This window comes from Microbispora sp. NBRC 16548 (assembly GCF_030268985.1).
Taxonomy (GTDB): domain Bacteria; phylum Actinomycetota; class Actinomycetes; order Streptosporangiales; family Streptosporangiaceae; genus Microbispora; species Microbispora catharanthi.
Genome location: NZ_BSSF01000019.1, coordinates 112,451 through 153,725, shown reverse-complemented (window position 1 = coordinate 153,725; position 41,275 = coordinate 112,451). Strand labels below are relative to the sequence as shown.

General features: G+C 66.3%; 50 protein-coding genes and 1 tRNA gene. 15 read left to right on the top strand and 36 right to left on the bottom strand.

Annotated features, from left to right (window positions below; all coding sequences use genetic code 11):
• The 6 genes from QSK36_RS37695 to QSK36_RS37675 form a co-directional block, all read right to left on the bottom strand.
• A partial coding sequence (locus tag QSK36_RS37695) for a heavy metal translocating P-type ATPase (RefSeq protein ID WP_285785677.1) occupies window positions 1–1,934 on the bottom strand: 1,934 nt, incomplete at its 3' end.
• Between the two features lie 28 nt (window positions 1,935–1,962).
• A complete protein-coding gene (locus QSK36_RS43780; RefSeq protein ID WP_502883424.1) occupies window positions 1,963–2,157 on the bottom strand; it encodes a DUF8832 domain-containing protein in 195 nt (64 codons plus the stop codon).
• Window positions 2,158–2,291: 134 nt separating this feature from the next.
• Window positions 2,292–2,501, bottom strand: a complete 210-nt coding sequence (locus QSK36_RS37690; RefSeq protein WP_183538106.1) for a heavy-metal-associated domain-containing protein — start codon at window positions 2,499–2,501, stop codon at window positions 2,292–2,294.
• 100 nt (window positions 2,502–2,601) lie between these two features.
• Window positions 2,602–3,891, bottom strand: a complete 1,290-nt coding sequence (locus QSK36_RS37685; protein ID WP_285785676.1) for an ArsB/NhaD family transporter — start codon at window positions 3,889–3,891, stop codon at window positions 2,602–2,604.
• A complete protein-coding gene (locus QSK36_RS37680) occupies window positions 3,888–4,325 on the bottom strand; it encodes a CBS domain-containing protein (protein ID WP_285785675.1) in 438 nt (145 codons plus the stop codon). Before QSK36_RS37680 ends, QSK36_RS37685 begins: the two co-directional genes overlap by 4 nt.
• A 119-nt stretch (window positions 4,326–4,444) precedes the next feature.
• Entirely contained in the window at window positions 4,445–5,776 is a 1,332-nt protein-coding gene (locus tag QSK36_RS37675; protein ID WP_285785674.1) for an NUDIX domain-containing protein, read from the bottom strand.
• 111 nt (window positions 5,777–5,887) lie between these two features.
• On the opposite strand from QSK36_RS37675, the gene QSK36_RS37670 reads away from it, so the two are divergent.
• Genes QSK36_RS37670 through QSK36_RS37660 form a run of 3 tightly spaced genes read left to right on the top strand, consistent with a single transcriptional unit; the run spans window position 5,888 to window position 8,077 of the window.
• Window positions 5,888–6,823 (top strand): aldo/keto reductase, encoded by a 936-nt coding sequence (locus QSK36_RS37670; RefSeq protein WP_221263873.1) that lies wholly within the window; start codon window positions 5,888–5,890, stop codon window positions 6,821–6,823.
• Window positions 6,824–6,875: 52 nt separating this feature from the next.
• The gene (locus tag QSK36_RS37665; RefSeq protein WP_396779683.1) at window positions 6,876–7,196 is read left to right on the top strand and encodes an ArsR/SmtB family transcription factor; all 321 of its coding nucleotides are present in this window, start codon (window positions 6,876–6,878) and stop codon (window positions 7,194–7,196) included.
• A complete protein-coding gene (locus tag QSK36_RS37660) occupies window positions 7,193–8,077 on the top strand; it encodes an SRPBCC family protein (protein WP_285785673.1) in 885 nt (294 codons plus the stop codon). The genes QSK36_RS37665 and QSK36_RS37660 overlap by 4 nt, the downstream gene beginning before the upstream one ends.
• Window positions 8,078–8,095: 18 nt before the next feature.
• Here QSK36_RS37660 and QSK36_RS37655 read toward each other — a convergent pair whose 3' ends face one another.
• From QSK36_RS37655 to QSK36_RS37645, 3 genes are all read right to left on the bottom strand, one after another.
• Window positions 8,096–8,410, bottom strand: a complete 315-nt coding sequence (locus QSK36_RS37655) for an STAS domain-containing protein (protein WP_285785672.1) — start codon at window positions 8,408–8,410, stop codon at window positions 8,096–8,098.
• A gap of 205 nt (window positions 8,411–8,615) precedes the next feature.
• Entirely contained in the window at window positions 8,616–9,437 is an 822-nt protein-coding gene (locus QSK36_RS37650) for an SAM-dependent methyltransferase (RefSeq protein WP_183538100.1), read from the bottom strand.
• Between the two features lie 163 nt (window positions 9,438–9,600).
• Complete coding sequence (locus QSK36_RS37645) at window positions 9,601–10,005, bottom strand: ATP-binding protein (protein ID WP_183538097.1); 405 nt, start codon at window positions 10,003–10,005, stop codon at window positions 9,601–9,603.
• A gap of 295 nt (window positions 10,006–10,300) precedes the next feature.
• On the opposite strand from QSK36_RS37645, the gene QSK36_RS37640 reads away from it, so the two are divergent.
• The 6 genes from QSK36_RS37640 to QSK36_RS37615 all read left to right on the top strand — a co-directional run bounded on the left by QSK36_RS37640 (window position 10,301) and on the right by QSK36_RS37615 (window position 13,476).
• The gene (locus QSK36_RS37640; protein WP_285785671.1) at window positions 10,301–10,552 is read left to right on the top strand and encodes a DUF397 domain-containing protein; all 252 of its coding nucleotides are present in this window, start codon (window positions 10,301–10,303) and stop codon (window positions 10,550–10,552) included.
• 77 nt (window positions 10,553–10,629) lie between these two features.
• Entirely contained in the window at window positions 10,630–11,535 is a 906-nt protein-coding gene (locus QSK36_RS37635; RefSeq protein WP_183538095.1) for a Sco1979 family transcriptional regulator, read from the top strand.
• Between the two features lie 140 nt (window positions 11,536–11,675).
• On the top strand, window positions 11,676–12,071 hold the full coding sequence (locus tag QSK36_RS37630; protein WP_052400103.1) for an ATP-binding protein: 396 nt from the start codon (window positions 11,676–11,678) through the stop codon (window positions 12,069–12,071).
• 304 nt (window positions 12,072–12,375) lie between these two features.
• A complete protein-coding gene (locus QSK36_RS37625) occupies window positions 12,376–12,495 on the top strand; it encodes a DLW-39 family protein (protein WP_208802288.1) in 120 nt (39 codons plus the stop codon).
• Between the two features lie 39 nt (window positions 12,496–12,534).
• Window positions 12,535–13,251 (top strand): HAD family hydrolase, encoded by a 717-nt coding sequence (locus tag QSK36_RS37620; RefSeq protein WP_183538091.1) that lies wholly within the window; start codon window positions 12,535–12,537, stop codon window positions 13,249–13,251.
• A 152-nt stretch (window positions 13,252–13,403) separates the two neighbouring features.
• Window positions 13,404–13,476: transfer RNA gene (locus QSK36_RS37615), tRNA-Ala, on the top strand.
• Window positions 13,477–13,535: 59 nt separating this feature from the next.
• On the opposite strand, the gene QSK36_RS37610 is transcribed toward QSK36_RS37615, so the two are convergent.
• The 7 genes from QSK36_RS37610 to QSK36_RS37580 all read right to left on the bottom strand — a co-directional run bounded on the left by QSK36_RS37610 (window position 13,536) and on the right by QSK36_RS37580 (window position 19,258).
• Window positions 13,536–14,696: a tyrosine-type recombinase/integrase gene (locus QSK36_RS37610; protein ID WP_285785670.1), complete on the bottom strand. Its 1,161-nt coding sequence runs from the start codon at window positions 14,694–14,696 to the stop codon at window positions 13,536–13,538.
• Window positions 14,696–14,941, bottom strand: coding sequence for a helix-turn-helix domain-containing protein (locus QSK36_RS37605; protein ID WP_138459729.1), 246 nt, complete (start codon window positions 14,939–14,941; stop codon window positions 14,696–14,698). The genes QSK36_RS37610 and QSK36_RS37605 overlap by 1 nt, the downstream gene beginning before the upstream one ends.
• On the bottom strand, window positions 14,938–16,512 hold the full coding sequence (locus QSK36_RS37600) for a replication initiator (RefSeq protein WP_285785680.1): 1,575 nt from the start codon (window positions 16,510–16,512) through the stop codon (window positions 14,938–14,940). Before QSK36_RS37600 ends, QSK36_RS37605 begins: the two co-directional genes overlap by 4 nt.
• Before the next feature lie 98 nt (window positions 16,513–16,610).
• Entirely contained in the window at window positions 16,611–16,766 is a 156-nt protein-coding gene (locus QSK36_RS37595) for a hypothetical protein (protein ID WP_204061072.1), read from the bottom strand.
• Window positions 16,763–18,190 (bottom strand): FtsK/SpoIIIE domain-containing protein, encoded by a 1,428-nt coding sequence (locus QSK36_RS37590; RefSeq protein ID WP_285785669.1) that lies wholly within the window; start codon window positions 18,188–18,190, stop codon window positions 16,763–16,765. The genes QSK36_RS37595 and QSK36_RS37590 overlap by 4 nt, the downstream gene beginning before the upstream one ends.
• Before the next feature lie 88 nt (window positions 18,191–18,278).
• Window positions 18,279–18,851 (bottom strand): hypothetical protein, encoded by a 573-nt coding sequence (locus QSK36_RS37585; RefSeq protein ID WP_285785668.1) that lies wholly within the window; start codon window positions 18,849–18,851, stop codon window positions 18,279–18,281.
• Window positions 18,848–19,258 carry a plasmid replication, integration and excision activator gene (locus tag QSK36_RS37580; protein WP_285785667.1) on the bottom strand — a complete coding sequence of 137 codons (411 nt, stop codon included), beginning with the start codon at window positions 19,256–19,258 and terminating at the stop codon, window positions 18,848–18,850. Before QSK36_RS37580 ends, QSK36_RS37585 begins: the two co-directional genes overlap by 4 nt.
• Window positions 19,259–19,618: 360 nt before the next feature.
• On the opposite strand from QSK36_RS37580, the gene QSK36_RS37575 reads away from it, so the two are divergent.
• Window positions 19,619–20,722 carry a three-Cys-motif partner protein TcmP gene (locus tag QSK36_RS37575; RefSeq protein WP_285785666.1) on the top strand — a complete coding sequence of 368 codons (1,104 nt, stop codon included), beginning with the start codon at window positions 19,619–19,621 and terminating at the stop codon, window positions 20,720–20,722.
• 10 nt (window positions 20,723–20,732) lie between these two features.
• Here QSK36_RS37575 and QSK36_RS43635 read toward each other — a convergent pair whose 3' ends face one another.
• From QSK36_RS43635 to QSK36_RS37510, 14 genes are all read right to left on the bottom strand, one after another.
• Window positions 20,733–21,497: a DUF5131 family protein gene (locus QSK36_RS43635; RefSeq protein ID WP_352241608.1), complete on the bottom strand. Its 765-nt coding sequence runs from the start codon at window positions 21,495–21,497 to the stop codon at window positions 20,733–20,735.
• 161 nt (window positions 21,498–21,658) lie between these two features.
• Window positions 21,659–22,477 (bottom strand): NUDIX hydrolase, encoded by an 819-nt coding sequence (locus tag QSK36_RS37570; RefSeq protein ID WP_285785665.1) that lies wholly within the window; start codon window positions 22,475–22,477, stop codon window positions 21,659–21,661.
• The gene (locus QSK36_RS37565) at window positions 22,477–23,319 is read right to left on the bottom strand and encodes a sigma factor-like helix-turn-helix DNA-binding protein (RefSeq protein WP_285785664.1); all 843 of its coding nucleotides are present in this window, start codon (window positions 23,317–23,319) and stop codon (window positions 22,477–22,479) included. The genes QSK36_RS37570 and QSK36_RS37565 overlap by 1 nt, the downstream gene beginning before the upstream one ends.
• Window positions 23,320–23,465: 146 nt before the next feature.
• Window positions 23,466–23,648, bottom strand: a complete 183-nt coding sequence (locus QSK36_RS37560; protein ID WP_285785663.1) for a hypothetical protein — start codon at window positions 23,646–23,648, stop codon at window positions 23,466–23,468.
• An 89-nt stretch (window positions 23,649–23,737) separates the two neighbouring features.
• Window positions 23,738–24,157 carry an ATP-binding protein gene (locus QSK36_RS37555; protein WP_285785662.1) on the bottom strand — a complete coding sequence of 140 codons (420 nt, stop codon included), beginning with the start codon at window positions 24,155–24,157 and terminating at the stop codon, window positions 23,738–23,740.
• Between the two features lie 96 nt (window positions 24,158–24,253).
• Complete coding sequence (locus tag QSK36_RS37550; RefSeq protein ID WP_285785661.1) at window positions 24,254–25,096, bottom strand: helix-turn-helix domain-containing protein; 843 nt, start codon at window positions 25,094–25,096, stop codon at window positions 24,254–24,256.
• Window positions 25,097–25,191: 95 nt separating this feature from the next.
• Window positions 25,192–25,962, bottom strand: coding sequence for a hypothetical protein (locus QSK36_RS37545; protein WP_285785660.1), 771 nt, complete (start codon window positions 25,960–25,962; stop codon window positions 25,192–25,194).
• 496 nt (window positions 25,963–26,458) lie between these two features.
• Window positions 26,459–26,959, bottom strand: coding sequence for a GvpU-like protein (locus QSK36_RS37540; RefSeq protein WP_285785659.1), 501 nt, complete (start codon window positions 26,957–26,959; stop codon window positions 26,459–26,461).
• 52 nt (window positions 26,960–27,011) lie between these two features.
• Window positions 27,012–27,605, bottom strand: a complete 594-nt coding sequence (locus QSK36_RS37535) for a CopG family antitoxin (RefSeq protein WP_285785658.1) — start codon at window positions 27,603–27,605, stop codon at window positions 27,012–27,014.
• Between the two features lie 14 nt (window positions 27,606–27,619).
• Window positions 27,620–27,883, bottom strand: coding sequence for a BrnT family toxin (locus QSK36_RS37530; RefSeq protein ID WP_285785657.1), 264 nt, complete (start codon window positions 27,881–27,883; stop codon window positions 27,620–27,622).
• 602 nt (window positions 27,884–28,485) lie between these two features.
• Window positions 28,486–28,908 carry a type II toxin-antitoxin system VapC family toxin gene (locus QSK36_RS37525; RefSeq protein WP_183538078.1) on the bottom strand — a complete coding sequence of 141 codons (423 nt, stop codon included), beginning with the start codon at window positions 28,906–28,908 and terminating at the stop codon, window positions 28,486–28,488.
• A complete protein-coding gene (locus tag QSK36_RS37520) occupies window positions 28,905–29,225 on the bottom strand; it encodes a type II toxin-antitoxin system Phd/YefM family antitoxin (protein WP_183538076.1) in 321 nt (106 codons plus the stop codon). The genes QSK36_RS37525 and QSK36_RS37520 overlap by 4 nt, the downstream gene beginning before the upstream one ends.
• Window positions 29,226–29,512: 287 nt before the next feature.
• A complete protein-coding gene (locus QSK36_RS37515) occupies window positions 29,513–29,926 on the bottom strand; it encodes a tyrosine-type recombinase/integrase (protein WP_285785656.1) in 414 nt (137 codons plus the stop codon).
• A gap of 40 nt (window positions 29,927–29,966) precedes the next feature.
• On the bottom strand, window positions 29,967–30,647 hold the full coding sequence (locus QSK36_RS37510) for a FadR/GntR family transcriptional regulator (RefSeq protein ID WP_285785655.1): 681 nt from the start codon (window positions 30,645–30,647) through the stop codon (window positions 29,967–29,969).
• Between the two features lie 42 nt (window positions 30,648–30,689).
• Here QSK36_RS37510 and QSK36_RS37505 point away from each other — a divergent pair, with 42 nt between their 5' ends.
• A complete protein-coding gene (locus QSK36_RS37505) occupies window positions 30,690–31,946 on the top strand; it encodes an MFS transporter (RefSeq protein ID WP_183538072.1) in 1,257 nt (418 codons plus the stop codon).
• Window positions 31,947–32,181: 235 nt separating this feature from the next.
• On the top strand, window positions 32,182–32,676 hold the full coding sequence (locus QSK36_RS37500; protein ID WP_285785654.1) for a hypothetical protein: 495 nt from the start codon (window positions 32,182–32,184) through the stop codon (window positions 32,674–32,676).
• A 29-nt stretch (window positions 32,677–32,705) separates the two neighbouring features.
• On the opposite strand, the gene QSK36_RS37495 is transcribed toward QSK36_RS37500, so the two are convergent.
• Window positions 32,706–32,930, bottom strand: coding sequence for an Imm53 family immunity protein (locus tag QSK36_RS37495; protein ID WP_221263871.1), 225 nt, complete (start codon window positions 32,928–32,930; stop codon window positions 32,706–32,708).
• 62 nt (window positions 32,931–32,992) lie between these two features.
• A complete protein-coding gene (locus QSK36_RS37490; protein WP_183538067.1) occupies window positions 32,993–33,421 on the bottom strand; it encodes a hypothetical protein in 429 nt (142 codons plus the stop codon).
• Window positions 33,422–33,994: 573 nt separating this feature from the next.
• On the opposite strand from QSK36_RS37490, the gene QSK36_RS37485 reads away from it, so the two are divergent.
• The 3 genes from QSK36_RS37485 to QSK36_RS37475 all read left to right on the top strand — a co-directional run bounded on the left by QSK36_RS37485 (window position 33,995) and on the right by QSK36_RS37475 (window position 37,153).
• A complete protein-coding gene (locus tag QSK36_RS37485) occupies window positions 33,995–35,272 on the top strand; it encodes an ABC transporter substrate-binding protein (protein WP_285785653.1) in 1,278 nt (425 codons plus the stop codon).
• Between the two features lie 71 nt (window positions 35,273–35,343).
• Window positions 35,344–36,300 carry a carbohydrate ABC transporter permease gene (locus QSK36_RS37480; RefSeq protein ID WP_183538063.1) on the top strand — a complete coding sequence of 319 codons (957 nt, stop codon included), beginning with the start codon at window positions 35,344–35,346 and terminating at the stop codon, window positions 36,298–36,300.
• 10 nt (window positions 36,301–36,310) lie between these two features.
• Window positions 36,311–37,153, top strand: a complete 843-nt coding sequence (locus QSK36_RS37475) for a carbohydrate ABC transporter permease (protein WP_285785652.1) — start codon at window positions 36,311–36,313, stop codon at window positions 37,151–37,153.
• A 290-nt stretch (window positions 37,154–37,443) separates the two neighbouring features.
• Here the strand turns inward: QSK36_RS37475 and QSK36_RS37470 are convergent, their stop codons facing one another.
• The 4 genes from QSK36_RS37470 to QSK36_RS37455 form a co-directional block, all read right to left on the bottom strand.
• Window positions 37,444–37,875 carry a hypothetical protein gene (locus QSK36_RS37470; RefSeq protein WP_139579592.1) on the bottom strand — a complete coding sequence of 144 codons (432 nt, stop codon included), beginning with the start codon at window positions 37,873–37,875 and terminating at the stop codon, window positions 37,444–37,446.
• Window positions 37,876–38,187: 312 nt separating this feature from the next.
• Window positions 38,188–39,162 carry a phosphotransferase gene (locus QSK36_RS37465; protein WP_285785651.1) on the bottom strand — a complete coding sequence of 325 codons (975 nt, stop codon included), beginning with the start codon at window positions 39,160–39,162 and terminating at the stop codon, window positions 38,188–38,190.
• A 526-nt stretch (window positions 39,163–39,688) separates the two neighbouring features.
• Window positions 39,689–40,219: a ricin-type beta-trefoil lectin domain protein gene (locus tag QSK36_RS37460; protein WP_285785650.1), complete on the bottom strand. Its 531-nt coding sequence runs from the start codon at window positions 40,217–40,219 to the stop codon at window positions 39,689–39,691.
• Between the two features lie 515 nt (window positions 40,220–40,734).
• Window positions 40,735–41,172 carry a VOC family protein gene (locus tag QSK36_RS37455; protein ID WP_285785649.1) on the bottom strand — a complete coding sequence of 146 codons (438 nt, stop codon included), beginning with the start codon at window positions 41,170–41,172 and terminating at the stop codon, window positions 40,735–40,737.
• Window positions 41,173–41,275 lie beyond the last annotated feature (103 nt).

Genomic DNA, 41,275 nt, shown 5'->3' with positions numbered 1-41,275 from the left:
TCGTTGACCCCGTCACCGACCATCGCCACGGTCTTGCCCTCGGCCTGCAGCCGTTTGACCACATCGACCTTGTCGGCCGGCAGCACCTCGGCGATCACCTCCTCGATGCCGACCTGGGCGGCGACCGCACGGGCGACCGCCTGGTTGTCGCCGGTCAGCAGCACCGGCGTCAGCCCCAGCGCGCGCAGATCGGCGATGGCCTGAGCGCTGGTGGGTTTGACGGTGTCGGCCACCACCAGCACCGCCCGCGCCTGGCCGTCCCAGCCGACCGCGACCGCCGTGCGGCCGGCGTCCTGCGCCTGCCGCAGCGCCCGGGCCAGGTCGGCGGGCAGGTGCTGGGACCACTCGGCCAGCAGGCGGGGCCGGCCGACCAGCACCGCGTGGCCGTCCACGATGCCCTGCACCCCCAGGCCCTCGACGTTGGCGAAGTCCTGCGGGACGGGCAGGCCGCCCACCTGCTCGGCGGCGCCCCGGGCGATCGCCTGCGCGATGGGGTGCTCGGAGGCGTGCTCCAGGGCCCCGGCCAGGCGCAACACCTCATCACGGTCCTGCCCGTCGGCGGGCACGACCTCGACCAGGGCCATCCTGCCTTCGGTGACGGTGCCGGTCTTGTCCAGCACCACCGTGTCGATCGCGCGGGTGGACTCCAGCACCTCGGGACCCTTGATCAAGATGCCGAGCTGGGCGCCGCGGCCGGTGCCGACCAGCAGCGCGGTCGGCGTGGCCAGCCCCAGCGCGCAGGGGCAGGCGATGATCAGCACCGCGACCGCGGCGGTGAAGGCGGCCCCGGCGCCCTCGCCGGTGCCGAGCCAGTACCCCAGCGTGGCCACGGCCAGGGCGATGACGATCGGCACGAAGATCCCGGAGATGCGGTCGGCCAGGCGCTGCACCTGCGCCTTGCCCGTCTGGGCGTCTTCCACCAGGCGCGCCATCTGGGCGAGCTGGGTGTCGGAACCGACCCGGGTGGCCCGCACGACCAGCCGACCTCCGGCGTTGACCGTCGCCCCGGTCACCGCATCCCCCACGCTCACCTCGACGGGGACCGATTCGCCGGTGAGCATCGAGGCGTCGATTGCAGAGGTGCCTTCCTCGATGATGCCGTCGGTGGCGATCTTCTCCCCCGGCCGGACCACGAAACGGTCGCCCACCGCCAGCTCTCCGACCGGGATGCGCACCTCGCGGCCGTCGCGGAGCACGGCCACATCCTTGGCGCCCAGCTCCAGCAGCGCGCGCAACGCCGCCCCCGCACGCCGCTTGGAACGCGCCTCAAAGTAGCGCCCGGCCAGGATGAACGCGGTCACCCCGGCGGCGGCCTCCAGGTAGATGTTGCCCGAGCCGTCGCTGCGGGCGATGGTCAGGTCGAACCCGTGCCTCATCCCGGGCACACCGGCATCGCCCAGGAACAGCGCCCACAGCGACCAGCCCAGCGCGGCGATCGTGCCGAGCGACACCAGCGTGTCCATCGTGGCGGTGCCGTGCCGCAGGTTGGTCCAGGCGGCCTTGTGGAAGGGCAGGCCGCCGTAGACCACGACCGGGGCGGCGAGCGTCAGCGACAGCCACTGCCAGTAGGTGAACTGCACCGCCGGGATCATCGCCATCGCGATCACCGGCACCGCCAGCACGACGGAAACGATCAGCCGGGTGCGCAGCGGAGCCGGCTCGTCTTCCGGCTCCCCGGGCGCCTGCTCGGGTCTGGGCGGCTCGGGCAGCCTGGCGGTGTATCCGGCCTTCTCCACCTCCGCGACCAGCATCTGCGGGTCCAACTCCACAGGGAAGGTCACCTTGGCCTTCTCCGTGGCGTAGTTCACCGTCGCCGACACGCCCTCCAGCTTGTTGAGCTTGCGCTCGATCCGGTTCGCGCACGACGCGCAGGTCATGCCGCCTATCGAAAGCTCGACCGCGCCGGACGGCCGGTCACCGGTTGTCGCCGGCATCACCACTCCTTCCTCTCGCGTCGTGCCGTCAACGGCTGTGCCCCGCCGCTTCCGCGTGAACCGCGAAGGCCGCGGTGCGGACGGTCCCCTCGTGCGTGAAGTCCGGGAGCGGGCGGTAGTCCCCGCCGCCCGGCACCGGCGCGGCGAAGATCGCTCCGCCTGACGTCGCGTCCTCGGGGGGCACGTGCAGGCAGGCCGGGTCGCCCGCGCGGATCTCGCCCAGATGGTGGTTCGAGGTCGCCGGCGGGTCTGCCGTCCTTGCTCACCGTGAACCCGAGCTTACTGACCCGGCCCGGTGCGAGGTCGTCCGTCATCACCGTGGATCCGTCCATCCGCGTCCGAGCCGGGCGGGGGTGTTCACGAAACACCCGCTACGTCATATCCGGCCTCCCGGACGGCCGCCACGATGGCCGCGTCGTCGACGCCGCCGTCGGTCTCGACCGTCAACAGGCCGGAGGAGAGGTCCACCCGGACGTCGGTCACGCCGGCGACCGCACCGACCTCCTCGCTGACCGAGCTGACGCAGTGGCCGCAGGTCATGCCGGTGACGGTGTAGGTGCTGGTCATAACGATCACTCCGATAACTCGTGCCTCACTGACGAGAACACCATACCCCCCTACCGTATTTCCGCGTCAGAAGGGGCCCCCTTTCGGGGGCCCGCCGGGCCTACAGGAGGTAGCGCAGCCAGAGGTACGGCACGCACAGGGCCACCGTGACGACGGTGACCACCAGGCCGTATTTGGTGAACTGCCAGAAACTGATCCGCGCGCCGTTGCGCTCGGCGATGCCGAGGATGACGACGTTGGCGGAGGCGCCCACGGCGGTGGCGTTGCCCCCGAGGTCGGCGCCGAGCGCGAGCGCCCACCACAGCACGTTGTGGTCGCCGCCGGGCACGTGCTGCGCGAGATCGGCCACGATCGGGCTCATTGTGGCGACATAAGGGATGTTGTCCACGATCGCGGACAGCCCCGCCGACGCCCAGAGCAGGACCATGACGGTCACTCCGGGCCGCCCGGCCGTCGCCTCCGCCGCCGCCCGCGACACCTGGGCGATCACGCCGGTCTCGACGAGCGCGCCGACCATCACGAACAGCCCGGCGAAGAACACCAGCGTCGGCCACTCCACCTCGCGCAGCGCGTCGTCGGTGGTGATCTTTGTGACCAGCACGAGCAGCCCCGCCCCGAGCAGCGCCACGACCGACGGCTCGTAGTGCAGCACCGGATGCAGCACGAACGCCGCGATGACCACGCCGAGCACGGACAGGCTCTGCACGAGCATGACCTTGTCCTGGATGGCCGCCCGCTCGTCCAGTTGCATGATCTCGGCCGCCCGCTCGGGGTCGTACCGGAACGCCTTGCGGAACAGCAGCCGGCACAGTCCGATGAAGACCGCCGTCAGCACGATCACCAGCGGCGCGAGGTGGACGAGGAAGTCGTTGAAGGTCAGCCCGGCGCGGGAGGCGATGATGATGTTCGGCGGGTCGCCGACGAGGGTCGCGGTGCCGCCGATGTTGGACGCCATCGCCTCGGCGATCAGGAACGGCGCGACCGGCAGCGCGAGGCGTTCGCAGACGAGGAACGTGACCGGCGCGATCAGCAGCACGGTCGTGACGTTGTCCAGCAGCGCCGACGCCATGGCCGTGATCACCAGGAGCAGCGCCATGAGCCGGAACGGCCGTCCCCTGGCGCGTTTGGCCGCCCAGATGGCGAGGTATTCGAACACGCCGGTCTGCCGCAGCACACCGACGATGATCATCATGCCCAGCAGCAGGAAGACGACGTTCCAGTCCACGCCGGACTCCTGCGAGAAGAACGCCGAGCCGGCCGTGGTCGCGTGGACGAGCAGCAGGATCGCGGCGCCGCCCAGGGCGGCCTTGACCCGGTGGACCTTCTCGCTGGCGATGAGGACGTACGTGGCGACGAAGACGATCGCCGCCACCCATGCGGTCACCGTCATGTGAGCCGCTTGAGCAGCGCGGAGAGCGTGACCGCGCCCAGCAGGCGGTCGCCGTCGAGCACCGCGACCAGGGGGCTGCGGGTGCGCGCCATCAGCGCGGCGACCTCCAGGAGCGTGGCGTCGGGATCGGTCACGGGGAGCTCGCGCGGCCGTTCCGGCATCGCCTGACGGACCGTGCGCTCGCCCAGCGCGCGGACGAACACGTCGGCGTGCGCCTCGTCGATCACCCGGGCCAGCGCGGGGTCGTCCTGGCAGTAGCGGGGCACGGCCAGGCGCAGCACCTGCGTGCCCGGCAGGATCGACACCGGTGCTCCGCGCTCGTCCAGCACTATCAGACCGGGCAGCTCGCGCTCGGCCATGAGGCGAGCGGCGTCGGTCACGGGGGAGTCGAGCTCCACGGTGGGGATCGGCACTACGAGATCCCGGGCACGCATGCTCTCACCTGCCTGCCACGTGCGGCTGTGCTCACGTCTGCCTTCCGGTCGCCGGTACGGTCCCCCGGGTATGGGAGACCCCTTCGCCGACCAGACTTCCCGGCACGCCCCGCACCAGGCTATCGACCGGACAGGCCGTACAAAAGCCCCGAAGAGGCGCGGCGGACGAATACCCCCTCTCCGTACGGCAGGCGTCCGAGCGACCCGGCCGGGAGCGGGACCATGCCCTCGGGCACCTCCGTCAGCCGGGCGGAGAAGGCGAGACGGCGTCCGGTGAGTCCCCGGGGCGAGACGTAGTCGTCCGCACCGGCGAAGGTCACCTCCCCCACCGGGGCGAGCCGCGCCAGCGCCGCCACCACTCCCTCGCCCGGCCGTACGACCGTGGCGGGCAGGCGGTCGGTCTCGTCGTCGGAGTGGACGAGCACCGCGCCGTCGAGCCAGCCGGTCAGGCAGACCGTGACCTCCTCGAACCCGGCGCGTACGGCCTCGGCCGCCAGATCGGCGGAGCCCGGGACGTCCCATCCATGCAGGGAGAAGACCGGCGCCTTGGAAGCGGCCAGTGCGGCATCGGCGGCCGCGGGGAGGCCCGGCGAGGTCGCGGCGAGTGCCCGCCGCACGGCCTCGACGCCCGCCCGCGCGTACGGCACGGTCTGCTCGGGCAGCCGGTCCAGCGGAAACCACGCCAGCTCGGCGCACTTGTGCGGCTCGGCGTTGACCGGCGTGCCGGTGATGGAGCGCGGCACGAGGAACATCCCGATGCGTGCCGTCCCGCCCGCGTTGCGATGGTGCATCACGTGGACCACCTCGCAGTCGTCCACCTCGACGCCGAGCTCCTCGCGGGCCTCCCGCACGGCGGTGTCCACCACCGACTCCCCCTCCTCCAGGTGCCCGGACGGCATGATCTGCCACTCCCCGTCGGCGTAGCCGGTGCCCTGGCGGCGGCCGAGCAGCACCTTCTCGCCGTCCGTGAGCATCAGGTGCACGTCGACGACCGGCCGGTAGCGGCCCGGGGCGTACGTCGCGGCGTCGAGCAGCGCGGGCAGGGTCGCGGCGTTCGCGGAGATGAACTCCCCCAGCTCGGGCGGGACCATGGTGAGCGCGCGCACCTCCTCCGGGCGCACGCGCCGCACCTCGTGCAGGCCGATGTCCGGTTCGAGGAACTCCGGGCCGCTGCGGCGCGACAGGTCGAGCGACACCAGCCGGCAGGCGAAGACCGTGCTCAATCGGCCGGGCTCGGCGAGGGTGAACACGTGCAGCGCCGGTCCCGCCGTCGCTCCGAGCTCCTCGTCGAGCTCGCGGCGCAGCGCCGCCTCGGGAGATGCGTCGGCCGGCTCCACCCCGCCGCCCGGCGTGACCCAGTACGGCTCCCGCCCCGGCCGTACGCGCCGGAACAGGACGACGTCGTCGCCGTCGAACAGGATGGCCCGGACGCTGTGCCGTACGGAGGTCATGTCCGGCATCCTCTCGCGGACGGTCCGGCGTCCGCCGCCGAAGGGGGCCGAAATACGGTGAGGAGAGCTCTCCCCGCAGGGAGGGGCTCCGTGAGAAAGGGATGCAGGGGCATGACCGAAATGACCTACCGGCGGCTGGGCGACTCAGGACTCGTCGTCTCGGCTCTCGGCCTCGGCGGCAACAACTTCGGCCGCAGGATCGACCTCGACGCCACGCGCGCCGTGGTCGACGCGGCGCTCGACGCCGGCGTCACGCTGATCGACACCGCCGACATCTACGGCGAGTCGGAGACGCTGCTCGGCGAGGTGCTGAAGGGGCGGCGTGACCAGGTCGTCATCGCCACCAAGTTCGGCGGGGACGTGAACGGCGCCAACGGGCCCGACTGGGGTGCGAGGGCCTCGCGGCGGTACGTCCGCCTGGCGGTCGAGCGGTCGCTGCGCCGCCTCAAGACCGACTGGATCGACCTCTACCAGCTGCACTTCCCCGACCCGTCCACGCCGATCGAGGAGACCCTGTCGGTGCTGACGGACCTGGTGCGGGAGGGCAAGGTCCGCTATGTGGGCTCGTCCAACCTCGCGTCCTGGCAGGTCACCGACGCGGACTGGATCGCCCGCACCGGCGGCTTCGAGCGTTTCGTGAGCGCGCAGAACGAGTACAGCCTGCTCGATCGGCGGGTGGAGAAGGAACTCGTCCCGGCGCTGCTGCACCACGGCGTCGGCCTGCTGCCGTACTTCCCGCTGGCCAACGGCCTGCTCACCGGCAAGTACCGGCGCGGGGAGGAGCCGCCGGCGGGCACCCGCCTCGCGGGCCGGCCGCAGTATCTGACCGACGCGCGGTTCGAGGTGGTGGAGCGGCTGCGGGAGTTCGCCGAGCGGCAGGGGGTGACCCTGCTGGACGTCGCGATCGGCGGTCTGCTCGCGCAGCCGGCCGTCTCCTCCGTAATCGCGGGGGCGACCCGGCCCGAGCAGATCAAGGCCAACGTCGCGGCGGCGGCGTGGCGACCGGACGAGGCGGCGCTGAAAGAGCTGAACGAGATCGCAAGCTGAGTATATGCAGTTGTGGATATATAGCTGACGGAGTATGTTCGAAGGCGTGTCAGTGACCTTCGACGTACTCGCCGAGCCCGCCAGGCGGCGCATCCTCGACCTGCTGCTCGAACGTCCCCGCCTGGTCGGGGAGCTCACCGAGCGGCTCGGCCTGACCCAGCCCGGCACTTCCAAGCACCTCAAGGTGCTGCGGGAGGCCGGGCTGGTCCGTGTGCGCAGGGACGCCCAGCGCCGGTGGTACGAACTGTGCCCCGAACCGCTCGCCGAGATCGACGCCTGGCTCGCGCCCTACCGGCGGTTGTGGTCGGAGAGCTTCGACGCGCTGGAACGGCACCTGGACGCGATGCCCGACCATTCAGAGGAGACACCGTGAACGCGACACTCGGCATGTTCGACGGGCGGCCGTCGCTGCGCATGGAGCGCAGACTGGCCCACCCTCCGGAGCGGGTCTGGCGGGCGGTCACCGAGCCCGACCGGCTCGGCCAGTGGTTCCCGTTCACGGTCGTCGAGATGGACCTGCGGGTGGGCGGAAAGATCATGTTCGACGGCGGCGGCATGACGATGGACGCCGAGATCACCGAGCTCGACCCGCCCCGCCTGTTCGCCTTCCTCCAGCACTCGCCGCGGGAGATGCCGCGCGAGGGCGACAACCTCCTGAGCTTCGAGCTGCTGCCGGAGGAGGGCGGCTGCCTGCTCGTCTTCACCCAGGTCTTCCACGACCGGCCGGCCGCGGCGAGCTACGCGTCCGGCTGGCAGGTCTGCCTCGACGCCATGGAGGCGATCGCCGGCGGACGGCCCGCGGAGTGGCCCGAGGGGAACTTCGCCCACCTCCATGAGGCGTACGTGGAGGCGTTCGGGCTGGCCGAGGGCGTGGCCGACCGACTGGCCGAGCAGCTGGGCGAGCAGGCGGGCGAGCAGGCGGGCGGCGAATGGCGGGTGCGCTTCGAGCGCCAGCTCACCCGGCCGGTCGAGGAGGTCTGGACGGCCGCCGGCGCGCCTGCCGCGACGCCTGGGGCCCCGGTGCCCTACGGCCTCGGCGAGGGGATCGTCACGGCCGTCGGGAAACCCGCTGCCGAGCTTCCCGCGTACGTGGAGTCCGGTGAGCAGGGCAGGCGCGTGCGCTGGGAACTGTCGCGGGGCACCGGGCACGGCGCCCGGCTGGTCGTCACCGAGACCGGCCTGCCCGACCCCGCGGGGCCTCTGCAGGCGTGGCGGGACAGGATAGAGACGCTGGCGCGGCGGCTGCTCGCCTGAGCCCGGCGGGCGGGGCCGTCACCCGTCGAGCATCTCCATGAGGCGGTGCAGGTAGGGGGGCACGTTGCGCAGCCGTACGGCGTCGCCCGCCCCGAAGGACGCCGGAGCCAGCAGAGCCCGCAGTCCCGCCAGGTCGATGAACCGCAGAGCGCCCGTGTCGACGGTGATCTCGCCGCGCTCGCTCCTCGCCTCGGCGAGCGCGGTCGCCAGGGCGGCGCTGTTCGAGACGTCGACCTCGCCATCGAGGATCACCGAGGAGTCCGCATCGGACCACCTGACGCTGAGGTAGGTGTCCGTGTAGAGAACGCCGCAGTGACCAGCGGCTGGATTCACGAGCCGCACCGGCACGGCGAACCGGTGTAAGACGCGATGTCCGCCCGTCTTGGGCGCATATTTTCGGAGCAGGACACGGTGAACGTCGTCACGGTCCCACCTCCTCGCTGGAAGTGGAAATACTCACTGAGCGTGGCCGTCCGACAGCGCATCTGTCAATGGTTAGCCCAGTTAATATTCAACGAAGATCAAAGAACTGGCGCTTTCAGCGTTTGCGGCCGACGCCGGCGACCGCCCAGACCGCGTCCTTCGGCGGTCGCAGCTCGTCGGGCTCCGGCCGCCATTCGGGCACCTGGACCAGGCCGGGCTCCACCATTTCCAGGTCGCCGAACAGCGGCAGGATTTCGGCCTGGGTGGGCAGCCGCAGGCGGCCGTCGTCCTTGACCGCCCATTCGTTGGCGAAAAGCAGGGCGAGCTTGTCCGTCACCTCCGGCCGGAGGTCGGAGATCGCGTGGCTGATGGCCATATAGCTGCCGGGCGCGATCGCCTCGCGCAGGCGCGCGGTGATGGCCATCGTGAGGTCGTCGTCGTTGATCGCCGCCAGGACCGCGACGAGCAGGACGCCCACGGGCTCGTCGAGGTCGACGAGCTCCCGCAGCCGTGGATGCGTGAGGATCGAGTCCGGGTCGCGTACGTCGCCGCGGATCACCACGACGCGCTCGTTGTCCTCCACCAGCGCCTGGCCGTGGTTGACCACGACGGGGTCTTTGTCCACGTAGACCACGCGCGCGTCGGGGGCGCACTCCCGTGCGATCTCGTGCACGTTGCCCTGGGTCGGCAGGCCGCAGCCGATGTCGATGAACTGGCGGATCCCGGCAGCGGCCAGGAACCGTACGGTCCTGCGCAGGAACTTGCGCCCCTCGCGGCACATCAGGGGAAGCTCTGGCGCGATCAGCAGCGCCGCCTCCGCGGCCTCGCGGTCCGCGGCGAAATTGTCCTTCCCGCCGAGCCAGTAGTCGTAGACCCGGGCCTCGTTCGGGACGGACGGGTCGAAACCCACAGGCTCGACCGGGGGGAAACCCGGCATGATCCTCCGTTCAGCCCTCATGACCGATATTACCGGTGCAAGACGGGCCTAAGTGAGGATTCGTGGCGCGTGTTGGGCCTACGGCGTGGGTGGTGTACGCGGCGGGGCCGGCCGTCGGGCCTTCCCAGCCGGCCTTCTCCGGCGGCCTTCTCGGTCGCAGGGATCAGCGGTAGCCGGCGGCGTCGGCCGTGAATCCGGCCCAGACGGCCTTGCCCACGGGGCGTAGCCGCGCCCAGCCCCACATGCGGCTGACCCCGGCGACGACCTGCAGGCCGCGCCCGGTCTCCGCGACGTAGTCGGGCTCGCGCAGCACCGGCGCGTCGGTGCTGGGGTCGGTGACCATGCACAGCAGCGCGCGGGACGAACGGAACATCAACAGGCGCACCGGCAGGGGATGGATGGCCTGGTGCCGCAGGCCGTGGCGCAGCGCGTTGGTGACCAGTTCGCAGACCGCGAGCGCGGCGTCGTCGGCGACGTCCTCCATGGACCAGGTCCGCAGCACCCCGGCGGTGAAGCGCCGCGCGGTGCGCGCGGCGAGACTCTCACGGTGGAACTCGTGCACGGCCACCTGGGGGACACCACACGGCTCTTCGCCGCAGGTCCAAGGCCAGCGCTTGCCATCCGGAAAGACCTGCTCAAGCGTGCCCAGCCAGGGATCCCGGGCAACGCTATCGGCTTCTGCGAGGGAAGCTCGGTCTGTCCGATAACCAGTCATTGAGAGCCTTATGAGGTTGATGTCGACCATGTGGCGGGATGACTCAGTAAGTCATACTGCTCCCATTGATGCTCCTGTGCAAGTACAGATGCACGTGCAAACGCACGAATGTCGTGGGTTGGGCTCGGATTCCGAAACGAGGTGCCCCGTGTCCGTGATCTACAACGGAATGCCCTCATCTCACCTGGGGCAGCAGGCCTGGCGCAAGAGCCGGCACAGCAATCCGAGCGGCAACTGCGTCGAGATCGCCGTGCTGCCCGACGGCCGGGTGGCCCTGCGCAACTCCCGGCACCCGGCGGGGCCGGCGCTGATCGTTCCTCTTCAGGACATGGCCGCATTCCTTCGCTCCGCCAAGGAGGGCGAATTCGACGACCTTCTTCTTGGTGAAGTGGAGAAATGATCTCGCCACTTGCGCGGGCCGACGTGGCGAGTATCGTGAACGTGGCGTAAACATCGGTGCACCTCAAAGGACCCCATATGACTGCGGCCCCTACCGAGGGTGTGCCTCACCCGCTCGACCTGACGGCACGGTCGCGCCGCAGCCCGACTGTCCTGCGCATTCTGCTCGGCACCCAACTGCGACGGCTCCGTGAGAGCAGGCACATCCGCCTGGAGGAGGCCGGTCACGCCATCCGCGCCTCCCACTCGAAGATCAGCCGGATGGAACTCGGGCGTGTCGGGTTCCGCCGCCGTGACGTCGCCGACCTCCTCACCCTGTACGGCGTCACCGACGAGAGTGAGCGGGAGGCGCTGCTCTCCCTCGTCGCCCAGGCCAACGCCCCCGGCTGGTGGCACAAGTACGACGACGTCCTGCCCTCCTGGTTCGAGGCGTACGTCGGCCTGGAGCAGGCCGCGAGCGCCATCCGCTGCTACGAGGTGCAGTTCGTGCCCGGGCTGCTGCAGGCCCCCGGGTACGCCGAAGCGGTCGTGCGACTCGGCCATCCCGACGCCTCGGACGAGGAGATCGAGCGCCGCGTCCGGCTGCGGATGGACCGTCAGGAGGTGCTGGTCCGCCCGGATTCGCCCGTTCTGTGGGCGGTGATCGACGAGGCCGTGCTGCGGCGTCCGGTGGGTGGGGCCGAGGTCATGCGGGCCCAGATCGAGCACCTGCTCGAGATGATCGCCCTGCCTCGTGTAACGCTCCAGATCATCCCGTTCAGCGCCGGCGGGCACGCGGCCGCCGGAGGGCCGTTCAGCATCCTGCGCTTCGCGGGGGTCGGGTTGCCTGACGTCGTCTATCTCGAACAGCTCACCAGCGCCATCTACCTGGAAAAGCGAGAGGACATCGACCGCTATCTCGCAGTCATGGAACGCCTGTGCATCCAGGCCAAACCTGCGTCGGAGACCAAGCGGATGCTGCGGCAGCTCATGACGGAGCTGTGACGATGCGCTAGCGTCACGTGCGCGACCTCCGCTGCCGCACGCCGCAGAGACTGTGGCGCAAGCCGTACCGGAAAATACGTGTCAGGTGCGCGTGGGCGGTAAATGGAGTACTACCACACCGTGGGGCAAGCAGGAGGGCGGTGAGAACCTTGGCGGGCAGCCTGCTCAGCCTGGAGTTCGACCGAAGTTCGGTCACCAGGGTGCGGCATCTCGTCATGGTGTCGGCGCAGGAGGCCGGGCTCGAGGGCGTGGTCCTGGAGGACTTCGTGCTCGCGGTGCACGAGGCGGTCACCAACGCCGTCCGGTATGGCTCCCCGCCGCGGGGAATCGCCATGTGGCGTGAGGCCGGAGTGCTGGTGGCTGAGATCACCGACAAAGGTCCCGGCATTCCCGACGAGGCGCTGGATCGCGAGGAGACGGCGACGCGGTTCGACTTCGGGGGACGTGGACTGTGGCTCATGAACCGCCTGGCCGACCTCGTCGTGCGTACGGGGGCCGAGGGAACGACGATCCGCCTCTGCGTGACCCTTCCCTGATCGACATCTGACTTCCGCTGAGAGCGGAGCGCGGACCGTCTGACCGAAACCAGCCTTCCCCATCTCCCCGAACACCGCCTGCGGGCATGGTTAGCGCCACTGTGAGCTGGGCACTTCTGATCTCGCCGCCCTGCCGCCAGGGTCGGACGGCAGGCCAGGCGGGCGAGCCGTAATCATGATTTTGATTCACCGAAATTTCGGGCAATCCGGGTTGGGCGCCGAAGCCTTGCTAGGCTGCAGGGAACCGTAGAACCGGGCGTTGTCTCACCCGGCAGGTGAGACCGTCGAGAAGTGGGGTCACACCGTGAAGAAGCTGCTTGTTCTCGCTCTGGTCGCCGTCGGCGGACTTCTGGTCTGGCGTAAGGTGCAGGCCGACCGCGCCGAGCTCGATCTGTGGACCGAGGCCACCGGCAGCGAGAACTGACCACCAGGGATGGTGCTTGATCGTGGCAAGGGTACGGGAATGAGCCCCGTGAAGCTGGCCTGTCTTGATTTGGCCGGGACCACGATCGGTGACATCGACATGGTGGAACGGGCGTTCGCCGAGGCGATCGCCACGCAGGGCATCGTCCCCGGGACCAGCGCCTATGCCCGTGCCATGGTGCATGTGCACAGGTCCCGGGGATGTCCCAAAATCGAGGTCTTCCGGGGCATCTTCCCCGGCAACGAGGCCCAGGCGCAGGCCGCGAACCTGACCTTCGAGCGCTCCTACGAGGGAGCCATCGAACGGACCGGGCTCGTGCCGCTGCCGGGGACCGTCGAGGCCGTCGCGAAGCTGCGTGACGCGGGCCTGAAGATCGCCCTGATCACCGGATTCAGCCGTGCGACCCTGGGACGGGTGCTGAGCACCCTCGCCTGGGTCGACATGCTGGATCTTGCGCTGTGTCCCGAGGACGCCGGACGTGGCCGTCCTTACCCGGACATGGTGCTCACCGCCGTCCTGCGTTCCGGCATCGACGACGTGAGACAGGTCGCGGTGGCGGGTGACTCCGAGAGCGACATGCTGAGCGGCCGGCGCGCGGGCGCCTCGATCGTCGCCGGAGTGCTCACCGGCGTCCACAGCAAGGACCGTCTGCTCGGCGGCGGCGCCACTCACATCATCGAGTCCATCGCCGACTTCCCCGGGCTCGTCCTCGGCAACGGGGTCGGCGCGTCGCCGGTGGCCACCTCGGCCTCCTGATCGCCGGCTCGTTTTCTGCGGTCTTCCCCGGTGCGGAGGGCCACGTGAGCGGCACGGCGCGGTATCGAGTGGCGCTCAGGTGCGGGCTGTTGCTACGGTGTACGCACCGGCGGCCTGTGGATCTGCGTGTTTGCGCAGTTCGCACCCGCTAAGGGGCCTTAGCTCAGCTGGCAGAGCGCCTGCTTTGCAAGCAGGAAGTCAGGGGTTCGAATCCCCTAGGCTCCACCTCGAAAAACACCGCCTCCCTGATCTTGGGAAGCGGTGTCCGGGCCATTAGCGGGCCATTAGCTCCCAGCACTGCTCTCCTTCTTGCCGTTGGCCGTCTGCCGTTCGGCCTCCACCCGAGCGCTCAGCGCGTCCGCGATTCTCTGGTCGGCGTCGCGCGTGGCGTGCTGGTAGATGAGCGCGGCCCGGTCGCTGTCGTGGCCCATCCGCGCCTTGAGGTCGGCGAGGCTCGCGCCCGACTGCGCGGCGAGCGTGTTCCCGGTGTGCCGAAGGTCGTGGAAGTGCAGTTCCTTGACGCCCATCTCCTTGAGCGCTTCCGCCCACTTGGCCTCCCGCCGGAAGTTGCCCCCGCGCAGGTAACCGCTCCGCTTGCCGAGAAAGACGAACGCCTCGTCGGCCGGGTCGACGAACTCGGCCAGGTGCTCGCTCAGCGCCGGGACGATTGCCGAGGGGATGCTGACGGTGCGCTTGCCGGCCCGCGACTTGGGGGGCGCAAGCACCATGTCTCCGCCGTCCAGTTCGATGAGCTGTTCCCGTACGCGCACTGTCCGCGCCTTGAGGTCGATGTCCGACCGCCGTAGCGCGATGACCTCACCCCATCGCAGGCTGGCGAACGTGGTCAGCAGGATCAACGCGCGGAAGCGCCGGTCGGCCATCTTGTCGGCCAGCTCGAAGACCTGGGCGACGGTGAGAATGGGCCGCTCCGGCGTCTGCTCGTTGTCCGCGCCCTTGATCCGGCACGGGTTCCGGCTGAGCAGCTTGTCCTCTTCGACGGCCGTCATCAGCACGGCCCGCAGCAGGCGGTATGCCTTGGCCGCGGTGGACACCGAGACGCCGTTGTCGATGAGCTTCGCTCGCCACGACCGGATCATCTGCGTCGTCAGCTTGCCCACGGCCACACCGCCGAGGCTGGGGACGATGTGCCGGTCCAGTAGCCAGGTATACAGCTCGACCGTCTTGGGCCGCAGGCCAGGACGCTCCTTGATCCACGTCCGCGCGTAGTCGCCGAGCAGGACTTTCCCGCGATCGGGGTCCGTCCACTCCCCTGAAATCATCTGCGCTTCGATCAGGGTGAGCGCGCGATCCGCCTCGGTTCGTGTGGCGTAGGTGGTGGGGCCGCTATGCATCCGCCCATCAGGGCCGGGATAACGAATCTGGTAGCGGCCGGACTCTCGCTTGCGGATATTGCCGAAACGCCGGTGACCGTCTCTGTTCGCCATCAGGCCGCCCGTCCTTTCGGGGCCCTCACAGGCTCGACGAGCCCGGCCGCGATGAACGCTTCGAGTGCGGCTTCGGGAATGCGAACGCCCCGGCCGACGCGGACGAAGAAGATACGGCGTTCGGCGATCAGCCGACGAGGAAAGCGAACGGAGGTGTTCAGCCGTTCGGCCGCCTCTTCGACACGGAGCAGGCGACCTTGGGCCTCTGGCGGGAGTGGCGTGGTCGGCGAAATCGGTTTCGTCATGCTGCCCTCCCTTCAGTTGCCGAAAGAACTCGTCCGTCTGCCTCGGCATCGAGCCGGTCGAGGTGATTGCGCCAGCGCTGGCGTTCGTGGACCGAGCGGAGCAGCCGGACGCCGATAGGGGCCAACTCGGGATCACCGGGCTTGACCGGTCGCCAGATGTAGCGGTGGGGGTCAACCGGCTCGTCTTGGACGCCGAGGGCTTCCAGGACCCAGGTGCGGCGGTCCTGCTTGTGCTCGGTCAGGGTCTTGTTGGACCACTTGCGTGAGACCAGGACGCGGCGGCCCGCGTAGCCGAGGTGGTCGGGCTTGTGCGCCTTGCCCTTGCATCGGCCGGGAGCCATACCGGGCTTGGCGCCCTTGGGCTGCACGCCGTAGCGGAGCCAGTTCGGGCAGGTCGGTGAGCACGGTTCGAATCGCAGGGCGTCGAGGAGCCGTTCGGCGTGCGCCTTCCGGCGGGGGTCGTCGGTGCCGAGGGCGTCGCCAAGGCTCTTGGTCAGATACTTCGAGAGGTACTGGATGAGCTGGTCGGCGTCCGGGGTTCCGGCGAGCACGCTCTGAATGTCGAGCTGGTCGCCGAAGCGGAGCACATGCAGGGGTTCGGCGTCCTCGTCGGCGTCGAGCTTGTCGAGGGCCTGTTCCCAGGTGGGTAGGACTTCCCCGGTGGTGGGGTCGAGGTAGCCGGCCCCGTCCTCCCATACCGGCAGGTGGTCACCCTCGAAACGGATCGTGTCCGTCGAGGGCCACCACACTTGGTGGTAGGTGGCGGCGATGATCTGCCGCAGTTCCGCACGGGGCAGGGTGCCGCGGATCGCCATGTGCAGATGCGGCGCGAGCCGCTTCTGAGGCTCGACGGTGGCGAAGTACTGCACGTCATATCCGGCGACCCGGCGGAGGTTCTGCACGAAGCGGTCCACGAGCTTGGAGAAGTGCAGCGCATCGCGGGCCGCCCGCGCGTAGTCGTACCGGCCAGGGTCCAACGGCGCACCCTCCAGCACCCGCCCATAGGACGGCAGGGTCAGCGTGACGAACATCGACGGCCGGTAGACCTTGCCGTCCGAGCCGGTGAAGGTCCGCCCGAGCGTGGTCTTGGTCATCTGCCGCTTGGGCAGGTCCGGGGCGTCCTGCCGCCGCTTCGTCGAGCGCGAGCGCTTGCCGGAGGTTCGGCCGAGGACGTTGCCGCGCATCCCGGCGGCGTTGATCTCCTCGTCCAGGTCCTCGATTGCGGCGTCGAGGTCGGTGGTGTCGCCGCCGGCCTTCTCGACCTCGTCCCGCCAGGCTTGGGCGTCGGCCCGCAGCTCCACGAGGTGACGCTGATACTCATCGGCGTTGTCGGGCAGGTTGACGGGTTCATGGTCGAGGTGCCAGCCCTCCCGGCACTGCGCCCGCCGCAACTGGCGGTTCCGCTTGGCGCACGGCGGGCACTTGCTCTCCAACGTGGCCCCGCAGGGGACGTCGATGACCTCAACCTGACCGGTGAGGATGTCCTGCCGCCGCAGCGGAACTGGGCGGATGCACACCCCGTACTGCTTGGCGATCTCTTCGACCACGTCCCGCGCGAGCGGTTGGGCCATGCGGGTGGCCCGAGGTGTGGACCGGTCGGTGAGCCGGGAGGGGGAAGCGGGGGAGGTCGGCTGGTCTCCCCCGGCCTGATGGGCGTCGGTGAGGTCGATCAACTGTCCTCCTCTGCGGTCTCGGGGATGGTGAGGGCGGTCTGGCCGCATTCGTGGCACTCGACCAGGCCGCGGATGGGGTCGAGCCACAGGACGTTGAGCGCTCCGCAGATGGAGCAGCGCAGCCCGTCGAGGAAGTGCGCCAGGCCGTTCATGCGGCCTCGCTTCGACCGCCGTACTCGGCGACCATCGCGCGTATGTCGGCGTCGGAGACGTACGCGGCCCGGACCCGGATCGGATCGGGGGAGGTCTCCAGCCGGACGTATCCGACGCCCGCGCCCAGCTCTGGAATAGGTGAGATGTGATCGGCCAGTGCGCCCCGGTCGCGTGCGCCGTCGCCGAGGACCATGTCCACCTGTTCCGACTCGTCGAGCCGAAGTGCGATCTTGTCGGGGAACAGGTTGCGGATGCTCATGACCTCCTTGCGTGGGTCCTGGAGTGCGGCCATGACGCCGACGCCGACCGCCCGGCCCTGCGTGGTGAGCGTGGCCAGGGCCGAAGTGATCCGCTGACGGAGTTGCTTGTCGGACTGGTAAGCGGTCAGGAAGGCGACCTCATCGACGAGGACCAGGACGAACGGGTCATCGATGGTCGGCCTGTGCGAGCGCTGGAGGCCGGCGAACCGGTCGGCCCGCTCCTGCATCACGCACACGGCCTCATCGAGCAGGTCGGCGCACTCTTTCGGGTCGGCCGCGTACCGGGACCCGAAGAGGGGACGGCCGAAGGACAGCTCCATCCGCTTGGGATCGAGTGCCCAGACCTGTACCAGTCCGGCCCGCATGGCGGGGAGCAGGCCGCGGATGGTCGACCACAGCCACGAGCCCTTACCGGCTCCGGTCGCACCGGCGATCAGGACGTGCGTGCCGTGGACCTTGAGCCGGTACGGCGTTCCGTCTTCACACCGGCCGATCTCCACCGGCCCAACCTCCGCTGACTCGGGAACTGGGACGGCGGGCAGGGGTTCGGTGAGCGGGTCGCGCCGGGGGAAGGTCAGTAGGAGCCGTCCGGCCTTGGCGACGGCGATGCGGCAGGAGGGGGAGCCGAAGCCGTGGGCGAGGTGGTCGGTGCGGTCGGCCCAGTCCTTGACGGCCTGCCCGGACAGCATGCGCACGGTGACGCGGTCGGCCCAGCCGTCGCACTCGACCCGAAGCAGGCGGGGCAGGTAGTCGCGGCCCTGGAGGTGACGGCCGAGCCCGGACACGATCATCACCGGTTGCCAGTGTCGCCGGTAGATCCAGAACCGGCGCCAGAAGGCCAGCAGCCGCCAGCCTATGAATCGCACGAACGATGCCCTGTCGGCCAGCACCCAGCCGAGCAACAGCGAGACGGGGATAGTGACGGCGGCGACCGCCGTGGGCCAGCCGTACCGGACCCAGATCACACCGGGCACGGCGAACAGCGCGACCGCGATGGGGTGGACGAGGAGGGCCCGGACGAGCCCGGCGACCAGGCGGCCGAGGAAGACCAGAATGGTCAGGATCGCCGGGGTCTGGACGACGGCCGGTTTGAACACGACCGCCGTGTCTGGAGTGGTGGACACGAGGTTGCGGACCTCGCCACCGGGAAGGCGCTTGAGCATAAGCTGAACTCCTCTCTTGTGATGCGCAGTCAGGGAGAGAACTGAGGGGCCGCCGGAAGTTGCCGCTTCCAGCGGCCCCGCTTGCGTGTCAGGCCGCCGAGTCGCAGGCCTGGGCGTGTTCGGCGTGCAGGCGTTCGCAGTCGGCCAGGTACCGGGCGGCGGCGTTGAAGATCTGCCGCGCGATGTCGAGGTCTTGCGCGGTGACCGGTCCGGCCCCGATGGTCGAGACCGTCACGTCCGCCTCGTCGGACTCCAGGACCAGGTACGGCCGCCCGGACTCCAGCACCCGAGCACGCGCCCGAGTGATCGAGGCGTAGAACGAGATGCCGATGCGAGGCCGCTGGCCGGGGTCGATCGACATCGACACGTGGGTGTAGGGACCGTGTGCCATCAGGCCCCCCCGGCCGTTGGCCAGGCCGTGAAACCGCCGCTCGACCGACCGGGCGAACGAGGCCGCCTCACGGGCGAGCTGCCGGGCGAACTCCACATCGGCCGGACTGACCTGGTCACTGTCCGAAGTGGACAGCAGCACCGAGGTCGAGCCGAAGTCCAGCGCCAGCACCGGCGTCCGCGCCGGGTACGGCATGGTCTTGGCCGAGGCCCCGCACCCGGTGTTGAGGCTGATCACGGCCGAAGGCCGCACCGTCCGCCGCCCCATCACGCCGCGTCCTTCGCAGCGTTGGCGGTCTTGCCGGCCGCCGAGCGGGGAGCCCGCATCACCCGAGCCGAGATCGAGTAGGCCAGCCGCCCCGTCGCCTGATGCACGTACGGCTTGACCTCCAGCCCGTCGAACTCGGCCGGCGCGAGTGGCACGCCCGGCAGCGACGGCGGGACGACCGGCTGCACCTCCGACAGGATCTTCACGGTCACCGTCTTCTGCGCGGCCTTGAGCGAGGGATCGGCGTCCATCACCGGAACCTGCCACACCGGAAGACCGGTCACCTTGTCCTTGGCCTGGGTGTCCCGCTTGGCGTCGAAGTCCTTCGCCGCGCTCACCTCGCCCACGACGTAGCAGCCGTGCGGGAACAGCAGCTCGAAGCTGATCGGGATGGGTCCTTGCAGTGCCATCGTTCACCACCTCCTTGTCCACCCCCCTAGACGGCGACGGCCGATCCGTCACGAGAACTGTCTAGGGGGCTATGCGACAGCAGGTAGCGCGGAGTGAGGCGAACTGTCTAGGGGGGTCGACGGGTTTATTCAGACGACGGGGCAGAGCGAGGCATGATTTGAGTTACGGGTCGGAACAAAGGCTTAAATCGGACTTTCCTTATCTCGGGCCTTCTTGCCGCGAGACGGTATGACTTCACAATCCTGTGTCAAGCGGGCAATACGCCCAAAGTCTGTATGTCGCAGACAGCAGTGCCCGTTACCATGACCCAGATGCCCATCAACACTCATACATGAGGCACCTGCACCTTAAGGAGAGTTATGGCAGGCCCGAACACGACTCACTGGAAGCTCGACCCTCACACCAAGGCCAAGCATGAGATCCTGCGCCATTACCTCGGCGGATGGTTTCCAGTTCTTTCCGCATATAACGGGCGTGTCGTATTTCTTGATGGGTTTGCCGGCCCCGGACGCTACGAGAATGGCGAGCCGGGCTCGCCTATTATTGCGCTAACCACCCTGCTGGATCATTCGTACTTCCCTCGCATGAGGGCAGAATTTCTCTTTGTATTTTGCGAGCCAGAGCCTAATAGATTTGCGAGCCTGAAGTCCGAGGTTACTGCTCTTCAAAATTCTCGCAGTCCCTGGCCTCGCCATGTGAAGGTCATACTTCTAGATAAGCCTTTCCAGGAAGCCGCCTCGGACATCGTGGAGGATCTGAAAAGACAGAAACGGCAGCTAGCCCCTACCTTTGCTTTCGTGGACCCTTTCGGTTTCTCCGGCCTCCCCCTCAATTTACTGCGCGATCTCCTTGCTTCGCCGCGTTGCGAACTCTTCGTCAACTACATGGTTGATTCGGTGAACCGATTCGCTGGAGCCGGGAACGTGGATCGCCATCTCACGGAGCTATTCGGAACCGACCAATACAAGGAAGCGGCAACGCTTGCAGGGCGACCTCGCCAACAATTTCTTCACGACCTTTACGAGAATCAACTTAAGGCTGTATGCGGCTTCCCTTATGTGCAGTCGTTCGGCATGATAAATAAGTCGGGCCATATCGGATACTATCTCTTCTATGGCACCCGAGACATCAAGGGCCTGGAGTTGATGAAAGAGGCGATGTGGAAGTTGGATCCGGGAGGTGATTATAGGTTTTCGGATCGGCTAGTTGGGCAAGATATCCTCTTCATAGAGGACAGGCTCGACGTTGCCCCACTACAGCAGGCGCTACTGGAACAGTTCTCGGGTAAGACGGTTCCAATTCAGGAACTGGAGAACTTCACTACCATTCGAACCCCATACAAGAAAACCCACCTTCGAAGGCCTGTGCTGGCACCTCTGGAGAAAGCAGGGATGATAAAAGTGCAGCGACCCGGCAAACACGGGTTTCCAACGGGTACGATGATCACATTCACTGCAGGGTGAAGGCGATAGTTCAAACGCCTACTAATACCGGTGATCCCGCAATGGCAGGCATTTCATCCCAGGTGCGTCCGTCTAGCAGTCGCCCCTGTGCCTTGGGGGTCCTGCCACCCCATTGCTTGAAAAAGAATGGGACTCCGGCGCTGATACACTGGTCGCGCACGTCCCTAACCCAAGCTATGTCGACCGGCCGGAAACCAGGCCCGCTCTCTCCGCCAACTATCACCCAAGATATGCCGGAAAGATTTAAGTCGCCTAAGTTGCCAAGCAAGGGTTCGCATGAGAGGAATCGAACTGCGGCCGGAACCTCTCGTAGTTCGTCAATTCGATCCTTAGAGTCAGTGTCTTCGACGCTGACTCCCATCCAGACGTTAGCCGGCCAAGGCAGGCGATGAGCCATGCGTCGCAGACGCCGTGCACGCTTAGTGAGCACTTGATAAGTGTGCTGCGGCGTTTCCTCCATAGTGCGGAAAACGCGGTGTACGAAGTCATAGGGGACCTGAGCGTGAAATAAATCGCTCATTGAGTTAACGAAGACGGTGCGAGGTTTCCGCCACCGTCTTGGCAGGTCTAATAAATCTTCATGGAGCGTTACGCCGAAGCCTGGCCCTGACGTCCGGGGATCTCCATCGCGCTGATATCTGGGCTGTCCCATAGCCTTCAATCGCTTCGCGAGTGCGAGAGCGTAGCAGTTATCACAGCCCCGAGAGAAACGGTCACAACCTGTAGAGGGGTTCCACGTAGCTTCGGTCCACTCGATATGGCTACGGTCACCCATCGCTTGCCCCTCTACCTCTTCGAGTCCTGGATCACATCAATCGACCCTTGTCGGCGATCATAACTCAGATCGAACCTATTTTCGATACTTCGCGGGTAAGTTGTGGTAACCGTACCGCCACTGGCGGTGCAAGATCAGCGAAACGCTCAGGCCCGATGTGATCAGGCCAAGACGTAGGCTGCCGTAGCGTCGTCGTGGGCCTTGCTGCGGGGCCAGCGTTTGCCGTGCGGATCAGATTGCTCTGTCTCGCGCACTCGGCGGATTAGTTCGGTCGGCCCGTTTTGTTCCAGGTCGGTGAGGAGCTGGCGCCAACTGGTGAGGTGGTAGCGGTTGACGGCGTCTGCTGCGCCGTCGGTGAGTAGGGCTGCGGCGCGGATCTGGTCGGTGGGGATGGTGCCGGTGAGGGCTTGGTCGGCGGCGAGGGGGTCGGTGGAGGCGACCCAGAAGCCGTCGTCGCGGTTGCGGTATTGGCCGAGGGTTTCGACGTACTCGCGGCGGGCTTCGGCGTGTTCGGGTGTGCCGCCGGGGAGGCTGTCGAGTCGGGTGCGGTGGGGTGCGGCGACCTGTTCTAGCCGGTCGTCGCAGATCACCATCGGCTCGGGCGTACCGGTATCGAGGATGAGGGTGGAGTCGCCGAGGACGAGCCAGTCGAGGTGGTCGGAGACCTGGCGGAGCATGATGACGGTGGCGGAGGGGGAGCCGCCGTGGGTCAGGTCGCAGGTGAAGTCGTGCAGTGAGGTGACGTGCTTGATGCCCTGGGCGAGGAGTTCGGGCAGGGGGCCGGCGCTTTGGGTCATCTCGGCGAGCAACGTGGAGCCGAGGGTATGGGAATACCACCGCACGCTGTGCGAGCCGGCCGAGGTGAGACCTGGGGGGATGCTGGCGCCGTCGAGGAGGACGACGGCGTTGGCGGTTGCGCCGATGAAGTCTTCGTTGGGCCGGTCGGGGTAGGCGGGTTCGCTGGCGAAGGCGACGCGCATCAGGTGTCCTCGTGCCGGTAGAGCGGGCTGGCCAGTTCCGCTCGCACTGGTTCCCCGGTGTGCGGGTCGTATTCGACGCCGACCACGCAGGAGAAGCGGTGGTCGCCGACCTGCCCCCACAACGTGGCGATCTCATTGGCGAGTAGGTGGATGACGCCGAGGGAGCCGTTGGGGTGGATACCGGCGATGGCCAGGAACGAGCCCTTCCCGTCCGGGCGGGGCAGCCGACCGAGGAAGGCCGAGTCGGTCGGCTGCTGAGGGTCGAGCTGGGAGCCGGACCGGTACTCGCGGCCGGTGCGCGTGTCGAGGAGCTTCCAGCCGGTGTCGTCGCGGTCCCAGTGGATGACCGGGTCGGCGTCGTACGCGGCACGCATGGCATCGGACATGCGGGGGCCGCAGATGACGAGCAGGCCGGGCCGGTTGAGGTCGATCTGCCCGTCGACGGTGACGTTGTCCGTGGCGACGCTCAGGCCGAAGGTCCGGGCGAGGTCTTCCAGGCGCTTGCCGGTGCGCATGTCGTCCAGGGCGACCATGGAGCGGCCGGTCGCGGCGTCGTGCCGCAGCGGAGTCACCACGGTAACGGTCCCGACGCCGAGGAACGCACCCTCGGGGGCGGGGCCGGTGTGACGGATCTGGTGGATACGCCCGCGGGACAGACCGGCCTTCTCGGCGATCTGCGCATACGACATGCCCTGGGCGTGGAGTTCTTGGATGACGCGGCGGCGCAGGCGAGCCAGTTCGGTGACCTCTTGCTGGGCGGCGTTGAGTCGTTCGGTGGCGACCCGGAGCAGCAGGTAGGGATCGTCGATCGCGGCGATTTTGTCCAGGTCGCTCGGTGGCACGGTTCCTCCTCGGTGGTGCGCACCCGAGTCTAGGCCCCTAGACGAAATACCGTCTATCCCTCTTGACAGTACGGTTTTGGCGGGTTTGCCCGTCCTTGGATCCACGGCCCGGATCGCCGAGCGCCGGTTGGGGACACCGCGCGGGCTCACCGCGCCATTCCCGTCAACAGGGCCGCCCAGACCTCGCGCGCCTGGCCGAGGGGCCAGCGATGGGTCTCGCGGATCTCAGGTGCGTCCTCGTTCTGGAGCGTGCGCCGGATGAACCCCTGTCCGCCCGCCTGGCACAGCTCATAGACCATGGCCAGGCAGTCGCAGGTCCAGGCGAGCACGCGAACCCGGGCTCCGTCCGAGGGCTTAAACCATTCCAGCTTCGTGCACCCGGGTCGCCGGCGATTGGGGACGTGCGGGCTTATGCAGCTCATGACCGGGGCGTCGCCTGTGCGGCGGCTGCGATGGGGTCGACCTTGAGCAGCGCCCAGACGGTACGGCCGGCCTGGTTGCCGTACACGCCCCAGTTGTCGGCCAGGTTGGCGACCAGCAGCAGGCCGCGGCCCCCCTCGTCATCGGCAGGCCGGACGAGCCGAGGGACGCCGGGGCCGCCTTCGTCGGTGACGCCGAGCCATACCTGATCGCGTTCGGCCTGGATGCTTACGATGAACCGGCCGCCGAACCGGGCTGAGGCGGTGTGCCGGACCGCATTGGTCGCCAGCTCGCTCACGATGAGCTCGGCCGACTCGACGACCGGCCAGGTACCGAGGGCTGCGGTGATGAAGCGGCGGGCTTCGGTGACCGAGGCGGGACGGCCGAGGAAGTGCCGGGACAGGCGCCATGGGGGCATGGGACACGCTCCGTCGTATAGGGGGCTAGACATGCCTTCGACTGGAGCGTATGACCATCACCGCAAGCATCTCAAGGAATACGACGCATAAATGCGTCAGTCATCGAGCTGCTTCGCCAGCTCCCGGAAGTCCGCCACGATCTCGCCCAGCAGCGCCCGCAGCTCCTCCCCGTACACGGCCGCGCCCGCGAACGCCTCGAACGCCTCTTCATGAGCCCCGACCTCGCCCGCCTCGGTCAGCGTCAGATCACCGGTCAGGCTCTCCACCACGCTCACGGACCCGTCGAAGATGGTGAACCCGTGCAGCGGGAAGGCCGGCGCCTCCACCTTCCACGGGACAACACCGAGCCGAACATGGGGCAGCGTCGAGACCTGAGCCAACCGGTCGAGTTGGGCCAGCATTAATGACGGCGACCCCGGCCACGTACGAACCGCACCCTCGGTCAATACGAAGGCGAACCGCCGGCTCTCCTCGAACAGCACTGCTTGCGCATCGATCCGTACAGCCGCCGCCTTGGCCGCATCGTCCTCATCCACATCGCGGCCGATCGCCACCGCCAACCGCGCATACTCCGCCGTCTGCAACAGCGCCGGAATCATCGCCGAAGAGAAGACCGCCATCCACTTCGACGAGCGAACCCGCGCCGCGTTCGCCGCCTCCCTGCCAGCAAGCCCACCTTTTAGCCGCGATACCTCGTCACGCAGCCGCACGAGCAGCGCGTCCAACTCAGAGCGAGCGGCGTAATCGAGCTGGAGAGCAGCCGACACCCGCTCAACCGTCTCCGGCGTCGGTAGTAGTCGCCCCGTCTCCATCCGCGAAATCGTCGGCTGCGCCACCCCGGCCCGCTGAGCCAACTCTCTGCCGGTCAGCCCCGCATCCTTGCGAAGCCGCCGCAGCAGCTCACCCAACTCCCGCAACCGATCCCGCCGACCGTCCATAGGAAGGTTTCTACCATGTTGGATATACGGGAGGCCCTCGAACCGAGACGGCTTGAGACGGTGCCGGAAATCACGTTTCAAGGGTTATAGGTGTCTCATAAGCGGCCTGTCTGACGCAACAAGAAACTGATCAAGGCGAGAAGACGAGTAAACAGATAATCGACTGATGCGCTGACAGGGGCGGGAAGCTGTTCGGACCCATGTTCGTGATGTCTGATGGCGAAATTGTTACCGATTTTGGTCAGTGTCTTGCACTCTTCGGTGAGCTGTTCGCGAAGTGCAGTACTGCTAGTTGCTGCTTCTATCAACTGCTGAATTGATGCACTTTTTTGAGTGCGGTCACCTAGCTCCAGAGTTTTAAGTCGCTCGAAAGCATCCCACAACTTCTCGACAGCATCTACTCGATCAGGGACGACCCTGGACTGATACCGAGTTATGGCATCAAGCAACTTCTCGTCTAATATGCTATCGCCAGTTGAAGGTTTAAATCCGTTGACTAGGGGCCGAACCTCTAGCGGGCTAAGCCGCTGAACTTGCATGCTCTGGCCGATTGTGAAAGCAATTCCATTCCTTGAGAAGAGTAGCTCGATATCCCTGCGAAACGTTTCTCTACCAGCTTCGATGCTTTCTTGGCCATCAAACCATATGTGCTCGTGTCCGAAGAACCCATGGAAGCTCCGACTGCTCGGAGTGGCAATTCTCTGGGCAATGAAATCTATTACGTCTAATGCAATTCGCGTTGATGGCAGGTTATCCGAATCGAGCCGCATCCTGGGGTAGCCAGAATTGTAGCAATAACTTTCGAGCTGAGGGATGAGCGCTAGAAGAGTTGCATAGAACGCATCTTCGTCGGTTCCTATAGCCACAGAGGAACCGTCCGGGCAAGTACGATCCGGGAACTCCAAGGCGAGCGATCCATCTTTTACTCGCCGATGTACTAGGGATACGAGTCCTCGCCACACGTTCGCCGTGATCTCCTCGAGGGTTCGAGGGCGCGGACCGAAGGTTCGGTCAGAGTAGAAGTGCTCCGTCATGAGCTAAGGATCTCGCACACCCGCTCCCGTCGCCAGAAGATATCAGGACAGGGCTTGTGCCTACTTGACAAGCATCCTGAGTTCTAGTCCGTCTAGCTAGGCGTTGGCCTGAGCAACGGGCTCTGCCGAAATGAGCTTATAAGGATCAAGGGCGGCGCTCCGCGCCGCCTCGCGGCCCTACACCCGCTCGGCGGCCGGGCGTGCGGCCTGGAGGCCGGTCCCGGCCGCCGGCGACTCGGACCGCCCTTCGCAAGATTCAATAACGTAGGCACAACTCTTCGCATAGAGCGGCGGTTCAGATCCAAGAAGCATGAACTAACCTATTCTGCTAGTTGTCCTGCACTTCGCTCAAGAGGCCAAAAGACCAGCCGGTAATAGCAGAGAGTTGACCACGCCAATACATGCCATTTGCAGGAAACGGGCCCTGGCCAGGTGAATATACTTTTGCATCCTTGAGATGAATGTAGGTCGTCTCGTCTGTCTCCAGTATAGCCGTTTGGTAGCGCTCGGGTAGATTGTCAAGTATCTCCCGAGTCGCGTCTATCTCATCGCGCCTAGAAACGAACTGATCGCGAAGATTTTCGAAAAGGATCTCCCATCCTTGTGCTTCGCGGCGGACGTTCTCTCCAAGCTTGAACCGTGCCTCGCGATGGGCCTCTTGAACCGCTTGCGACCAAAGCCAGTTAGGAATAACTTCGCCGCTAATTACAAGGCCTCCGACTGTAAGGACCACGCCGGGGCCTGCATCGGCAGGGTCCTTCAGGCTATTAACGATATCTACCAGAGCCGCGAGTGCGGGATCCGATTTTTTATCCTGCAAGGTAACCACTTTTCGTCTAGACGGGGTGAGCGGTCCGCTCTATATCGCCGCGAGGAGTTTCTTAGGAGATTCGCACTCTTGCTCCATGCTTGCCGAGAGTACGCGCCACTTGCCGTTTCGCCTGCACGAGAAGCTGTTGTTTCTCTCTTTTTTGCGCACGATTGATCGCTGAGAGAAAAATGGCCGCAGATTCTGGCTCATTTATCTTTGCGAGGGTAACGAAGTGCCCCTTGAGCACTTCGGCTGGGCTGGGTACCGCTGGAACCCCTGTGGGCAACTTCGCGCCGGGCCCAACTCTGGAAAGTGCATTCGTGTCGATTGTGCTGAGGATGTGGAGCAGTGCTTCAGAGTAATCGCTGGGGCTTCGAGAGGGAGTAGCATGCGACGCTACGGATTTGTTGGCTTGCTCTTCAGTTAGTCGTTCTAGAATCCATTCCCGCATCAATTGCGTCACGCCCACGTTGCGCTCGTCCGCAATCTTTCGAATGGCATTCATGGTCTCGCGGCTCAGGCGAACTGAACGCGAAACCATTGCGCGAGATGTAGGTTCAATCTCTACATCTTCGCCTTCTAGCTCTGTCGTGTCAGCCGTGTCGTAAAATTCCGCAAGTTGCTCCATGCTGCTTTCTGCGGAGCCCTCGTTAGTTTCTTTCATCACTACACCTCCATTCAGTTTGAGTACTGCTTTCGTTCGTTGTTGTTCATGTCGCGCGCTGTTACGACGTAATACGCATTGTTCGGTCTTGGGGCGACGATGACTGTTAGGTATCGTCCGGCATCTGTCTGGCCGTATACGGCAAACTTGTCATCCCTCATCCGCCGCGCCCGCAGGGGGTGAGTAAAGACGACTTCTTCTACTTCCATCGAGGAGACGCCATGGCCAGCGATGTGTTCTTCGTTCCAGTCATCCCACACGACCTCCTCGATCCGCACAAGACGGACCGTACCACGGATGTACCACAGAGCTAGTGTCCTCTAAACATCCGCCGATGCCAGCGTCTTCCTCCGCGCCTGCGGCCCCTGGCGAGGAGTTGGGCCACCCACCCAGACACCACAAGCGAGGATCTTCGCAGAGGGGGGTGACTGGGCGTGGAGGCGGGCATTGAGTCGGCGAGGCTCGTCCTCCTCGCTGCTTGAGTGTCCCGGCCGTGCCCACCGAGTCAAGGGCGCCTTCGGCGTCGCTTCGCGATCAGCTTCGCTGACCCTTGACACGGCGGTCACGTCCTGGGGGGCGGCAGCTACGAGGAGGACGGGGGCAGTCCAGGAGACGGGCCGCGCCGGCGCTGGTCCGGGGCAGGTCATGGGGCTAATCGTCGGGCCATTAGCGGGCCATTAAGGGCGGTCAACAGGGGGCACTCACGGTCACTCGCGGGAGGCTTCTCGCCCAGGTCGGGGCCGTTGTCCCTGGAGATCAGGCCGATTTGCAAGCAGGAAGTCAGGGGTTCGAATCCCCTAGGCTCCACCCACTAGAAAGCCCAGGTCAGGGCCATTTTCCGCCTGGGCTTTGAGTTAATTCCTGCGAACGAAAGCACGTCTCAGGTGCCGTCCCACTGTGGTCGAGTGACCGGAACCACTGTGAGCAGATGATCCAGGCCCTTGAAGTCCTTTGGGTTGCAGGTGTAGAGCGGCAGTTGGTTGGCCACCGCCACGCAAGCGATCATCAAATCGGCTGTGCGGGGACGCGGGTTGCGGCCTGAGGCGATGACAGCGGTCCAGAGTTGGCCGTACTCGCGGGCAGCGGTTTCGTCGAAGGGAAGAGGGTCGAACTCAGCCTCGGCGGCCTGCAGGATCTTCATCCGCTGAGCGAGTTCCTGTGGCCCGGACGCCACGAGTACGCCGACCGACAACTCCGCCGTTGTGATGGCGCTGATGGTCATTTCGTCGGGCAGCTCGTCCGGGTCGATCCCAGCGCGCAGGATGAGGATGTTGGTGTCGAGCAGCCCTTGCGTGAGGGTCATTGTTCGCCCTCGCTGAACTCGCCTCTGCCGTACGCGCGATCGTAGGGGTCGTAGAGATCGTCGTTGACGTGCCGGTCCATGTCCTCGCGGTACTTCCGGTCATCGAGACGCGGCATACCTCGGGACATGGCGGCGAACTCCGCTCGTGAGACGGCCCGGCGCCGGCGACGAATCGGCACGAGGTCGCCGATGTGATGGCCATTACGAGTCACGGCGTACCGTTCCCCGCGTTCCAGTCCATCCATGATCTCTGCAGACCGGTTGCGGAGATCGCGCTGCGAGATCTGATGGGAACGTTCAGGCTCAGAGATGCTCACCCCACAAGTGTAGAGGGGCGTGCTATGTGGTGCTACCAGGTAGCACCACACTGTCCATGGTGGGGATATCGCGTTGTGGGGGCCGCATAGTCGGGCCATTAAGAGCGGTCAACAGGGGGTACTCACGGTCACTCGCGGACTGTCTCTCGCCCAGGTCGGGGCCGTTGTTCCTGGTGATCAGGCCGATTTGCAAGCAGGAAGTCAGGGGTTCGAATCCCCTAGGCTCCACCAGCCAAAACGCCGCTTCTCCGATCATGGGAAGCGGCGTTCGTGCCATTAATGTGCCATTAGCTCTTGCCGGCATCGCGCTCCGCCTCGACTCGCGCGCTCGCATTGGCGATCTTCCGGTCGGCGTCTCGCGTGGCGTGCTGATAGATCAGCGCGGTCCGGTCGCTGTCGTGGCCCATCCGCGCCTTGAGGTCGGCGAGGCTCGCGCCCGACTGCGCGGCAAGCGTGTTGCCCGTGTGCCGCAGGTCGTGGAAGTGCAGGCCCTTGACCCCCATCTCCTTGAGCGCTTCCGCCCACTTGGCCTGACGCCGGAAGTTGCCACCGCGGAGGAACGCACCGAGCTTGCCGAGAAAGTCCGCCCCCGGTGTTGAGGCTGATACGGCCGAAGGCCGCACCGTCCGCCGCCCCATCACGCCGCTGTCTAGGTATGTCAGCACGATCACCGGCCTGCGGTGCTTCGCGTTGCGGGGCATCGTCGGAGACGCCTCGCCCGAGCGGGGGGCAAGTGCGTGGTCAGCGCATGAAGGGTTTGAAGATGGAAACCACCTTCGTGGCAGCACGGTCGGCGTCCCCGTCCGCGATCGCCTCGACCAGCTCGTGGTGGTAGCGGTGTGCCGCGTCCTCATCCTCGCTCTTCTCGTCGCGCATGTGGGCAGCGAAGATGTCGAGCATGCTGGAGTACAGCTTGACGTAGAGAGGGTTGTGCGTCGCTGCCACGATCGCGCGGTGCAGGGCGAGGTCAGCGCTCGCTCGCAGGTCGGGATCATCGGTCGACCAGCTCGCTTCTCGACGGTCGCGCAGCTCGCGCAGCAGTTCGACGTCGGCATCTGAGCGGTTCAATGCGGCCAGTGACGCTGCAGCGCTGTCAAGGGCAAGGCGTAGCTCCAGGTAGTGGCGACGGGTGCCACCGGCGAGCTGACGTTCAAGAGCGCCGGTCAGCTCGGAGCTGGAGATGACGAAGGTGCCGCGGCCCTGCTCACGGCGCAGCAGACCTGCGTGCACCAGCGACTGCACCGCCTCGCGCACCGTGTTCCGACCGATCCCGAACTCCGACACCAGTGCGGCCTCGGTCGGTATCCGCTCACCGACCGGCCAGCGTCCAGAGACCACCTCCTCGCGGAAGCGCTCGGCGGCCTGGTCGATGAGTCCCACTCGACGCATCGGCTGTCGCGTGCCAGACTCTTCGAAAGTCATCCCATAACCCCATCATCTGCTAACATTACAATGGAGTGTAACGTGGCAACGCTCTCCTCGTCGCTCGTTCCGTTGCATCGTGGGCGTCTGACCTTATGGGCCTGGCTCGCCATCGCCCTGACAGCGGTCAACCTGCGAACGGCCGTGACCGGGTTCACTCCGCTTCTGGAGATCATCGGATCCGATCTCGGCTTCGGGGTGACGCTGTCCGGCCTGCTCGGCACTGTGCCAGCGGTGTCCTTCGGCATCTTCGGGTTCCTCGCCCCAGCGGTGACGAGGAAGTTCGGACTCGAGCGCACGGCCACTGTGGCGCTGGGCCTGACGGCTCTGTCGCTCCTGATGCGCGCCTTCTCTCCAACGCCCTTGTTGCTGGTGCTTTCGACCGTGCTGGCACTGGCCGGAATCGGAGCCGCGAACGTCGTGGTCGTTCCGTTGGTGAAGGCATGGTTCGCCGATCGACTGGCCCTGGGGACTTCGCTTTACCTGATCCTCATGCAGGCGGGCCAGTTCATCGCCCCGCTCCTCGCGGTCCCGGTGGCAGAAGCGGCGACGTGGCGGTTCTCGGTGGGTATCTGGGCGGGACCAGCTGCTGTGGCTGGCGTGGTCTGGCTCATCCTGGCAGTCAGGCTGCCCGCTGATCACCACGCGCCCGCGGCCGTGACGGCGGCCGATGCGGGACCAAGGATCAGCCGGTCGTCAACCGTCTGGGGCCTGGTGATCCTCTTCGCGATGATTTCGCTGTCCAACTACGGGATCATCACCTGGGTCCCGGCAGTGCTCACCGACGCAGGAGGCAGCGCGGCCCTGGGCGGCTCCATGGTCGCGCTCTACTCGGCATGGGGCATGCTCGCGGCCTTGGTGGTTCCACACCTGGCCACGCGCATGACGAACCCGTTCATCGTGGTCGTCGTGTGCGCGATCTTCCTGGTAGCGGGATACCTGGGCATGCTCCTGTCCCCGCTCGACGGCACGCTGGTGTGGGCATGCGCGCTGGGAATCGGGGTGAGCACCTTCCCGCTCTGCATGACCCTCATCAACCGCCGAACCAAGAGCCCGCAGACAGCCTCCGCCGTGTCGGGCTTCGTTCAGGGCATCGGCTATGGGCTGGCATGCTTCGGCCCGATCGGTTTGGGCCTTCTGCGCGAGGCGACCGGATCATGGTCGATCCCGCTCCTGGTGCTCGCTGCGACCGCCATTCCAGGGGTGATCGCCGGCTGGTTCGCCTGCCGTCCTCGCTTCGTGGAGGACTCTGCGTCACAGCCGACGAAGCGCGACGCCGACCAGCAGCCGCGACGATAAGAGTCATGCGTCGAACAGATCCGAATTCGTGTCAGCGGCCGCACGCCATCGATACGCCGCTGCTTCCACAAACGTCCATTTCTACCGGCTCCGCGAGACGGCGTGAACTTTCTGGGCCATTCAGCACGGCCACCAGGGGCCAGTCACCGTCAGTTCCACCCCACGTCACAGGCCACCTCCCTTGACCAGGAAGTGGAGTGTTGTTGTTCGCTGAAACAGACCAAAGGGGGGCGGCATGGTGATCGTGCAGCGGGTCGTGATCCGGTGGACCAAGCAGGCGCGCGGCGCCGCGGAGGCTACGCGTCGACGTGAGATTCCCCCGGCTTTCGAGCTGCCGCCGATCCCCGGCGCGCCACTCGTCGTCCACGATCTACTTGCCGAGGAACGGACCGGATACGCGCCGAGCAGTGCTGTCAGCAGCCACCCCATTCCAGTGCAGCTCGATGGACTGCGGTTCAGGTTGTCCGGAGCGGCGGTTGAAGTGGTGCGGACCCCAACGCACGCCGCGTACCCGACCAACCGCTTTCCAGGCCAGGTGTTCCTGCTTCACCCGGGAGAGAATGCCCGTTATCGGGCCAACTTCCGTTTCAGTGGCTACAGCACCGAGTGGTACTACGAGCAATGGACCGTCAACATCGCCCACAAGCCGTGGCACCGCGAGCTGTTTGTGAGCGAGGAGATCACATACGAAAAAGACGAGCGAGTCTCTTTGTACGGCGGGCATCGCTGAGCATGCGCGGCATAGGTCATCCGGTCCGATCAGATGGAGTCGGCGCTCGCCGGAGCCGTCGCGAACTTTGCGAATTCAGCCACCATCTCGGCCAGGTTCAAGGGCCCACACGCACCCTGGAACAGCCGTCCGTCGCTTCTGCTGTGGATCCAGTCATACTCACTCCGGTCGAGGGATCGCCAGCCGAAGGTGTGGCCCTCAAGATCGGTACCGACGAGATCCACCGCAATGCTCCACCCTGGAGCCGGCTCCACGGAACCCCGAGGCACGTCGGGGCCGGCCACTTCGGCGGGCGAGGCGGCCGGCCCGTTTCACGTCAGGCCGGGATCTGCTTCTCGTACCAGGTGTAGTAGAGGTAGGTGCTGCCGGGCCCGGTCATGGTGCCGTAGACCTGCCAGAAAGTGTTGGCGCCGGGCGAGTAGCGGAAGATCTTGTCCCCGGGCCGGTCGTCCACGAACACGTCCGTGGGCCCGCCCGGGTGATAGATCCGCACCTCGATCGTGAACGTCTCAGTATCCGGGATGTCGAGGCAGACCTCGTACGTGTATGCCGTCGGACCGGAGAGATTGTAGCTACGACCATCCACCGCAGGCCGCTGGTCGTTGGTGGGGACGTAGCTGTTCCGGACCCAGGTGTAGCCGCCTGTGGAGCAGTCGACTGCCGAGGCGGACGCGGGGCTGATGCCGGTGAGCGTGGCGCCGAGGACGCCGGTGGTGACGGCGAGAGCGGAGATCGTGCGTTTCATGCCTCTCCTCATCCGTGCAGTGACCCTTCGACCAAGTAGTTGAAGGCTGAACTGATTCTGACCCGGCAGCGATACTTGGACAAGCCTGGGCAAAGGTGTTTGCGCGTTCGAGTCAAGGTGACGCCTCTGGCCCGTGGGCGTCGGATCTCTCCCTCGTTCCCGGTGACCTGCGGTGAAGGCCGCCTCCGTTGTCCTGGTGAGGGGCGGCACGTCTCCGAAAACATAAAACCGGTGGGCCGATTGTTTCAGGCAGCCAGCCGCTAGATTATTGACGCTCAGGTTGACAGCGGCCTAATGTCCTGGAGCAATGATCGACGTGACGCCGCCGAAAGTTTCAGGCTCCAGAGCGTGGAGTCAGCAGACGCCGCAGGTGAAATACCAGGTCAGCATGGCGGTGCCGAACCTGTCCGGTGTTCGCGGTCCGGAGTCTGAAGTAGCACGGCGCCGTCGCCGTCCTACGCTCCAGGCAAGCACGGGGGTCCTGAACGTAGGAGGTGTCCGGCGAGCGCAGCGCACTTTCAATGCCGGGCCGCACATCACATCCCTGACCACAGCAACCGAAAAGAGGTCGCCGTGAAGTTCCGCAACGTCTCAGCGGTCGTGCTCGCCGCTACCGCGGCCCTCAGCATGGCAGCGTGCTCAGGCTCGTCGTCCGGGACTTCCTCCGGCGGATCCGACGGCAAGTCGTTCGAGTTCTGGTCGTTCACCGGGATCAACGCGAAGGGGTCCGCCGAGGAGTACAAGAAGATAAAGCCGGACGTGCAGATCAAGCTGACCGAGGTGGGGAACGCACAGGAGACGGCGCAGGCGCTCACCACCGCGCTCGCCGGCGGCAAAGTGCCCGACCTGGTGCTGATCCAGGGCGACGACTTGCCCAAGTTCGTCCAGCAACCGCAGAACTTCGTCGACCTGCGCACGATGGGCGCCGACAAGATCAAGGGCGACTACCTCGACTGGGTGATCAGCCAGTCCACGACCAAGGACGGCGCGATCATCGGCATCCCGACCGACGTCGGCGGCATGGCCATCGCCTACCGAACCGACCTGTTCAAGAAGGCCGGGCTGCCGACGGACCGCGAGGAGGTGAGCAAGCTCTGGCCCACCTGGGACGCCTTCATCGAGACCGGCAAGAAGTACACGGCGGCCACCGGCAAGGCGTTCATCGACAACGCCGGCGGGAGCATCTACTCGCAGGTGGTCAACCAGGGGCAGGAGAAGTACTACGACCCCGCGGGCAATCTGGTGTACGAACAGAGCCCCCAGGTCAAGACCGCCTTCGACCAGGCGCTCAAGGCCGTGGCCGCCGGGATCACCGCCAAGCAGAGCACGTTCACCGAAGGCTGGAGCGCCGCGATGAAGAGGGGGGACTTCGCCGCCATCGCCGCACCGGTCTGGTTGCTCGGCTCCATTCGCGACAACGCCCCCGACACCAAGGGCAAGTGGGACATCGCCACGATCCCCGGCGGCTCGGGCAACTGGGGTGGCAGCTTCCTCGCCATCCCCAAGGGCGCCAAGAACCCGAAGGCCGCCTGGGACTACATCGCCGCCACGCAGTCGCCGCAGGGCCAGCTTGATCACTTCTCTCAGGCCAGGTCACTGCCCTCAACCCCGTCGGTCTACCAGGACCCGAAGCTCACCTCCGCCAAGGACGAGTTCTTCTCCGGTGCGCCGATCGGCACGATCTACACCAACTCGCTGCTCGGCCTCAAGCCCTTCCTCATCGGGCCGGACAGCACCACGATCGGCACGGAGTTCACGAACGCCATCACCAACGTCGAGCAGGGCAAGGGTGATCCCGCGAAGGCGTGGGACGCGGCGGTGACCAACATCAAGACCGCGATCGGCGGCTAGGACCCTTCACGAGCGCCGCCGGCGCAGGCCGTTCCGACGGCACGCGCCGGCGGCGGGGAAGCGAGCAGACCGTGACGACGAGCATCAGCCCCACCAAGGCGGGCCTGCCTCCCGCCCTGCCGGTGAAGGCGGCGCGGCGCGGTTTCACCGAGATCGTTGCCCCCTACGCCTACATCACCCCGTTCTTCGTGCTCTTCGCGGTGTTCGGCCTCATCCCGCTGTTGTTCACCTTCTACGTGGCGCTGTTCGACTGGAACCCGATCGGCGAGCACGTGTTCGTCGGCCTGGACAACTTCAGCCGGCTGCTCGCAGACGTGCGGTTCTGGAACGCGGCGCGCAACACCGTGAGCATCTGGCTGCTGTCCACCGTGCCGCAGTTGCTGGTCGCGCTGCTGCTCGCGCACATGCTCAACCACGTACGGCTGCGCCTCGCGGTGTTCTTCCGCATGACGATGCTCGTGCCGTACATCACCTCGGTGGCGGCCACCGCCATCGTGTTCAGCCAGATGTTCGACCGCGACTACGGGTTGCTGAACTGGCTGCTCGGTCTGGTGGGCTTCGAGCACATCGACTTCACCCAGTCGGTGATGGGCAGCCACGTGCTGATCGCCGTCATGGTGGCATGGCGGTGGTTCGGCTACACGACGCTCCTCTATCTGGCTTCCCTGCAGGCCGTTCCCCGGGCGATCTACGAGGCGGCCGCCGTCGACGGAGCCGGAGGTGCGCGGCAGTTCCTGCACATCTCCCTCCCCTCGTTGCGGCCGGTCATCGTGTTCACGATCGTGACCTCGACGATCGGCGGACTGCAGATCTTCACCGAGGCCCTGCTCGTGAACCGCGGCGCAGCCAGCACCTGCGGGCCGATCCGCCAGTGCCAGACGCTCACCCTCTTCCTGTTCGAGCAGGGGTTCACCCAGTTCAAGTTCGGCTACGCAGCGGCGATCGGCGTGGCGCTGTTCGTGATGGTCGTCGCGCTCGCCGGCCTCAACTACTTCCTGTCCACCCGGATCCGCCCGGTCAAGGGCTGAGGGGGCGATCATGAGTACGCCGAGACCACGCTCCGGTGATCGGGTCCGATGGTGGGTCTACGCGCTGCTGGCGCTCGCCGCCTTCGCCTGCCTGTTCCCCCTGTACTGGATGTTCGTCGTCGCCACCACCGACACCGCGACGGCGATCAAGCTGCCGCCCGAGATCGTGCCGGGCGGCAACTTCTTCCACCTGGCCGGCCTGGTGTTCTCGACCGTGCCGTTCGTCCGGTCGATCGTCAACAGCCTGGTCGTGGCCGGGTCGATCGGCGTGGGCCAGGCGGTGCTGTGCGCGCTGGCAGGCTTCGCGTTCGCCAAGATGCGCTTCCGCGGCCGTAACGCGCTGTTCCTGTTCGTCGTCCTGACGATGACCGTGCCGACCCAGCTCGCCATCGTCCCCCAGTACATGATTATCTCGTCGCTGGGCTGGGTGGACACGCTCCAGGCGTTGATCGTCCCCGGCCTGGCCAACGCCTTCGGCATCTTCTGGATGCGCCAGCACATAGCGTCCACCATCAGCGACGAGATCCTCCAGGCGGCCCGCATCGACGGGGCGACGACCTGGCAGATCTTCTGGCGTGTCGCGTTCCCGCTGGTACGTCCCGCCGCCTTCGTGCTCGGCCTGCTGGGTTTCGTCACCGCGTGGAACGACTTCCTGTGGCCGTTCGTGGTGCTGAAGTCACCGGAGATGTACACGGTTCAGATCGCGATCAAGGCGTTGCAGAACAGCTTCAACATCGACCTCGGGCTCGCCATGTCCGGCTCCTTCCTCGCCACCCTCCCACTGCTCGTCCTGTTCGTCTTCGTCGGGCGGCGCATGGTGGCCGGGATCATGAACGGCGCCTTCAAGGGCTGAGGTCGCCGCCGCTCACGGGGCGGGTACTCGCGGTCACTCGCGGACTGCCTCTCACCCAGGTCGCGGCCGTTTCCTCTGGTGATCAGGCCGAATTGCAAGCAGGAACCCAGGGGTTCGAATCCCCAGGCTCCACCCCACGTCAAAGGCCACCTCCCGTGATCAGGAGATGGCCTTTGCGATTCCGTACAGCAGCGAAATACAACAACGGCTACGAATCCCAGTCGCTCACCGAGCCGCTTGAAAGGTCGGAAGCATGTGGTCGCCGAGCGAGGCGGCCGGCCCGTTCCGAGTCAGGCCGGGATCTGCTTCTCGTTCCAGGTGTAGTAGATGTAGGTGCTGTCGGGCCCGGTCATCGTGCCGTAGACCTGCCAGAAGCTGTTGGGGTCGAGCGAGTAGCGGAAGACCTTGTCTCCGGGCCGGTCGTCCACGAACACGGTCTGTGTCCCGTTGTTCCAAATCCGTACCTCGATGGTGAATGTCGAGGTGTCCGGGATGTCGAGGCAGACCTCATATGTATACGCCAACGGACCGCCGATGTTGTAGCTGTGACCGTCCACCGCCGGCCGCTGGACATTGGTGGGAACGTAGCTGGTCAGCACCCGTGTGTATCCGCCCGTGGAGCAGTCGACCGCAGGGGTGGCTGCGGACGCGGGACCGATGCCGGTGAGCGTGGCGCCGAGGACGCCGGTGGTGACGGCGAGAACGGAGATGGTGCGCTTCATGCCTCTCCTCATCCGTGCAGTGACCCTACAACCAAGTAGTTGAAGGCTGAACTGATTCTGACTTAGTTGCCATATCTGGACAAGTCTGGGCAAGAATTCGTGCACTTTCGAGTCAAGCGGGTCACGTTCAGTCCTTCATTGATGAGGCTGACCTACTTGTTCCCGGTGAGAGCGCGGTTCGCGAGAGTGGCGCGTCCCCTGCGAAAAACATGGGTGGGACAGACAAAGCGGCGTCCCTCGCATGGGACGTCGCACCACCATCCGGGCCGCAAGGCCAGTCTCAGCTGGATTCGAGATAGCCGGTGAGATAGGTCAACGATGCGGCGATGTCCTCACCGGTGCCGTGCGGCCGGCGCAGCTCGTCGACGAAGATGGCGATGTCGGCGAGCCGCCACCAAGCGCATAGAGAGCGAGGCTGGCGGATGAGACGGTCCGGCCGGTGGCCCGGATGTAACGGACGAGTACGTCATCGTCGCCAACCGGGTTCTTGCCGAGCACGCGGGCGAGGGCGGGGGTGAGCATCCACAGGTCCCGCTCTGGCGGCGCGATCTGCACGGTGCCCCAGTCGATAAGCCGCAGTCCAGCCGGGGTACGCATGACGTTTCCGGGGTGCGGTTCGCCGTGCGTGACCACCCACACCGCCGCAGTGTTTCGTACCTGGTCGACTCGCCAATCGAAGTCGGCGAGCAATCGTTGGACTTGCCCGGCATAGACGGACAGCAGCTTGCGGGCCGGCTCGGCATGAGGCCCGCCGGTCCACTCTCGGTCGAGGTCCTGCAGCGCCTCCTCCAGCTTGTCCCGAGCGGGCAGCACCAGGTCAGCCCGTGGTGCGGTGTCCGCCACGATCGGGGTTGCCTCGTGCAGCTCGGCCAGCAGGTCGATCACCGTGACACGGTCCTCGGGTCGGTACGCGCCGAAGTGCCCGGCGGCACCTGACACCATTGGAAACACCGACAGGGCGTACCGCGAGTTCAGCCGCCAGATCGCGGCGTCGGTCGTGGTCGGGATCGGCGCAAGGACGAAATCGAGCCCCGCGTCCCGGTGCAGTGCCAGGGCGGCACCGAAGGATCGGCCGAGCCGGTCGAACGCGTCGTCACGTCCAGCGTCCTCGACGCCGAGGTCGTCCACCTTGACGAACCACGCCGTCCCACATTGGTCCACCACCGACCAGTGGTAGCTGCCTGCGCCCACCGGGAGGTACTCGACCGAGTGGGGCTCTACGCCCCATCCCTCGGTCATTGCCACCATCAGTTTGGCTTCCGCCAGACCTGCCGGTTTATCCCGCATACGCCGGTATTCTGTCCCACTCACCGCAGGACCGCAGATCACTTGCCACGCCTCCGCGCAGATGCAGCCCTTACGATCGCCACGGCGTGGCCGGTCACCATATGTGCTTGGGGGCGATCGGCGAGCCAGGGTTCGGTCCCTACCCTGGCTCGCCGGGAGAACGTGGCTGATCGCCGCGCGCGTCCGAGCTGTCCTCGCGCGAGGCTGTCAAGGCGGCGGCGCTGAGCGCCGTCGCCTGCCCGCCGTCCGGGCGTGCGGCCCGGGGCCGGTCCCGGCCGGCAGCGGCGCGGGCCGCCCGCCGGTACACAGCGCCCGCCGGACCAAGCCGCACCCGCCGACCACAGGCGCGCCGCCGCCACACTGATGCAGCACGACGATCGCCCTGTTGCGGCCGGCCATCACACGGGTTGGGGGTCGACGGGCCGGGACTTCGTTTCTAAGCCCCGGCCCACCGAAGGCGGGTTGCCGTCCCGCCTGCCGCTCATGCCCTGCGGTACGTCGGGAAGGTGCCGGGTGCGGCCGGAGATCAGGAAAGGGTGTCCTTGACCACGATCTGGCCGTCGTCGATCACGAATTTCTGGTTGTTGTTGGGCACACACTGCCACAGGTATACCGGCGCGAGGTTGGCGCGGCTGTTGGTGACGTCCAGACAAATGCGGTTGCCTGTGTTGAGGGTGGACTTGAGGATGATCAGGCCCCTTTGGAGGACCCAGAGCTGGTTAGCGTTTCCCAGGCACTGCCACTGGTACACGCGGGTGCCGTTGGCGCGGCTGTTGGAGGCGTCCAGACACATCTCCCGGCCCTTACCGATGGTGTCTTCCACCTTGATGAGGCCGTTGTCGAAGACGAACTTCTGGTTGGAGTTGTTGTTCTGGCAGTCCCACAGGTACATCTGGGTGCCGTTGCCACGATTGTTGCTGACGTCGACGCACGCCGGGGGGCCGACCAGGGGCGTGCGGCCGGCGTGCTGGCGAGCAGAGGCCACGGCGGGCACGGTGGTGACCGCGCCGACCGCGGCGGAGATGACGGCGACGGCTAGCAGACGGCGAGCAAGCATGGTTGCCTCCCGAGAGAGTTGATCGAGACGCAAGCACGATGTCATCACTCACCGTCACTGATCAATTACCGATCGCATGCGTCCATCGTGCGGCGGAACCTGGGCCTGTCGGAGACGGCGGCGCCGACAGGGAAGGTTCACGGCTTCGGCAAGATCCGGTATGCGCTCGGAATGATCTCATCGCCAAACGATCAAGAACGGCGAGATGGGCAGGTCGGAGCCATGCTTGAGCAAGAGAAGATCTTCGACTTCCAATTCGATGGCCTTCGTCCTCCTCGCTGGCCGAGTGTCCCGTACGTGTCCGCTGTGTCAAGGGCGCCTTCGGCGTCGTTTCGCGATCAGCTTCGCCGACCCTTGACACACGCGGTTCCGTTCTGGGAATCGGCAGCTGCCCCTCGTGACTGAGGGATGGCTGAACCACTCATAAGTTGTCCTCGCGTGAGGCTGTCAAGGGCGGCGGCCGGGCATGTGGCCTGGGGGCTGATCCCGGCCGCCGGCAGTTCGGGCCGGTCGCGTCAGACCAGGCAGAACTCGTTTCCCTCCGGGTCGGCCATCACCACGTGATCGGGCCTGCCCTGCAGGTCGTCCTGGCGAACCACCGTCGCGCCTGCGGCCGTCAACCGCTCGACCGCCTCGACCACGCGCGGCCACCGCACCTCCCAGGGAGTGCTGCGGCCTCCGCCGACCTGTACGTCGAGGTGTAGCCGGTTCTTCACCACCTTCGGCTCCGGCACCCGCAGGAAGGACAGGTCAGGACCCACCCCGTCGGGATCGGACAGATAGGCGCCCTCATCCCACTCCTCCTCCGGGACATCGTGATGCGCGAACCAGTCCTCCCAGCTACCGAAGCCCGCCGGGGGCGGCTTCTCGGAATATCCCAAGGCGAGTGCCCAGAACCTCGCCAGCTTCGCCGGCTGCGCGCAGTCAATCGTCAAACTCCATCTAGTCGCCACGGACCCTCCTTCTCCAGCCAAGAGCGGCGTCACGCATTGTGCCCGTCAGCGAAGGCTCGGCGTAGAGGGTTCCCAGAGCGTCAAGGCTGCCGGCACCTCGGCC

What these genes read in the sequence shown, in the direction of transcription:
- QSK36_RS37690 (WP_183538106.1), bottom strand. Translation starts at nt 2,501, where the DNA reads ATGACCAGCACCTACACCGTCACCGGCATGACCTGCGGCCACTGCGTC.
- QSK36_RS37685 (WP_285785676.1), bottom strand. Translation starts at nt 3,891, where the DNA reads ATGACGGTGACCGCATGGGTGGCGGCGATCGTCTTCGTCGCCACGTAC.
- QSK36_RS37680 (WP_285785675.1), bottom strand. Translation starts at nt 4,325, where the DNA reads ATGCGTGCCCGGGATCTCGTAGTGCCGATCCCCACCGTGGAGCTCGAC.
- QSK36_RS37675 (WP_285785674.1), bottom strand. Translation starts at nt 5,776, where the DNA reads ATGACCTCCGTACGGCACAGCGTCCGGGCCATCCTGTTCGACGGCGAC.
- QSK36_RS37670 (WP_221263873.1), top strand. Translation starts at nt 5,888, where the DNA reads ATGACCGAAATGACCTACCGGCGGCTGGGCGACTCAGGACTCGTCGTC.
- QSK36_RS37650 (WP_183538100.1), bottom strand. Translation starts at nt 9,437, where the DNA reads ATGCCGGGTTTCCCCCCGGTCGAGCCTGTGGGTTTCGACCCGTCCGTC.
- QSK36_RS37635 (WP_183538095.1), top strand. Translation starts at nt 10,630, where the DNA reads ATGACTGCGGCCCCTACCGAGGGTGTGCCTCACCCGCTCGACCTGACG.
- QSK36_RS37620 (WP_183538091.1), top strand. Translation starts at nt 12,535, where the DNA reads ATGAGCCCCGTGAAGCTGGCCTGTCTTGATTTGGCCGGGACCACGATC.
- QSK36_RS37610 (WP_285785670.1), bottom strand. Translation starts at nt 14,696, where the DNA reads ATGGCGAACAGAGACGGTCACCGGCGTTTCGGCAATATCCGCAAGCGA.
- QSK36_RS37605 (WP_138459729.1), bottom strand. Translation starts at nt 14,941, where the DNA reads ATGACGAAACCGATTTCGCCGACCACGCCACTCCCGCCAGAGGCCCAA.
- QSK36_RS37600 (WP_285785680.1), bottom strand. Translation starts at nt 16,512, where the DNA reads ATGGCCCAACCGCTCGCGCGGGACGTGGTCGAAGAGATCGCCAAGCAG.
- QSK36_RS37595 (WP_204061072.1), bottom strand. Translation starts at nt 16,766, where the DNA reads ATGAACGGCCTGGCGCACTTCCTCGACGGGCTGCGCTGCTCCATCTGC.
- QSK36_RS37590 (WP_285785669.1), bottom strand. Translation starts at nt 18,190, where the DNA reads ATGCTCAAGCGCCTTCCCGGTGGCGAGGTCCGCAACCTCGTGTCCACC.
- QSK36_RS37580 (WP_285785667.1), bottom strand. Translation starts at nt 19,258, where the DNA reads ATGGCACTGCAAGGACCCATCCCGATCAGCTTCGAGCTGCTGTTCCCG.
- QSK36_RS37575 (WP_285785666.1), top strand. Translation starts at nt 19,619, where the DNA reads ATGGCAGGCCCGAACACGACTCACTGGAAGCTCGACCCTCACACCAAG.
- QSK36_RS43635 (WP_352241608.1), bottom strand. Translation starts at nt 21,497, where the DNA reads ATGGGTGACCGTAGCCATATCGAGTGGACCGAAGCTACGTGGAACCCC.
- QSK36_RS37570 (WP_285785665.1), bottom strand. Translation starts at nt 22,477, where the DNA reads ATGCGCGTCGCCTTCGCCAGCGAACCCGCCTACCCCGACCGGCCCAAC.
- QSK36_RS37555 (WP_285785662.1), bottom strand. Translation starts at nt 24,157, where the DNA reads ATGCCCCCATGGCGCCTGTCCCGGCACTTCCTCGGCCGTCCCGCCTCG.
- QSK36_RS37550 (WP_285785661.1), bottom strand. Translation starts at nt 25,096, where the DNA reads ATGGACGGTCGGCGGGATCGGTTGCGGGAGTTGGGTGAGCTGCTGCGG.
- QSK36_RS37535 (WP_285785658.1), bottom strand. Translation starts at nt 27,605, where the DNA reads ATGAAAGAAACTAACGAGGGCTCCGCAGAAAGCAGCATGGAGCAACTT.
- QSK36_RS37525 (WP_183538078.1), bottom strand. Translation starts at nt 28,908, where the DNA reads ATGACCCTCACGCAAGGGCTGCTCGACACCAACATCCTCATCCTGCGC.
- QSK36_RS37515 (WP_285785656.1), bottom strand. Translation starts at nt 29,926, where the DNA reads ATGCCCCGCAACGCGAAGCACCGCAGGCCGGTGATCGTGCTGACATAC.
- QSK36_RS37510 (WP_285785655.1), bottom strand. Translation starts at nt 30,647, where the DNA reads ATGACTTTCGAAGAGTCTGGCACGCGACAGCCGATGCGTCGAGTGGGA.
- QSK36_RS37500 (WP_285785654.1), top strand. Translation starts at nt 32,182, where the DNA reads ATGGTGATCGTGCAGCGGGTCGTGATCCGGTGGACCAAGCAGGCGCGC.
- QSK36_RS37490 (WP_183538067.1), bottom strand. Translation starts at nt 33,421, where the DNA reads ATGAAACGCACGATCTCCGCTCTCGCCGTCACCACCGGCGTCCTCGGC.
- QSK36_RS37475 (WP_285785652.1), top strand. Translation starts at nt 36,311, where the DNA reads ATGAGTACGCCGAGACCACGCTCCGGTGATCGGGTCCGATGGTGGGTC.
- QSK36_RS37470 (WP_139579592.1), bottom strand. Translation starts at nt 37,875, where the DNA reads ATGAAGCGCACCATCTCCGTTCTCGCCGTCACCACCGGCGTCCTCGGC.
- QSK36_RS37465 (WP_285785651.1), bottom strand. Translation starts at nt 39,162, where the DNA reads ATGCGGGATAAACCGGCAGGTCTGGCGGAAGCCAAACTGATGGTGGCA.
- QSK36_RS37460 (WP_285785650.1), bottom strand. Translation starts at nt 40,219, where the DNA reads ATGCTTGCTCGCCGTCTGCTAGCCGTCGCCGTCATCTCCGCCGCGGTC.